Raw genomic sequence first — 57004 nt, 5'->3', positions numbered from 1 at the left:
CTGCTGGCCGCTCTCAACCTCGTCGAGTGCGTCGCCTTCGTTGGACCCACGACCACCTCTTGACGATCACGGGCTCTGATCCGGGTCAAGGTGGATCGGCCGGACGCTCACGGACCTTGGGCATGGTCGGAGACCGTCGGACTGCAGTCATTCAGGCTCGTCATGGCGAACGACGGCAAACGCTGCGGAGCGCACTGCGCGGCGAATCACCGGGATTGACGGCGGGCGTCACGCGTGTACCTGCAACGTGGAAAGTTGCTGCACCCCATGAAGGGCCCGTACGTCGACTTTCTGAGCCTTAGGAATCCGTCGCCGCATGCCGGGCAGAGTTCGGCGTCGTCTTCAGAACCGTCGACATTCAAGATCCGAAGGCCGTGATCCTTCAGCAATTCCGTGACGAAGGTCGACTCCATGTGCCGGACCGTGATGAGCGTTGCGGTCGAGCGGGCCCGGGTCAGCGCGACGTAGAAGAGTCGGCGCTCTTCTGCGAACTCGAACCCCTCACCTGAGGGCATCGCCAGTTGCAGCACTGGGTCATCCGCAACCTTGCTGGGAAAGCCGAGCGTTTCCGAGGTGACCCGTGGAACGATAACGTGATCAGCCTCAAGTCCCTTGGATGAATGGACGGTCAGGAAAGAAGCCTCCACCCACCGTCGGTCGTACGAGGCCGGCATGTACAGCTGGTCCTTTCGGTATCGACCCAGCAGATGCACCTTGGCCTTCCTTCTCAACGCCGCCGATTCTTTCGAGATTTCTTGAAGTCTTCGCTCAACCGCCCCGCGGATGAGTCTCTCATCATCGACTCGGATGATCCGCACCGGCTCCGCGATGTCGGTCTTGGATGACCGCACCTCTTTGGCAATCTGACGGGGATTCTTGCGAACGAACTTGCTGCTGATGCCACACAGCGAAGGAGGGCAACGAAAGGTGGTTTCCAGCTTGAGCGTGGTGCCCGCCCCAAAGAGGGCGTCGAACTCCGTCATTACTGCCAGATCCGCACCCGCGAAGCGGTTTATTCCCTGCCAGTCATCCCCGACCGCAAAGAGGTACCGCTCTTCGCCGTGAACCAGCGCAGACGCCATTCGGGCACGCGCGCGACTCGCATCCTGAAATTCGTCCACCATGATCAACTCATAGGGACTTTCCCACTGGCCCGATTCCAAGCAGTCGGTAGCCAGGTTCAACATGTCTTCGAAGTCGATGCACCCGCTTTCGCGAAGCTTGTCCGTCCAGGCGCCCCAAATCTTCTCGAACAGCCGCAGGAACATTTCGTGGCGGAACTGGAAGTCGCCTGCGATCCGTTGCTGCAGCCGTTCGCGCAAGTCCTGCATCGACAGCCGGCTGCTCTTCACGTGGGTGAGGAAGGTTCTAAAGGTGGCCGCGAGGCGAGGATTCTCAATGGGCTGGCGGCCTGGCGCCGTTCGATCGGGGCTCGGGTCCAGGTTGACGCCCAGCTTGGGGAGTTCACCGCTGAGATACGCAAACGCGTTGCCTGACCAGAGCTGCGCCATGGTGGTCTCCAGCAGGATCGTCCCATGCTGCTGGTGCAAGGCACGCTTCCAGGTCATGCCTTCCTTGTAGCCCACGAACGCCTTCGGGGGCTCGCCGCTTTCGTCCAAGGCCCAGTGCTCGAGGTAGGCTTTGGCGTCCGGCAAGTAGAAGTCCGGCCGGTACTGTCGGTAGTTCGCATCGGCGGTGTCGTGTTCGTAGTCCCCCTCATAGACGTATCGAACGCCGTTGTAGAAGAGCCAGTTGGCGAGCACCACTTCGCCCTGGCTTTTGACGACTTCCCCATTGAGCGTCCAGAAGCCTTCGCGGCGCGCCTCGCTGCTCCAAGCGTTGGGGTTTTCTTCTTCCTTGCCAAACTTTGGGAGGTCCTGCCAAAGCACAATGCGGTACAGATCCCACTGAACTCGGAATTCGGGATCGCGGTCTTTTAGGGCGTCAATCAGACCGACCAAGGTCTCCAGGTCCGTGCCGCTCTCCAGCCAGGGTGCGAGTGAGGGCTTTCTACCAGTTGCTCTGCCGATGACATCAAGGCCGAAGGCGTGAAAGGTCTTCGCGACTATTTGATCAGCAGGTAGGCCCAAAGGTCCCAGCCTTGCACGGACGCGTTCGCGCAGTTCGGCTGCCGCGTCGGTGTTGAAGGCGAGAAGCAGCATGCGCTCGGGAGGAAAGTACCCGTGTCGAAGCGCGTAGCCGGCCTTGGCGACCATGGTGGAAGTCTTGCCCGAGCCGGCGGAGGCCACCAGGAGCACGCGATTGTCGAAGCACATCACCGCTTTGCGCTGCTCCTCAGTCAGTGGCGATTTCTCCACCTGATCAAAGAAATTTTGGTCCTTCTCTGCCGCCTGGATCGCGTGCCGCTCATTCGTTTCTTTGACGAATTCTTCAAAAGGGCGCTGCCACGTTTGCACCGCGTTCTGCACAGACGGTGGCTGGCGGGCCAGGTGGCGCCGGCCTGCCGTGGAATCCATGATCGAATTTGGGAACCAGGGCTTTGAACTCTCCTTGCGCTGTGCAAACTCGCGACCGAGCCATCCGCGGCGAGCGATCTGTCGCTGGCAGGCTTGCGTGGTGGCGTGCACCCAATCCACGATCTGATCGCACTGGCGCTTCGCCGCAATGGCTGCGGCGACTGCTTGTCCACACTGCTTCGCGTTGTTGTTGGAGATTCCACCCAGTTGCAGCTTCTCTCCACCGCGCAAGCGGATGATGAGCCTGGCCCAGAATACGCCGGTCTTGATCGGCAGGCCTTCCAACTGGTCTACGTCCATTTGGGTTGTCTCACCGTTCACCGCGAGATGGGCGCGCCCACCGTCCAGCTCGAGCGCCCAGTCGGGTGCACGGGTGAGCAACTTGCCCAACGTGGACGGTTTCCAGGTAGTCGTCATCACCTGTGAACGCTTTACCCAAGAAAGTCCGATCAACTCCCATCGGGGCGGGGGTGGCGCTGGCCGCGGTTGGCCCTCTGGGCCGTACCTGAAGGGTTTCCTCATACCGCACACAGCGTGATCGGCCGCGATCTCAGTGTAGACGCCGATCCACATAGCTGCGAATCGGCCGATCAACGGAAGCTGTCAGATGGCAGGCATCTGACGCTAGACCCAGTGACGTCTAGGCAGTCGAGCCCGCATGCCGTCGTGGCGTTGCTAGGTGAAGGGCGGGCCTTCGGCTGTGTCGCGTGCGACCCACAGTCGACTGTGAAGTATTTCCCAGCTGGCATTCAACAGGGCGCCATCGCCAACTGCTCCCCAGCAGAATGGCCCCAAACAACGGAATTGCCATGGCCCGCCGCAAGAAGTCCAGTCCCGCAGAAGACGTCATCGACCTGGTTGCACTGCTCCCTTGGTATGTGGGCGTCGTCTTGGCGGTTGTCGCCTACGTCGTGCTTCATCGCATTGCTATGGCGCCACTGGTGGCGGTCAAGCCGGGTGATCTCGGCGGCGCCATGGTCGGTGGTGTCGGGCGAGGGCTCGCCTCAGTCGGCCAGTACATCCTGCCGCTCCTGTGCCTCGCCGGCGCCGCCGTCTCTGCGTGGCGACGCCGCACACGAAGCGCCTTGGTTGATACCGTGACGCGGTCAGAAGCCCCAGGCGTGCTGGATGGCATGAGTTGGCGCGAGTTCGAGATGCTCGTGGGCGAGAGTTTCCGGCTCCAGGGCTATGTTGTGGAGGAGAACCACACCTTGGGCCCAGACGGTGGTGTCGATCTTGTGCTTATAAAGAGCGGGGAGCGCTACCTCGTGCAGTGCAAGCAATGGAGGGCCCTCAAGGTCGGCGTGCCCGTGGTGCGGGAGCTGTATGGCGCGATGGCGGCCATGGGCGCCGCGGGCGGGTTTGTCGTCACCTGCGGCCAGTTCACCTCCGAGGCGAAGGCGTTCGCCAGTGGACGCAACCTCCGCTTGATCGACGGGGCAAAGCTGCACCAACTGCTCAAGCAAGCCAAAGCGGCAAAGACGGCCGAGAGCGCGGCACAACAGAAACCCGACCGAAGTGCAGCGCGCACCCCAGACTCGGCCACCGGATCGGCGAATGCAGGTGCGCCAAGTTGCCCCAGGTGTGCACAGGCCATGGTGCGGCGCACCGCGAAGAAGGGGGCCAATGCTGGCCAGCAATTCTGGGGCTGCTCGGATTACCCGCGCTGCCGTGGAATCGCGTGACCGCGTCGATCAACGTCCACTTGCTGGTGGATCTGGAAAACGTCCAGCCGGCCCCTAGCGATGTGGAGGCGTGGCTGGGAGGCGAAGGCCACGCATGGGTCTTCTATGGCCCGCACCAGCTCAAGCGCAAGGCTGATTTCGAACTCAACAGCCCACGCTCGACGCTTATCCCCATTTCGCGATCGGGCTCGAACTCTCTGGACTTTCACCTGGTGTTCTACCTGGGCTATCTCGCCGCCAAGCACCCCCAGGGGCGGTTCGTGGTGCTGGCCAAGGACACCGGCTACGACCCGCCAATCGCTCACGCACGAACACTCGCGTTCTCCATCCAGCGCATGAAGGCGCTGCCGGCCACAGCGACCAAGAAGGCGACGACAGGTGGGGCGGCCACAATCACTGCGACTTCCAAGCCTCCCACACCCGCACCGACCAAGCAGGGCAAGCCGGTGGCAGTTCCCAAAAAGAAGGCGGCAAGTAGCGCAAAGCCGGCAGCGCAGCACGCGGTGGATGCAAACGGCAAGTCGTCACCGCCACCGGCTGTCAAAAAGAGGTCCGCCGAAAAGCCGCTGATCGCGACGTATCGGGACCTGCTGAAGGACCTGAACGCTGCCAATCGCCCTAAGAGCCTGTCGGCGCTGAAGCATCACATTCAAACCAAGTTCGGCCCCGCACCGGTTCCGCACAAGGTGCAAGGGATGATTGAGCGCTTGCTAACCAGCGATGTGATTCACCTGGCCAACAACAAGTTGGGATACGGCCCCACAAAAGCCTGAGACCTGCCGGGTGGCGACGGGTGTTCTGTGTGTGAATGCAATGGACGGGTGAGCCTCGGGGCGCGCGTTGGGCGATAACGCGCCCGTATCGGCGCCAATCCGCGGCGGCCCGAAGAGGGACGGGCGTTCAGTCGGGCAAGTCGACTTGGACTACTCGTGTCGGCCACGAGCGGACACCCCCGCCAGGGAACGCCGCAGCAGTCGAGCCCTCCAAGTCGGCGTGTCCGCGTATTCCGTGAAGGGCTGCGCTCGGCTGAGACTTGCCGTCTGGCTTCTGAGCGGATCAGCCCATTCGATCGATAAGCGGCCAAGCCGTGAATGGTCGATCCAGGCCTTTTTCCGAATCTCCCCCCCTGACGGCGGCACACAGATTCCTTACGCTCCGTCCCGTCGCATGTGCGGCGAATTCATGAAAGGATTGAGCATGTCTCGAAGGAAAGCAGCACCCGCATCGAACCCCGGTCCCAAGCCCGTTCCCATGACGACCGAGGCGGTCGCCAGAATCTACCGGGCCGCCGCTCGCGCGGGGAACGGCCAAATCCCAGCGGGTGGCTTTGAGGCCCGTGCAGCCCGGGCAGCGGCTCACAACCAGCGCCCTCAGAAACAGAAGTGACGACGTAGCGAGAGGGCTTAGGAGGGCCCTGTCGAACAGCCTCATGAAGAAAAGATTTCCCATCACACCGTTCCCGCTTCTGGGTGAGATCGTCCATGAATGCGCGATTCGAAGCGGCTTGGTCTCGTCGAACTCCGATGAGGATAGCAAGCTATATGCAGACCTGAAAGCGCTAAAGGACGACAGGAAGAGGCCCGCGCTGCGTCCCGCGTCGCTCCCCCTTGAAATCTTGGTGGAGTTGGAGAGCCGCCTCGCCAAGCACACGAACAGTGAGTTGTACGCATCTCTCACGTTCGCACAAATCCGCCGCGTCCTTGAGCACTACGCATTGACTATCGGCAAGGCGGACGTGACCCTGCTGACGCGCGAGGAGGTCGTCGAGAAGATCCTCTGGCCAACGCTGTTTTCGGCGGCAGCTGCGGCGTGTCTGCAGCCGTTGAACATCATCTTCCATGTGACAGACCTGAAGTCACTTTTAGAAGACAAGTCGCCCTTCGCGCGATTCCTCAGAGGGCTCTGCGTAAGAGGTGCTGACGACCACCGGCTGATCTGGAAATTCCGCGCGGAACGCCACAACATCGATCCAGAGAACTGCGAGCAGACTCTCCGCGAATGGCTGAACGGGTCCAACGTCCCGACGCTGGAGTCCTGTAATGAGATCCTGGAGGCTCTTGGCATGTCTCGCGACGCTGGAACCCGCCAATGGGTTCTGGTCGCCCGCCTGCTGGCGAAGACATCACTGGAGCATCGATCGCACATCCTAAATCGGGTCCTGTACGAGTCGAAGGCGCCAGTCACCGAGCAGTTTCACGAGATTCGGAAGGCCGTCGGATGGTGCGCTGGCACAAAGCTGAGCATCGGACCGGACAGGCCGTTCTGGAAGATCAAGGAGGCACTCTATCGGCTGGATGCACCGCGAGATCCGCTTGCGATCGAAGAAATGCTGGAGCGGCAGCGGGTGACGTGGGAGCCGATCGCGGACCAAACCCGCCACACCCTCGGGTGGCTGTGGGGGCGGTATTTAGCGCTCAATGCCAGATACGTCGAGGCGCTCGATCGATACCAGTCGGCCTACGAATGGGGTTTCGGGCGCGATCGAGACGTCGTGAAGTTCGTCGTGAACGAGATGGCCGCTCTTGCAGGCAAGCTTGGAAATTGGCGCGCCGCTGAGAAGTATCGCGACATAGCGTCCATGTACGGCCAACCGGAATGGGATGGTAGCCGGGAGTCAATCCATGACTTCTTCAATCGCCAGTTTCCGCCCGAACTATTTTTCCTTGTGGGGCCGCTGAAACGTGCAGCCGAAGACGGAGTGGTTGAACGGGACGCTTCTTCATCGCAATGAGGCGAAGCCGTGTGCCGCAGCTGCTCCTTCCAGCGTCGGCAAGGGCCGCGCCTGCTACCGTGATTACCTGACCAACGGCTCCCGGAACTGAGCGTGCGCCTCCGCCCCCGCCTCCTTGCTGCTGCAGGAGGAACTGCCAAGGCGAACTACGCTTCCTCGTCGACACTCTTGTAGCCTTGATTTCTGCTTCGGGCACCTACTCGACGACTAGCAGCGACAACGGAGTCGGGCGCAGGGAATGGCCGCAGATCGGCAGGAAGCGGTCGACAAGAAATGCACCGCTGAAGGTCGGCTCTCGCTGCGCAGTTGCCGTGTGGGGCTTAGCCTTGGAGGACTCGCGAGCGACGTAGCGCGTGATTCCAAGAATTGAATGACGAACGAGCGAGAGGCATGCATTGGACGCGATCGCTGTCGGGCAGTTCGACCAGGACGCCGCGTGGAGAAAGGGTCGCGCTCCCGGCCGTCTGCCCCAGTGCGCGCGCGCTCGAGTCCTCAGAATTGCGTCTCTTGCGGGACCGTCGTTGACGAGCGCATCATTCGAGACCACGTGCACTGGAGTGAGTCATGGTTGAAGATGATGCTCCCTTGGATTTCTACTGCATGACCTGCAATTTGCAGTTCGAGCGCCTGCTCTTCGACGTCACCCGCGCGCAGGAGAAGGTGCACTTCTACACAGAAGGCAGACTTCCCGAGGTAGAAATCGTCGAAGCGGAGGGAATTGGTGTGTTCTGCTCGTGGCGCTGCCGCCGGAACGGCTTGGCGGCACTGATGTCAGCTGAGCGTGTTCCTGTGCCAGCCATACCTCCGACTATTGGTCCGATCGAGCGTTGTGCGCGCTGCAATGGTCCTGTTGATATGGCCGCCTTTCATACAACCTATTCCCAGTGCGAACTGACGTTCGAGCCCGATAGAACTCGAGTGGAGAACTTTGAGTATCTGGCGGTTCTGTGTCGTAGGTGCGCATCTATCTACGAGAGCGGCGTCACCACGTTGGAAGAAACCTCTCCGATCGCCTGACCGGCCGGACTGCGGTGGCAAATGGAAGTTCAGCATCGAAAGGCTGTACGCCCGCTATCGCTGCGAAGCCGACCCCACATGCCAAGCCGACGGGCTTGCGTGAACCCGGAGCGACTTGTCGCCGCGAAGAGCGGACAGGGGACCGGCAACCATGGCGAACGATAGTGGATCCTGCAGTCACTTCGCGGAGCGTTCGTGACTTCGCACTCAGCAGAGATCGGTGCCCGCTTCGAGGACGACCTCTTTGGTAGCTCCTGCGGGCTTGCTCAAGCCGCTTCTGGCAGGACGATCTGAGATTGGGTCCGGCTGTCGTCGATCGACCCACTCTCGGCTACGCTGCGGCGGACGTCGGCTCAACGGCGACGGCGGCCGCAGTGTCCGCGATGATGCCGCGCAGCCAGCGGTGCGCCGGATCCTTCTGGCAACGCTCGTGCCAATAGGCCGCATATCGGACCCGCGGCAAACGCAGCGGTGTCTCGAGGATCTGCAAGGGGTGCTGCTGCTGGAACTGCTGCGCCAGCTTGAGCGGCAGCGTGGCGATGAGGTCGGCGCCGTCCATGAGAAAGGGAATCGTCAGGAAGCTCTGGACCAGCAAGGCCAGATCGAGCTTGCGCCCTTTGCCCTGGCGCTCCACCGCAGCGTCGATGACTCGACCGGTTGTCGTGCGGCCGCTGCCGAGCGGACGCACATGCGCCGCCGTGAGGTATTGCGGCAGGGTCAGGCTGCCCTGGATCGTCGGATGGTCGCGATGAGCGATGCAGACGATGCGGTCCTGAAACAACTGCATGGAGCGCAACGACACCGGCGGCTGAGGCAGCCAAGCGATACGAAGGTCGAGCTGTCCGCTTTCGAGCAATTCGTAGCCGCGGTCGCGGTCAGGGGCCCGGATCTCGATCCGAACGCCGGGGGCGTCGTGCCGAAGCCGCTTTGCAATACCAGGCATCAGCAGGTGCTCGGCGTATTCGGGCGCGCTCATGATGAAGGTGCGACGAGACTGCGCCGGGTCGAAGGTTCGCCGGTCCGAGAGCATTTCATCGTAGTCGCCGAGCATTCGTCGTACGGCGACCTCGAGGCTGATCGCGCGCTCGGTCGGCACCATGACGCCGCGCGAGCGTAGCAGGAGTGGATCGCCGAACAATTCCCGCAGCCGCGCCAGCGAATGACTTGCGGCGGGCTGACTGACGCCCAGCCGCTCGGCTGCGCGTGAAACGCTCTTCTCGGTCATGAAGACGACGAACGCACGCAGCAGTTTCAGATCGATGTTATCCATGATCTTGCATTATCAGCATGCACCGCACTTTATGGCGCATATGCGCGCCTCTGCCTAAACTGGGGTCAAGAATTCCACGGAGACACATGTTTCAGACCTATTTCGAATCGGCTCGCGCCATGGCCGATGCCGGCGTGAAGGCGGCTGACCCGCTGACACTTGCAATGCCGCAGGCGCGCGCCCTGCAGGATGCCTATTTCGCCCATTTCAACCTCGATCTGCCGCCAATCGCGCAGGCACTCGATCTGCGCATTCCGGGGCCGGTCGGCGACATTGGTCTGCGTCTGTACCGGCCGACGGCCGGAACTTCGCTGCCGGTGATCGTCTTCGTACGGGGTGCAGGCTGGTGGGCGGGATCGCTCGATTCGCACGCCCGCACGATGATCCAGTTAGCGATCTTCAGCGGCTGCGCGGTCCTGGGCGTGGACTATCGGCGCACGCCCGAGCATCGCTTTCCAATCCAGCGCGACGAACTGCTCACGACCTTGCGATGGCTGCGCGAGCAGGGCGCCGAGCACGAATTGCGGGATCCCGGCTCGCCGGTAATCTTCGGCGAGTCAGCGGGCGCTACGCTGTGCCTGTCTGCGGCGATGGCGCTGCGCGACCGGGACGAGCCCGCGCCGGCCGGTCTCGTGCTCTTCTACACCAACGCCGGCGGACCGAAGCCGACCGCTCGTGCCTATTCGCAGTGGGTCTGGCAGCAGTATCTCGGCCACGAAGGAACGTCCGACGATGCGAGCGCGGTGCCGCTCCTAGGTGAGATGCACGGCCTGCCGCCTGTCTGGCTCGGGGCGGGCGAGGACGATCCGCTGATCACCGACACGCTCGAGTTGGAAGCGAGACTGAGCGCGGCAGGCGTTCCGCACGAGTTGGTCCGCTATCCCGGTCTTCCGCATGGCTTCGTCATGTGGAGCGGTTCGCTGGCCCCGGCGCTCGACGCGTTGCAAACGGCGTCGCAGGCCGCCGCGGGCTTTCTGAGGGCATGAGTGCCGTGCAGCGCCGTTGATTTGCCCTTTCTCATCCCATTCACCGAAGGAGACGATCGCCATGGAACGCTGGACCCCGACGCAGGAAGAAATGAAGAAAAACATCGCACGTTTCAAGGACGTTGTCCCTGTCAAGAAGCTGCACCTGGAGGAGAAGGGCATCCCGCCCGATGTGCTCGAGATGATCATGGCGAAGACGACTCGCAATGTGATGTCGCCCGGTCCGCTGCCTGGGCAGCTGTCGCCGAAGCCCGCGGTCGAGGGCGGCGATGCTGGCGTCTTCCGGCTCGGCATCGCGACCTGTCCGCCGGACCAGGGCCCCGGTCTGCACGTGCACTATCGCACCCACGAGACCTTCATGCCGCTGACCGGCCGCTGGGAGATCCAGTGGGGCGACGCTGGGGAGGAATCGACTGTGCTCGACACCTTCGATCTGATCGCGATGCCGCCCAGAGTCACGCGACGCTTCATCAACCGTTCAACGGAGGATGCACACCTGATGGTCATCATCCAGGGCCAGCGCGAAGAATTCGACGATGTCGATCGCGTGCCGTCGACGGCGGCTGCCATCGCCGAACGCTACGGCCAGGGCATGGTCGACAAGCTCGAGAGCCTGGGCTGGAAGTTCACGATCGGGGTCGAGAATGTGCCCGCCTGAGCGAGTTCTTTCACGGCTGAAGCGCACGGCCGGGTTGGCTATGGCGCTCGTGTGGACGGCGTTCGTGACGGTGATGCCGGCAGCCGCGCAGCAAGGCTATCCGAAGCAGCAGATCAAGATCGTCGTGCCCTTCGAGCCCGGAGGCACCTTGGATGTCGCGGTGCGGCCACTGGCCGCCGTGCTCGGCGCGCAGTTGGGCCAGAACGTGATCGTCGAGAACCGGGGCGGCGCCAACGGCATCATCGGCACCGAGTATGTCGCAAGGTCGGCGCCGGGCGGCTATACCTTGCTCGCGGTCACCGCGTCGTTCGCACTCAATGCCGGCATGTACAGAAACCTGCGCTACGACGTGATCAAGGACTTCGCGCCGATCTCCGGGCTGATGCAGGGTGCGGGATTCGTGGTCATCGTCAACGCCGACGTTCCGGCCAAGACGCTCAAGGAGCTGATCGCACTCGACAAGACCCAGAAGCTCGCCTACAGCTCGCCGGGTGTCGGAAACACGATCCACATCGCATCCGAGCTCTTCAATCAGCGCGCCGGCACGCACTTCCTGCACGTGCCCTACAAGGGCAGCGCACCGTCGCTGAACGCGGTGATCGCCGGCGACGCGCAACTGGCGATCATGCCGCCGGGCATCGTCATGCCCTTTATCCGTTCGGGCAAGCTGCGGGCACTCGCTTTCACAGGCTCGAAGCGGTTGCCGGACCTGCCGGACGTCCCGACGATGGCGGAGGCGGGGGTGCCCGACTTCGTTTTCCAGGGCACCTGGATGGGTCTGTTCGCACCGGCGGGCACGCCGCCCGAAGTCACCGAGCGCTTGCACGCGGAAGTGAAGAAGGCGTTGCAGCAGCCGGCCTTGAGCCAGACTCTGGTCAACGTCGCAGCCGGCTACATCCCGGACGGCAGCTCGCCGCAGGAGTTCTCGACCCAGGTCAAGGACGACGTGGCGCGATACGGCGAGATCCTGCGCAAATTCAATATCCACGCCGAATGAAGCAGGCCTAGACGAAAAACGAATATGACCGAGAAAATGACGGGCGCGCGCTGCTTCGCGCGCTTGCTGAAAGCCTACGGCGTCAGCCACGTGTTTTTCATGGACGCAGTGCTGCGGCGGGCGCTGGCCGAGATGGAGGACGTGGGCATCACGCGCATCCTCGGCCATTCCGAGAAGGGCGTCGGCTACATGGCCGACGGTTATGCGCGGATTGCCGGGCGTCCCGGCATCTGCATGGCGCAATCGGTGGGCGCGGCCAATCTGGCGGCGTCGCTGCAGGACCCGTACCTCGGGCATTCGTCAGTCATCGCATTCAGCGGCCGCCACGTCGCTGCAATGCAGTATCGCAATGCCTACCAGGAGGTGGTGCACGGCGGCCTGTACGCGCCTGTCACCAAGTTCCATGCGCAGATGGAGGTGATCGAGCAGATGCCGCACCTCATTCGCCAGGCTTTCCGCGAAACGACGACCGCGACGCCGCGGCCGGTGCATGTCGACGTCGCCGGCCTGACAGGCGACGCCCTGACGCCTTTCGAGGCCGAGTTCGACCTGCGTGCCGACGCCGCGCATGCGGCGGTACCGGCCTTCCGGCCGGGCGCCGATGGCGCGGCGGTCGCTCGGGCTGCAACAGCGATCGCACGATCGCAAAGACCGGTGATCGTGGCCGACCGCGGAGTCGTGATCTCGGGTGCTGGGGGTGCCCTTCGCGCGCTGGCCGAACGCATCCAAGCGCCGATCGTCACCACACTCGACGCCAAGACAATGGTGGTCGATCAGGACCCGTTGTCGCGCGGCATGGTCGGGCTCTATGGCCGCAGTTGCGCCAACCATACCGTCGACGAAGCCGACCTCGTGATCTTCGCCGGCAGCAACACCAACGACCACACCACAGGCAATTGGAAGCTGCCACGGCCTGACAAGGCGGTAATACAAATCGACCTCGATCCGGTCGAGATCGGTCGCAACTATCCCGATTGCATTGGGCTGCAATGCGATGTCCGCGCCGGGCTGGAGGCCCTGGCGGTCGCCGCCTCGCCGGCGCGGCACGACGACTGGCTGGCGCACACCCAGCGTTTCGTCGATGACTGGCGGGCCGCCGCCCAGGCTGAGCTGGAGAGCGACGCCTTCCCGATGAGGCCGCAGCGTTTGTGTCGGGAACTGACGCGGGTGCTGCCCGCGAACGCGATCCTGGTCGCCGACACCGGCTATGCAGCGCTCTGGACAGGCAACTACGTCTTTCTGCGCCACCCGGCGCAAACCTACCTGCGCGCGGCCGGCTCGTTGGGGTGGTCGTTTCCGGCGTCCATCGGCGCGAAGGCGGCCGCGCCCGACCGCCCGGTGGTTTGCTTCACCGGCGACGGTGGCTTCTCCTACCACTTGCCGGAGTTGGAGACCGCGCGTCGCTGCGGCCTCAAGACCATCACGGTGGTGAACAACAACCACTGCTTGTCGCAGGGCGTGCGCAACCTAGACATTGCCTATCAGGGACGCCCCGAGGGTCGCAAGTCCGACTGCTACGTCTACCGTGAGACCGACTTCGCGCGGATCGCCGAGTCCTTCGACTGCCTCGGAATCACGGTCGAGCGGCCGGAGGATTTCAGCGCCGCATTCGACCGGGCCATGGCTTCCGAACTGCCGGTCGTCATCGACGTCAAGACCGAGTTCGCCTACCAGGCGACCTTGCCCTGGGTACCAGCCTGAAATACCGACGCGCCAACAAGGAAAGAGCTCATGTCAGCTTCCCGATTTTCGCCAATTCCCCTCGATGGCCTGACGCCAGAACAGAATGTGGTCGCCCAGGAGTTGCTGCAGGGGCCGCGCCGCGGCATCCGCGGCCCGTTCGCGGCGCTGCTGCGCAACCCACGCCTGGCGGACCGGGTGCGTCAACTGGGCGACAGCATCCGCTTCGAGAACTCGCTGCCGCCAATGCTGCGCGAGTTCGCGATCCTGATCGTCGCGCGCTTCTGGGCGGCGCGCTACGAGTGGCACGCGCACGGAAAGCTGGCGGTCGAACTAGGGGTGGCTCAGTCGACTGTCGATGCCATCGGCGAAGGGCGAGATCCTCAGGGCCTGTCAGCGGACGAGACGCTGGTGTATCGCTTCTGCACCGAGCTTCTCCATGACAAGGACGTCGGTGATGCGACCTACGATGAGGCCGTCGTCAGGTTCGGCGAAGTCAGCGTGCTGGACCTGTTGGCGACGATGGGATATTTTGGGTTTGTGTCGCTGATATTGAATGCCACGCGGCATCCGGTGCCGGAGGGTGGAACGGAATTGCCGAGGCTGATGGCTTCGGCAGGGCGCTGAGATTGGACCCAGCCGACAGGTCGTGCTTGTCGTCTGGGTAGAGGCTACTACCGGTTGAATCCGCAACTGGTTGCGGTCTTTCGACCGATCCAAGAATTACGACTGCTCCACTCCAGGTTGCCGACCAAACACCGCTAGGTCCGCCCCACACGGTTTGCAGCCAGTCGATCTGGCGCTGAGGCCGGCTGATCATGATCAGCAAGACGGTGGCCCGCCCCGCGGCGCATCCGCTGCTGCGTATGTATGCGTGCGAGCCAACGAGCTTGGAGGAGTACGCCATGCAACTGCACTGCACGCGGGAGCGCGTACCGCAGATCCAAGCGCAGGCATTGCAGCAAGTCGCCCAAGCGCTAACAGGCACGTGGGTGCGCGATTGTGGACCTACTGAAGATCAAGTCAGCAGATCGATGAACTAGGATCCCGAACCAGCGCCGCATCCGCGAGAGGCGAACTGCATCAACGAAGGCTAGGAGATGTCATTGTCTGGATCCGATCACTACGACTTGGACTTTTGCCTCCGACCCTGCGGGGAACTGGATCAGTACGCCTTGCTGGCAAGGCAGGAGTACAACCTTGGAAACCCCGGAAAATGGTTCTCCAATTTTCGGAAGGGCCTCAATGGCTTCGGCTCCCGGCTGCTCGGGGTCGAAACTCACTACAGGCAGGTGCACGAATGGCAGCCGCGCCTTCGCCACCCTGAAGAGCCGGAATATCACCTTGCCACCATCTTCTTTCACATGGACTCCGCATTGGAGTGCTTCACCTATGCGTTGAACGCACTGGGCTACGGCTTTGCGCCAGACCAGTTTGTTGACATCACCAGTGAAAAAGCCCTGCGTGCCATCGCGCCCACGAACATCATTGGGAGCGATTCGAGGGCGCCAGTGAAGGGGTATGAGCTTTTTTTTCCAGAGCTTCAGCGCCACTGGAAGGACAGCAGGGAACTGATCGCTCAGATCATGGACCTTCACGACGTATCCAAGCATCGCTCGACAATCTTTGTCGGGGGTCGAATGCGGAATGACGCTCCGAGCGGCTTCTTTGAGTACATGCAGGTTCCCGACGACCGGGCGCGGCGCTCGGACTTCGCGCCGATGGCTGAAATCATCCTGATGCCGGAGCCGAAGCTGCCGTCAACGATGCACGTCCTTGTGACATCAGCGTTGCAGCGACACGATCAGCCAGAAGATCTGGTCGTACGCAAGCTGGGCGAGCTTGAGCTTGGGATCTACGCCGCCACCGGTCGATTACAACGGCTACTACCGGAGTGGCAACTACCCAGCGCGCAGATTTGGTTGGCTTGGCGCAATCGCGGTACCAACGTACCAACCGACAGGCCGTAGCCCTTGTTGCGCAGCACCTACGCTCTCACCTGATGTCGCGACTGCAGACTGAATGACCTGGAAAGACCGCAGGACCGAACGAATGCATCGGCAGTACCAGGACTGCCGACGCACCCATACCCTAGATCGCGCGAGCCAGTTCCGGAACGGCCGTGAACAGGTCGGCTTCCAGGCCGTAGTCGGCCACCGAGAAGATCGGCGCTTCCGGATCCTTGTCGATCGCCACGATCACCTTCGAATCCTTCATGCCGGCCAGATGCTGGATGGCACCCGAGATGCCCGCAGCGATGTACAGGTGCGGGGCCACGATCTTGCCCGTCTGGCCCACTTGCCAGTCGTTGGGGGCGTAGCCCGCGTCCACCGCGGCGCGGCTGGCACCCAGGCCGGCACCCAGCTTGTCGGCCAGCGGCGCCATCACTTCCTGGAACTTCTCGGCGCTGCCCAGCGCCCGGCCACCGGAGACGATTATCTTTGCGGCCGTCAGCTCAGGGCGTTCGCTCTTGGTCACTTCACGGCCCACGAAGGCGCTCTTGCCCGAGTCGGCCACGCCAGCGGCGTTTTCCACCGAGGCGCTGCCGCCTTCCTTGGCCGCAGCGCCGAAGCCGGTGGTACGCACGGTGATCACCTTCACCTTGTCGGCGCTTTGCACCGTGGCGATGGCGTTGCCCGCGTAGATGGGCCGCTCGAAGGTGTCGACGGAGACGACCTTGGTGATGTCGCTGATCTGCGCGACATCCAGCTTGGCGGCCACGCGCGGGGCGACGTTCTTGCCGTTGGCCGTGGCCGGGAACAGGATGTGGCTGTAGTTCTTGGCGATCGCCAGGACTTGGGCGGCGACGTTCTCGGCGAGGTTCTCAGCGAGAGATGGGCTGTCGGCCACGATCACCTTGGCAACACCTGCCACCTGCGCAGCGGCCTTGCCGGCTTCGGCGGCGTTGGCGCCGGCCACCAGCACGTGGACATCGCCGCTCGCGCAAGCGATGCCTGCGGTCACGGTGTTCAGGGTCGCCGGCTTGAGCGTGGCGTGGTCGTGTTCGGCAATAACAAGTACGGTCATGTCGTGTCTTCCTTCTTTTGGCCTCAGATCACCTTGGCTTCGTTCTTCAGCTTGTCCACGAGGGTGGCGACGTCGGGCACCTTGATGCCGGCGCCGCGCTTCGGGGGCTCGGAGACCTTCAGGGTCTTCAGGCGCGACTTGACGTCCACGCCCAGGTCCTCGGGCTTCACGGTGTCGAGCTGCTTCTTCTTGGCCTTCATGATGTTGGGCAAAGTCACGTAGCGCGGCTCGTTCAGGCGCAGGTCGGTGGTGATGACTGCGGGCAGGCCCAGGGAGATGGTTTCCAGGCCGCCGTCGACTTCACGGGTCACGTTGACCTTGTCGCCGGCCACTTCGACCTTGCTGGCAAACGTCGCTTGCGGCAGATCCGCCAGTGCCGCAAGCATCTGGCCGGTCTGGTTGGCGTCGTCATCGATGGCCTGCTTGCCCAGGATGACCAGCGACGGCTGTTCCTTCTCGACCAGGGCCTTCAGAAGTTTGGCCACCGCCAGGGGCTGCAGCTCCTCGGTGGTTTCCACCAGGATGGCTCGGTCGGCGCCGATGGCCATGGCCGTGCGCAGCGTCTCCTGGCACTTGGCCTCGCCGCAGGAGACCGCGACGATCTCGGTGACCACGCCCTTTTCCTTCAGGCGCACCGCCTCTTCGACCGCGATCTCGTCGAAGGGGTTCATGCTCATCTTGACGTTGGCGATGTCCACGCCGGAGCCATCGCCCTTCACTTGAACCTTCACGTTCGCGTCGATCACGCGCTTGACTGCCACCAATACCTTCATAGGTTGACTCCTGAATTCAAGAACGGAACTCTTTGAGGTCGCGGAACATCAATCCTCGCAGCTGCCTCACTCCGACCTCTGCCTGCTTCAGTCTTGCATGCACAGGTACTTCAACTCCAGATACTCATCCAGACCATGGCGCGAGCCTTCGCGTCCAAGCCCCGAATGCTTGACGCCTCCAAAGGGGGCTACCTCATTGGAAATGAGACCCGTATTCACCCCCACCATGCCGCACTCCAGCTGCTCACTGACGCGCCAGATGCGGCGACGATCTTCAGTGAAAAGGTACGCCGCCAGGCCGAACTCAGTCGAGTTGGCCATGGCAATCGCTTGCTCCTCGGTTTCGAAGCTGAAGACCGGGGCAAGCGGACCAAACGTTTCCTCACGCGCGACGCGCATGTCATGGGTTACGCCGCTCAGGACGGTTGGCAAGTAGAAGTTCCCACCCGCGGGATGAGGGCCGCCACCGGTGCGCAGTTTCGCGCCGCCCGCGAGTGCATCGTCAACGTGCGCTTGGACCTTCGCTACCGCTCTCTCGTCGATCAGTGGCCCCTGTGCCACGCCAGCTTCCAATCCGGGACCAACGGCTAGCGCACGCACACGTTCAGTCAAACGCTCAACCAGAGCATCGTGAATACCATCCTGCACATAGATCCGATTCGCGCACACGCAGGTCTGACCGGTGTTTCGGAACTTGGATGCGAGGATGCCTTCCACCGCAGTCTCCAAGTCTGCGTCATCGAAAACGAGCAGTGGTGCGTTGCCGCCGAGCTCGAGCGAGAGCTTCTTCACCGTGGGGGCGCACTGCTGCATGAGTAGCTGCCCCACACCGGTCGAACCCGTAAAGCTGAGCTTTCGAACGGTTTCACTTCTGCAAAGCGCACGACCAATAGCTGCCGCATCACCCGTGAGAATCTGCAGAACTCCAGGCGGAACGCCGGCTTCGAGGGCGAGAACTCCGAGCGCAAATGCACTCAGCGGCGTGAGTTCTGCCGGCTTGACCACAATGGTGCAACCAGCTGCAAGGGCCGGCCCCACCTTGCGGGTGATCATGGCCGCAGGAAAATTCCATGGCGTAATGGCAGCGCAAACCCCAACGGGCTGCTTGATCACCGCAATGCGCTGGCCAGAGCGCTGCGGTTGAAGAACCTCGCCGTCCGCGCGCTTGGCCTCCTCGCCGAACCACTCAAGAAAGGACGCCGCATACGCAATCTCACTGCGTGACTCAGCCAGAGGCTTGCCCTGCTCCAGTGTCATGAGCTTGGCTAGGTCCTCTTGGTTTGCGAGCATGAGATCTGACCACCGGCGCAGCACTTGGGCACGTTCACGAGCCGTACGGCCGCTCCATGCCTGCATCGCCTCCGCTGCCCCTGCAATCGCCCGCTCCGTTTCCACGCGCCCCATTCGCGGAACCCGTGCAAGCAGACCAGCAGTCGCCGGATCGACAACGTCCAGGGTCTCGCCCTCGTCGGCGCGAACCCATGCACCGTCGATGAGGCAGGCTTGCTGCAGCAGATTGGGCCGTTTGAGGCTCGATGAAATTGCTTCGGACATGAATGTTGCTACCAGCGCTTGACGCGCTTCAACTGGTTATCGGTGGGGTACTCCCCTACGAGGAGCATTGATTGAGGGAGGCGCGGCGTCTTGGCGGCAGACTCGCCGGTCACTGCGCATTCAGTCTGCACGTCGCAGCAAAGGACGGCGTGTCCAGGTCCTCTAGAAGATCCTCTCTAGCGCAACCTCATTGAGCAACTGCTTCCCAGCAAGATAGAGCTCAAGATTCTTCAGGAAGACCTGCATCACTTTCTGGTCATAGTCGCGACTTGCCGCGGCATTGTGCGGGGACAAGATCACTTGCGGCATGTCCCAAAGTGGCGAGTCCGCAGGCAAAGGTTCGACCTCGAAGACATCGAGGTAGGCGCCAGCGATGGTTTGTTCCCGCAGTGCCTCAACGAGGTCTTTCTCGACCACTACTCCACCGCGGGCGACGTTGACGAGTTGGGCGCTTCGAGGCAGGCGCGCCAACATTCGGGCGTCGATTAGCCGCCGGGTGGCCGAAGTGAGAGGACACGCCAGAACAAGCCAATCGGCCAACTCAAGGACATTCCAAAGTTGTTCGATCGGAACACATTTCTTGAATGGTGCTACAGGTTCGCTTCCGCGCCGCACGCCAATGCACTGGAGGCCTACGGCTTGGCAAAGGCGCGCGAACTCGACGCCAATCGCGCCTGTACCCACCACCACTGCCGTTTGCTTCTCCAAGCTCGGGGGCGCAGCCTCCCCGTGAACCGGAGACCACGCCCTGTCCTGCTTCGCCGCAATCCAACGCGGCATGCCCCGCGCCAGGGCCAGAAGGCCGGTGAAGCCGGTGAGCGCAACTGTGGCTCCTGATCCGCCAGTCGAAGTGGATACTCGCAGGCCTCGCTTGATAGCGTCGTGGTAGATCGGGTTGTCGATTCCAGAAGAGAAGACGTGGAGCCACGCAAGGTTGCGCGAGCGCTTTACCGCCTCCACCACTCGTTGCGCGGCAGGCGCCAGTTCAGCTCGGTTGGAGTTCGCGTACGTCGATCTGCTGAAGAGACCAATCTCTGCAGAGAGCAGGTCAGCGTCCTCGTCTTTTGGGTCGACGACGCGCCACGGCCGCCCGATCAAGCCGTCCAACTCGGCCCTGAACTCTCTCGCCAAGTCGGCCGGCAACATCAAAGAGAGAGGCTGCACAACAACTCCTTCATTCCGTCAACTGAATTCGATTCTTCTTGATGATGTCTCGGGCCTTGTCGACTTCCGCGTTCAAATGCACCTTGAACTGGGATGGCGCCATGGGTGTGGGAATCACGCCTTCGGCTAACAGGCGCTCCCTGAAGCGGGCTTCTGCCAGCAACTTGGCCACCGCGTCATTTACCGACTTGACGACTTCGGCGGGAACCCCTCGCGGCGCGAAGAAACCCATCCCGCCGTCGATGCTGTACCCCGGGAATCCGGACTCCGCGACCGTGGGTAGGTCTGGGAGCTGGGGAAACCTCACGTTGTTCGCTACAGCGATCGGTCGCAGCTTTCCCGCGGCCATGTGCGGCTTGGCGAGAGAGTACGTGGCAAACATCGCATCAAGTCGTCCGCCCAGCATGTCCTGCATTGCCGGTCCCCCGCCCTTGTACGGGACGTGTATCAACTTGACGCCAGCGAGCGCGTTGAGCTGCTCGAGTCCTAAGTGGTAGGAGCCGCCAATCCCATTCGTCCCGACCGTGAGGCCATTCGGGGCGGTCTTCGCGTAGGCCAGGAAGCTCTTGAAGTCGGTAACTGGCAGACCTGCGCGAACAACAATCAAGTTCGTGTTCGGGCCGATGTAGGCGATGGGCGTCAGCTCCTCGGTCAGGTCGACCACGTCCGATCTGCCAACGGCCTTCGCCGTGACCAACCCCGCGTAAGCCGAGAACAGCAGGACACTTCCATTGGGCTCGGCTCGGGCTACGATGCCGGCTACGAGCACCCCACCGGCACCTGCTTTGTTCTCAACGATGAGGTTTCCCAGACCCTCGAGGTTGCTGGTCACCAACCTGGCAACCGTATCTACTGCCGCACCTGGCGGGAAGCCGCAGTACACCGTTACGGGCCGCTTTACCGGCTGAGCTTGTACGCCCAGGCTCGCTAAGCCAGCAACGCCGGCGGCGGCACCAAGCAGCCTGCGACGGACCAGCATTTCTCTTGAAGTCACAACAGTCTCCTTGTTCTGGACGAGGGGAACGCCACCGCTCTCCACTCCCCTGTTCTTCGGTGTGGCAGCTCTCGCGCTCAATCGCGAAAGCTCGGATCCTTGCGATCGAGCATGCGCAGCATGGCCGGCCACTCCTTCACCCCATACGGCCGTCGCACGGTGGGATCAAAGAGCCGCGCCGTCAGGTTCTGGATCTCCTCGCTTGGGGTCTCGAGTTCCGTGTTGCAACTCATCGCGTCTATCTGGATCTGGCACGCGCGGTCCAGCGACAGCATGGCGTTGAACGCCTCAGCAGTGGTGCTTGCACAAGTGAGCAGCCCGTGATTGAAGAGGATCAATGCGTTCTTGTCGCCAAGATGCCGCTGCAACCGGGCTCGCTCTTCCAGATTGATTGCAGGGCCTTCGTACTGGTGGTACGCAATCCGGCCATGGAATCGCATTGCCTTCTGACTGATTGGCAGCAGGCCGCACTTCAAGGCCGAGAGTGCCGTGCCGGCACGCGTGTGGGTGTGAATGACGCATTGCACGTCCGGGCGCGCCTGATGCACTGCGCTGTGAATGACATAGCCCGCCGGATTGATGTCGAGATCGTCCGCGGCCCGGTCAATGATCTGACCTTCGATGTCGATCTTCACCAGGCTCGAGGCCGTGACCTCATCGAACGTCCAGTGATACGGATTGATCAGGAAATGCTCGGTGCCTGGGATTCGCGCGCTTGTGTGCGTGTTGGTCAGATCTGAGAGCCCCATCCGCTCGAGAAGGCGATAGCACGCCGCCAGATTGACGCGGGTTTCCCACTCCACTTCGGAGCAACGAGATTTGAGCGATGGAAGCTCTACGCGACCGATGGACATTCTTAGTCTCCTTTTGCCAAACAATCTGTGATGAGGTGAACGGACGCGCACTGGGTGGCGTCCACAGGCTACGGCCGCTTCAGCTCAGAACGGTCTCTTCAAGAACGCACTGCCTTCCGCGAGTCTTCGTGCGGTTCGAATTACTACGAGCCTGCGGACCTTGGAACCGTCCGACTCGAGGTCCGCGTCTACGTTGATGACCCCGGAGGGGTGCCCGAAGGTCAACGTCGTACCCCCGCGGCGTGCATCGTTGGCTGCGATCAGCCGGTGGGGAAGACTGCCTGGCAGCCGGCATGCAACGCCAGTTGTCGCCGTCAGTGTTCCTGCAAGAGTCTTGCTGGCCGAGCCCGAAGCGTACTGGCGCACGACGAGATCGAAGCTCTCGGCAGCTACCAAGTCACTCTGGGTGCAAGTGCGATAGGACTGGGGACCGCTCAGGACGATGAGCATTGGCGTCGACGGTGCCAGTCGACTGTCCCAGTATTCGCGCAGTCCACAGCGATAGGCCACGACCTTTCGAATCGCGTCCATGCGCGCCTTGAGCTCTTCGTTCGAATCGATTTGATCGGGAGATTCGACGCCACTCATTCCGAGCGATGAGTGATGAACGTAAACGGCCAGGTTCGGACCGTCAACGATGGAGGCTTCAACGTGGCCCACGCCTGGCACGTCCAGGAGATCCAAAACATTGCCGGTAGGGAGCAGCGTTCCCGTGATTGATCCCACTGCCTCGGCAAAGTCGAGTGAAATGGGAGCCCCTGTACCTGGAACTCCACCAATTTGTGCATTGCCCACCGTGACGGGCCTGCCCTGCTTCACCGGAACTTCAACGCGAACGACGCGATTGGTGTTGACCGTGTGAACTCGGACGACGGTCGTCCCTTCCACGGGTGCCACGAATCCTTCTTCAATCGCGTAAACGCCCACCGCGGCGGTCAAATTCCCGCAGTTCAGGTTGTAGTCCACCTCAGGACGGACAGTCCCTACTTGGCCAAACAGATAGTCGACATCGGTACCCCCTCGACTCGGCGGTCCGATGATTGCCGCCTTGCTGGTCAGCTTGTCGGCCCCGCCGAGGCCATCAATTTGACGGCGATCCGGGCTGCCGAACAGGTCGAGTAGCAGGTCTGTCAACTTCGCCCTGTCGGAAGGCACGTCCTCCTCCTTGAGAAAGACGCCCTTGCTTGTGCCTCCGCGCATCAGCACAAAGGGAAGTTTTTCGCGTGACACTGCGCGTTCCTTAGCCGGCGCGTTGGAAGCGAGGGATCGAGATCTCCGGGGTCACCGGATCGAAGACCACCTGCACCCGGTCGCCAACTTTGACCTCACTGGGAGGGAGCCCGACCACATTGCTGATCATTCGGGGGCCCTCTTCGAGCTGGATCAAGGAGACGTTGTACGGTACGTCACCTGCAAACGCCTGGTTGTAGACCTGGTGGAAGACGATGCTGGAGTAGACAGTGCCTCGCCCAGACACTGCCTTCCATTCGAACCGGTCGCTAAGGCAATGCGGGCAGACGTGATTGATGGGGTACCGTACTTTCTCGCAATCGGCGCAGTGTTGCAGTGCCAGCTTGCCGGAGCGCGCGGCGTCCCAGAAGGGCTTGTTGCTTGCCTCGAGGGACGGAAGCGGCTTCGAGTAGTTCAAGGTTTCAGTCATTGGTGAATCTCCTCAGGCGGGGCACAAGATCATTGCGTTCGAGCAGTTAAGCGTCATGCCGCGGCCGGTCACCAGGCAGGTCTCCGCGTCCTTCACCTGGCGATCACCGCACTCACCTCGCATTTGTCGGACGCCTTCGACGACATGGAGCCAGCCTTCCATGTACGACTCCGAAAGGTTCCCGCCGGCCGTATTGACGGGGAGCTGCCCACCCAGTTGGATCCGACCACCTTCGGTGAACGGACCGCCTTCGCCCACGCCGCAGAATCCGGCGTGCTCCAGCCAGAGAATCACGCTCATGGAGAAGTTGTCATAGAGCTGGGCGACATCAATGTCTTTGGCGCTCATGCCGGCCATTGCGAATGCGCGGTCCAAGGCATCCTTCTGGTGAGGTACGTACCACCAGTTTTCCCGCTCCATGTTCTGTGTGGTGTAGGCCTGGCCCATGCCGGAGATCAGAACGGGCTTTTGCTTCAGATCTTTGGCGCGCTCGGCCGACGTCAGAATCACACACACACCACCGTCGCTGATCAAACAGCAATCGAGCAGATGGAACGGCTCGACAACCCAGCGAGAGTTCTGGTGGTCATCGATGGTGATGGGGTCGCGCATCACAGCGTTCGGGTTCATGGAAGCGTGCTTCCGGCATGCGACCGCGACATTGCCAAGGTGGCGACTGGTGGTCCCATACAGCGCCATATGCCGGCTTGCCGCAATGGCACTGTTTGCGGCAGCACCGAACATCCCCCAGATGCCCCAGGAATCGCCCCAGCCAGAGGCGCGCGAGAACCGATAGTTGCCGGTACGTGCCGTATCGGCAAAGACGCAGGCAACGTAGTCGGCCATCCCGGATTCGATCGCCATCGCTGCGTTCTGGATCAGGGCGCCGCACGTGCCTCCGCCCATCGTCATGCTGCCCGTGTACTTTGGATCGATACCCAAGGTCTCGCCCATCCTCAGGTAGTTCAGCGAAGCTTCCGGCGAGGTGGTGCCGGGCATGGTCAGCAAGCCGTCGATCTGATCCTTGTGCAAACCGGCGTCATCTAGCGCGCGTTTGAAGGCTTCGGTTCCGAGCGTAATAGGGGTAGAGCCCGGGAGCTTGCCTTGCGCCGTCGCTCCGACGCCAACGATGGCAATTTTGTCTTTCAATGTGTTGGTCATGGTCCTTCAGTTCTCCTTAGCGTCCTCGGTAGACAGGTGGGCGCTTCTCTTGGAACGCACGCCTGCCTTCAATGCGGTCTTCCGTGTCTCTCAACATGCTGAACACGTAGCTCTCCATTGCGATGGCCTGGTCGAGGGGCAGGGACGAGCCATCACGAACGAGTCGCTTCACGGCTCTCACGGACAGCGGCGCGTTCTGTGCGATGCGGTCGGCGATCGTCAATGCTGTGTCGAGCAACTGCGCTTGAGGCACGACCTTGCTGACCAAGCCCATGCGCAGGGCCTCCTGTGCGTCAAAGCGCTCGCCCGTAAGCAGCATCAACATCGCGTCGCTTCGGCCTATTAGCCTGGGCAGGTTCTGGGTTCCACCCGCGCCAGGAATGCTTCCGATGCGAACTTCGGATAGCGCGAACTGCGCGTTGTCAGAGGCGATGCGAACGTCGCAGGCCAGCGCCAGCTCCATGCCGCCCCCCATCGCATACCCGTTGATGGCGCAGATGAACGGCGTGTCGATGTCCATGCCAGCAAGCAGATGGTTCGAATCGACCTGGCCGAACGCCAACTGAGCAGTGCTTTCCTTGGGGGGCATGGTCTTCTTCAGATCCGAACCCGTGCAGAAGGCTTTCTCGCCGCTGCCCGTGAGGACGATGCACCTTACCTCCGAATCCTGCGCGGCTCGACGCCAGGCATCCCGCAGTTCGGCCCGCGTCTCCGTGTCAATCGAATTCATGGCTTCGGGACGGTTCAACGTGACGATGGCCACGCCTCCACGCTTTTCGTAGAGCAACGACATTTCTGTCTCCTTCAGTGATTCTTGGGAATGGCGAGGTCGAGCCAACGACGCATCGATACCTGATCAAGCGACAGCGCACCCTTGATCACTTGGTCGACGTCAAGCGCGGCACCGCCCCATGAGAAGCAGTCTCGGACCTTGGTCTCAAGCTCCTGCGAGGTGAGCGGAGCGCGGGCCGATCCACGGAGAACATCGACGCGCTTCTCGAGCCGCTGGCCGCCGCGCAAGGCAATCTCGATCTCTGACCAGCGAGGGAACGTCGGTCCGTCGTGCTTGTCGTCAGTCGTGACGCGAGAGAAGAACGCCTGCGCGTCGGGACGGCGCACGGCCTCGTCCGTGAAACTCGACAATGTCACTGATCCGTCCAGCAGAGCCGCTGTCACGGCGTACTGCATGCTGAACTTGGCTTCCAGACCAGTCTGTGGGCGCAGGTGAATCAGCGGCGTCAGGGCACCTGCACTCGCATGGATATGTACCGACTCCACATCCGCCAGCGTCACCTGGTGGCTGGCCTGGAGGTCGAGCACGCCGTCGAGCGTCAGATGGGTCGCGTAGCAAAGCGGATATTTCTTGACCTCAATTCCGCTGGAGACGATCTCAAGCGGGTGTTGCCCCAGCGCTTGGAGCTGGGGAAGCAGCTCTTCATTGTGGGCGTAGAGTTCCATGTACCCGAACGGCCCATCCAGAGCGGCTTCGGCTGCGTCGAACCCCTCGGCGGCCAAGAGAGCTGCACGCAGGCCGGCCGCGTTGCTATGTGCAGCCTGGAATGACTTTGCGTGGGTACCAAAGTTCGCGCGGCAGCCGGAGGCCTGAGCGACCGCCAGGCCGACGGCATGAGTAGTCCGTTGCGCATCGAGCCCGAGCAACCTTGCGCACGCGACCGCTGCACCGATGACCCCGATGCTCGAGGTCGAGTGCCACCCTTGGGCGTAGTGCTTGACCGCGATGGCTCTCGCCAGCTTGCAGATCACCTCGAATCCAGCGACGTAGGCAGCGATGAACTCTGTACCGTCGGCGCCCATGGCCTCAGCGAGCCCGATGAGCGCAGGAATCATCGCAACGCTCGGGTGACCCCGCAGCGGCGACGTGACATCGTCGTAGTCGAGGACGTGCCCTGCCACCGCATTTGTCAGGGCGGCCATTTCTACGGGCAGCACCTCACCAGAGCCCCAGTCCCGCGCAGCGCGGCCAGGCGCGGCGAGCGCACCGGAACGCGCATAGCGCAGAGCAAGCGTGTAGGCATCCTCGGTCCTGCCAGCAACGGCTACCGAGTAGGTATCCAGCAGAACCCGGCCAACAGCTTCCACGATCTGCTGGGGCGGGCTCTCCAGCCGAAACGTGGATACGAACTCCCCTATGAGTCGGGCAGCGCTCACCGGAGTGGTCATTGCAGAGCTCCCTGCGATCTCAGCGCCTCGATCTCGTTGGGCTTCAACCCAAGCATCGACTTGAGTACCTCGTCAGTGTGTTCACCGAGAAGAGGCGCGGGACGATTGGGATACCCCGGCGTCCGCGACATCCGGAACGGCAACGCGTTGTAGACGGTACGGCCCATCTCTGGATGCTCGAGGTAGACCCAGTGGCCGCGCGCCTGCAGCTGCGGGTCCCGCAGGACATCTGCGGCGTCGTGGACCGGCGCGGCAGCAACTCCACTGTGCTGCAGCTGCATTGCCAAGGGTTCAGCGTCATGGCCCGCCGTGATAGTGGAAAGCAGCGCGTCGAGCGCTTCTCGGTGCTCCCACCGGCCGACAGATGTGCGGAACCTGGCGTCCTGCCCCAGGGCGGGATGCTCCAGCACTTTGGTCAACGCCGACCAAGCCGCTTCCGTAGCCGCGGAAATCGCAATCCAGCGATCCTCGCCACGTGTCGGGTACACGCCATGTGGAGCAGCCGTGATGTGCTGATTGCCGACGCGGCCGGCAACGACGCCGTTGGCCGTGTAGTTGAGGACTGCCGGTCCCAAGAGGGCGATGGTGGGCTCGATCTGAGCGACGTCGATGAACTGTCCCACGCCAGTTCGGCGACGGTGACGCAGGGCAGCGAGGATGGCAAAGGCCGAATGCGCCGGATTGGGCACGTGATCCGGGAAGTTGGTGCCCGTACCCGCTGGATCAAGTTCCGGGCGGCCGCACAGATGATGCAGGCCGGTGACTGCGCCCATGGTCAAACCGTACCCCAGGTACTTGGACTCCGGCCCGGTTTGACCATGCATGGACATCGAGATGTAGACGAGGTCCTTCTTGAACTCGCGAACCGCTTCATACCCGAGGCCAAACTTCTCCATCGTGCCGGGGGTGAAATTGTTGGCAACGACGTCGCTCTGGGCGATGATTTCGCGTGCGAGCTTCCGTCCTTCCTCGGACTTCAAGTTGAGCGTGACACTGCGCTTGCTGGAGTTGCGATCAGCGAAGTACCCGCTTCGATTGAGGCCTCGGATGCCGCCTTGGAATGGCTTGGCATCTCGCAGGGTGTCGATGCGCTCGGTGCTCTCGATCTTGATGACGTCTGCACCGAAGTCCGCAAGGATCTTCGTTGTGTACGACCCGGCACCAATCCAGGTGAAATCAGCAACCGTAATGCCGGCTAGTGGAAACTTGCTCACGCGATCACTCCCTCACGCAAAAGAACTGCCTGCTGCTCGTTCGACAGGCCAAGCTCCGCCAGAACTTCATGGGTGTGTTCGCCCAGTTGAGGCGCGGGACGCCCGAGCGTCCACGGAGACTGGCTCAGTCGATACGGAGCTCCGGGGACGAAGAATGAGCGCCCGGAATGCGGGTGAACCGTCTCCTCAAAAAACTGCCGATGCGTCAGCTGCCGGTTCTGCAGCAGGTCGGCAGTCGTGCTGACTGGGCAGATCGGGATGCGGCGCCGTTGCCCCTCTTCATAGAGCTCAGCCTTGGTGCGCGTTGCTGCATAGGGAAGGAAGATGCCAGCGAAGAGCTGCTTGGCTTCCGCTGTTTGGAGGAACGCATGATCGAACCAACGGTCGTTCAAGAGCTCCTCGGCGCCGGTCGCCCCGGTTTCCACGAGCCAGTTGGCGGTTGTCTTCCAGAACTTGTTGGATGCAACGCCGCCGGCCATCAGGTAGATCATCCCGTCACCGCAGGGAAAGACACCGGTCCCCGCCTGGCGCTGCTCGCCGCCGTTACGCTTTCGGATAGAGCCCTCGAGCTCCACGAACTGCACTGCGTTCTCGAGCGCCATAGCGACGCTTTCCTGGACGGAGACGTCGATATGCTGGCCGGTCCTCGGCTCCGACTGTCCCTCGACTTCCCATAGGGCCATCATTGACGCAACTGCTGCGAATTGAGCAGCAGACAAGATTGCCTGATTTCCGTAGGGCGCGGTGGGAGCCATTTCGGGATAGCCACCGAGCGACAGCAGTCCGCCGAACGCCAATGTGACAAGGTCTCCACCTTCGAACTGCGCGTAGGGCCCCTCCTGACCAAAGGGAGTGATGCTGGTGACCACGAGCGATGGATTGGTCTGCGACAACGATTTTGCGTCGAGGCCTCGCTCTGTCATCAGCCCTGGACGCTCGCTTTCGATCACCAGGTCAGCCCCGCCTGCAAGCTTCAGCAGAACGTCCTGACCCGCACCTGAATCCAGATCCAGTGCGATGCCGCGCTTTCCTTGGTTGAAGTAGGCGAAAGACAGGCTCGTTTCCGGATGGGCGCTCCCATCGATGAACGGGGCCTCTCTGCGCTGGCTGGAGCCAGCAAGCGGCTCTACGAGCAGAACATCTGCGCCAAGTTGCGCGAACAGCTTGCCACAATACTGTTCGGCGCCACCGGACAAATCGAGGACTCGAATTCCCGCCAAGGGACCGAGTTGGGGTTGCATTACGTCTAACGTCATCTTGGCGTCGATCGTAGGTTCGGGCACTGCTCAAAACAATCTGTCCGCGGGTCAATAGCGTCCATATAGTGAGAATGCACAGGACGACCTTCGATCGGCTGGCCTCCCTTCGAATCTCGCTATATGGACGTATTCATGTCTCGACCCAGTTCCCAGCGCGCGCCGGCTACCAGAAACTTGAGTCAATCATTTCCAGGAGCCTCAAGTGACCTTCAATCCGCGCCGTAGGCAGTGCATGCACATGGCCGTCGCTTCTTTTTGCCTTGCCTTCGCCTCTGCGTCGAACGCTCAAGACTTTCCAACCAAGCCCATTCGACTGATCGCGCCCTTCGCTGCAGGCGCAAGTACCGACCTGCTCGCCAGAACAGTCGCGCAATCGATGTCCAAGGACTTGGGGCAACCTGTCATCGTCGAGAACAAACCCGGCGCGGGTGGCATTCTTGCTGCCGAGCAAGTCGCCCGCGCCGCACCCGATGGGTACACGTTCCTGCTGACCTCTGCAGGTATCGTGACAATGAACCAGCACATCTATCCGAGGCTGCCGTACGACCCGATCAAGGACTTCACGCCGTTGACCATTGCAGTCCGCATGCCAATCGTTACGGTGGTGCATCCGTCGCTGCGAGTGCGAAATGTTCAGGACCTTCTTGCGTACGCGAAGGCGAATGCCGGCAAGCTGAATTACGGCTCCGCTGGAACCGGCACCTCCCAGCACTTGGCCGGAGAACTGTTCAAGTCGATGGCGAATGTGAGCATGCTGCATATCCCGTACAAGGGAGGTGCCCCTGCGATGAATGACCTACTGGCTGGGCAGGTGCAACTCATGTTCGTTCAGGTGCCTTCGGCGCTACCGCAAATCAAGGCCGGAAAGATTCGAGCGATTGCCGTGGGTAGCGACAAGCGAGATCCAAATCTGCCTGATGTGCCGACCGTGAGCGAGAGCGGCGTGAATGGCTACAACTCCGATACCTGGTATGGTTTTGTGGCCCCAGCGGGAGTTGCCGAGCCGATCCTTCAAAAGCTACACGCTTCAATCGTGAAGGCATTGAAGGAGAACGCATCGCGCTTGCAGGAGCAGGGCTACATCGTTGATGGAGGCTCAGCCAAACAAATGGGCGACACGATCAAGGCCGAATCAAAGAAGTGGGAGACCGTGATCAAGGCAGCGGACATCAAGCCGGAGTAGTGCCGAAGGCGACTTTGAATGCACTACAAGCACACGTTCCGCGCTGCGAGCCACGCCCTGCGAATCTACAGCGGCCAGGGCGCACTGGCAAATTTGCCGTCTGAGCTTGCGCGCTCGCAGGCACGGCGAGCTGTGATCGTTTGCGGTCGCACTATCCGAGAAAGGTCTTCGTTGGTGAACGACGTTCTTGCAATGGCCGATGGCCGGGTCGCCGGCGTTTTTGCCGAGATCTCCGCAGGGGCGCCTCGAAGTGAGGTCGAGGCAGCTGCTGCCTATGCGCAGCGACTTGAAGCTGATGCCTTGATTGCGATAGGCGCAGGGAGTGTGACGAAGGCCGCGAGGGTAGTTGCGATTCGCCTAGGAGAGGCTGGAGCACTTGAAGACCTGGCCACTCAGTACGTTGACGGGAGGGCGGTCGGTACCAAGCTCCGGGCTCCTAAGGTGCCGATCTACAACGTGCTCACCGCGGCCACGAGCAGCCAGAACCGCTCGGGGGCGTCGATTCGCGATGTCGACGCGGACCGGCAGTTGGAGTTCTTCGACCCGAAGACTCGACCGCAAGCTGTCTTTTGGGATGCGCAGGCCCTTCTGACTGCGCCGCCTAGCCTTGTGCGCTCTTCCGCTGGGATGGAGTATTGGTGGGCATCGATGGGTCTTGCCGGCTCGTCCGACGCCAATCCGCTCGTCCTCGCCAGCCGAAGGCAGTGCTGGGAGATTGCACGCAATGCTGCCAGCCGCATCGATGACCCCACCGATTGGACAGTGCGGGCCGAACTGTGTGCCGCTGCAATGCTTCGCACCCGAGACGAAGATGACGGAGGTGCCCCGCTAGGTGCGGCCGCCGGCAGCGTGATTCGCATGCACGCCATCAGTCGGGCGACCTACATGCTCGCACAGGGCCTATTCAACAGAGGTCTGGGACCAAACCAGTCCGAAGTGACGCTGGCGGTCACCGGAGCAGCCATTCGCGCATTTGGCGACCTCTGTCCAGAAGCAGTTTCGGACCTTGGTCGACTGCTGGGTGCGAAGGACGAGTCATTGGATCACGTCGCCGATGCAGTCGAGGTGGCCCTCAGCATGTATGGGCCCAGTAGACGTCTCACCGGGCTTCAACTAACCCAGCGTGCCACTGACGCGGTACTGCAGGAGGCGCTACGAACGTTCAACTGCAATGCCGATGGCTGGATGAACGACAAAACCGAACGTCTAGCACGGATGCTGAACTCTGTGACCTCAAATTAACCGTAAGCAACTGAAGTCAATGAACCGAAAGCAATTCACCAGAGTGCTAGCTACGCTGGCAATGTCCGCGGTAGCCATGAGCTCGGTCAACGCACAAGATTTTCCGACCCGCCCGATCAGGATGATCGTTCCGTTCAATCCTGGCGCATCAGTTGACACCATTGCTCGCTACATGGCTCAGTTGATGGCAAAACGCTTGAATCAGCCGATCGTTGTGGAAAACAAGCCAGGCGCAAACGCAGCGATTGCGGCACAAGCAGTCGCCAATGCTCCGGCCGACGGGTACACGCTCTTCTTTGCGTCGGACTCGGCACTTGTATTGAATGGCCTGCTTTACAAGAAGCTGGGTTACAACGCGGATCGGGACTTCGCCGCGGTGGCCTTGGCTGCAAACGTTCCGTTGGTCCTGCTCGTGAACGCCTCGCTACCGGTCAACAACCTTCAGGAGTTCATAGCCTATGGGAAGGCGCACCCAGGGAAGCTGAACTACAGTTCCACAGGCACGGGAGGAGCATTTCATCTCGCAGGCGAGATGTTCGCACAGGGTACGGGCATCGACATGACACATGTCCCCTATACGGGGGGCGCTCCGGCAATCCAGGCGTTGCTCGGAGGTCAAGTGCAGGTAATGTTTGGAATCGTGGGCTCCTCGTTGCCCTACGTGAAATCAGGAAAGCTCAAAGCCCTCGCTCTTGTCACCAAGGAGCCTGTGAATGTCCTTCCCAACGTTCCGACGCTGAAAGATGTCGGCTACCCGGGCCTGGAGGCGATGGTGAGGTATGGCATGGTGGCCCGCAAATCCACTCCGCCTGAAGTTCTGGCAGTCTTGAATGATGCGGCCAACTATGCACTTTCTGATCCTGGCTACAAGGAACGCTTCCTGGGCGAGGCCTATCTCGTTCCCGCACCTCACAAGCCGTCTCAGTTCGACCAGATCCTGGCTGAGGACAAGGGCCGGTGGTCTGCGGTGATCAAGGCCAAGAACATCACTTTGGAGTAACTCAATGGCTGCTCAAGGCTATACCAGGGTGCCCATTCACCTGCGAGACGTGTCCTACCGAACCTTCCTTCGCAAGGATGAGCTGTGGGACATTGAGGGCTCTCTCTTGGACACGAAGGGGTACGACCAGATGGCCACCGAACGTGGCCACCTTGCCGCGGGCGATCCCATTCACAAGATGAAGATCCGCTTGACCATCGATGATGATTTTGTCATTCGAGAGGTATCCGCCGAGATGGAGGCAACCCCTTTTGGAGAGTGTCAACAGGCCAAGGCTCCACTTGAGAAGCTGATTGGACGCTCGATCAAGTCGGGTTGGCGCAAGGTGATTGCGGAGACGATGGGAGGCGAGGCCGGCTGTACTCATTTGCGAGAGCTGCTCTTCGGGATGGGAACTGCTGCCTTCCAGACGGTTGGCCGATACCGGATGCATCAGCGTCGGCTCGCGGGCATTCCTGAGAAGGTGATGGCAACACCAAAGGCCCCGCTTGGCGAGTGCCTGGGCTGGGCATTCGACGGTGAGCCGGTTCGGCGCTACAGACCGGAGTTCTTTGGCTGGCGCCCTCCGGAGACGCCTACCTCGGGTCGCTGAGTCTTTGCAAGAGGCGCCTGCTCTCTTTCAATCAGCGCAGCCTGGATAGCATCGACTGCTCTACGCAGCACCTCAGCAACTTCTTCTGCGCGTGCCTCCGGCATCCGACTTGACACAGTTGACACACTGACCGCCGCGATGGAAGACCCGCCTGGATCACGAATAGCTACGGCGACCGTTCGCACGTCGGGCAACTCGATCACCTTGCTGTAGACGTAACCGAGCATGCGTGCTCGCGCAACGTTCCTGCGAAGCGAGGTCTCGGAGTACCGCGGAAACCGCTTCAGGGTGCGTTCAAGATTGCTGCGGCAGACTCTGTCGAATTCGACGTTGTCCATCGCGCTGAGGATCGCGCACGAGCCTCCTCCCACGGTCAGTGGTCTACGCTTGCCGACGTCGAGAACGTACGCCTTGATTGGTGCGTTGCCTTCGGCCCTATCAATGCATACGCCATCCAGACCAGAGCGCTCTGTGAGGAAGACAGTATCGCCGGTGAGCTGAGCGATGCGCTCCAACTGCGGATGGCAAATGTCTCGCAATGCGAGCTGTGGAGACGCCGCCAAACCCATTTCGTACATCGCGGGACCCAGAAAATAGCGACGATTCTGGCCGTCTTGCCGCAGCAGCCGTTCCGCGACCAGCGCCTGCAGTAGACGATGGGCCGTCGGTCTCTCGAGCTGGGCGGTGCGATAGAGGTCCGCAAGGCGCAGGCCCGAGCGCTGCGAGGCAGCAACCAGGCGCATCAGTAGTGCAACTCGCTGTACCACCTGGCTGCCCCCTCCTCCGCGTGCCGCGGACCCGCTCTCTTCTTGTCTCATCTGATGGACTCCTTTTGTCTGTCTCTGGCGCCAAGTCTAGCGTCATTGTTCCTATGATTGTCCATGTCGGACGCGAGCAGTCTGTCCACTTTATGGAACATGGTAGAGAAGGAAAGCGCAGATGAACTTTGAGATGCCGGAAACAACAAGGATGATTCGCGACACCGTGCGCGAGTTCACCGAAAGAGAACTCAAGCCCCTGGAGAGCCTCGTGATTCGACGCGAATCCGAGAGGGGTATGAAGGACGATTCGCTGTTGCCGCCGGAGGTCGAACATGCCCTGCAAGAGAAGGCTCGATCGATCGGCCTTTGGGGGATCGATGTTCCTGAAGAATACGGTGGCCAAGCCTTCGGCATGCTCGCAAAGTGCGTGGTGACCGAGCAGCTCAAGCACTCGATCATCCCATTCGTGCCTCCGCCAGACAGTCCGAACCTCTACTTGCTGAAGGAGCAATGCAAGGGAGCTCAGATCGACAAGTATCTGATGCCCTATGTCCGCGGAGAAAAGAAGAGTTGTATTGCCCTGTCCGAGGAGGGAGCGGGTTCGGATGCGGCGGGAATCCGCACCCGCGCCGAGCGACGCAACGGGAAGTGGGTGATCAATGGCGCCAAGATGTGGATCAGCAACGCAAGGCGCTCCCACTTCATGATTGTGGTGGCCGTTACCGATCCATCCAAGGGCTCAAGAGGAGGCATGACAGCATTCCTCGTGGATCGCGACCACCCAGGCGTGAGCATCCCAACCTCCTACCCGATGATTGGGGAGTATCACCCGTATCAAGTGTTCTTCGACAACGTGGAACTGGACGACGGCCAGGTCCTCGGGGAAGTGGGCAATGCGTTTGTTCCCATCACCAACCGCCTGGGCGTGCGGCGCCTGGACATCGCGTCCCGTTGTCTGGGCCTTGCCGAGCGCTGCCTGCAGATGATGATTGAGCAAGCAAACACGCGGAAGACCTTCGGCCAGCTCCTCGCGGATCGGCAGGCCATTCAATGGATGATTGCAGATAGCTGGCAGGAGCTTGAGATGGTGCGTCTGCAGGTCTATCAGCTCGCTTGGAAGATCGACCAAGGCGCGAAGGATTTCCGCCGAGATGGCTCCATGGTGAAGGTGCAAGCCACCGAACTCATTCAACGAGTCGTCGACCGCGCCATCCAGTTGTTTGGCGGCATGGGCTTGTCCAAGGAGCTGCCGCTCGAGTACATCGCGCGCTCTGCGCGTGTGCTTCGAATCGTCGAAGGCCCCAGTGAGGTCCACCGCTGGGTCATCGCCCGAGACCTCCTGAAGAACGGTCTGCCCTCGGCGTAGCAAACCAAGCTGCGGTCTCACTCCGCAGCTCTTGCCACACGATGAGCCTAATCTCATTACGGTAAGCGAGACAGGCTCGTCTTTCGTCTCCTCCGCGAACAAGCTGACGGCTGGAAGGCTGATCCATCCCATGGAGGCAACGAGTCGGGGCTGATCGACTCGCAGGAATTTTCTACAACAGCGTGAAAAATCGGGGCCACGCAATTATGTTTCTGAATGTGTCATTTGTTACATAATATAATGATCCTGGAATCATTGGCGCTGCAGTAATTCGTCTGCCCAGCGGCCACACCGTGGCGTACAGCTTCCGGAATTCCTTTCACCTTTCCATTAAATACCTTAAGTAAAATGAATAATAAAGTCTTAATGTCATTTAGACTGAGTGCACTGTCAATCGTCCTGTTGGCTGCCGGATGCGGCGGCGGTGGCGGTGGCGGATACAGCACTACCACCCCCAATCCAAGTGCCACCCGCGAGGTGTCGGGTACGGCTGCTAAGGGCATCATCCGAGGCGGCTTGGTCCAGGTTTTTGCGATTGATGCACAGGGCAAAAAAAGCACGTCGCCGATTGCGGCCGACGTTAAAACAGGCAGCGACGGCACCTTTACAGTGGCGATTCCCAATGGCGTGCTGCTGTTCGTCATCGAGGTTAGCGCAGCTCCCGGCGCGATCATAGTTGATGAAGCAACGGGCCTGGACCTTCCGGTTCCGGCCAACATGGTAATGCGCAACGTCGTGACCTTGGCCGAAGGCGCAAACTCATATACGGGCGCTGTGACTCCGCTGACAGAAATGTCAGTCAGAATGGCCGAAAAATTGCCGGGCGGGCTGACCCTTTCGAACGTGACGCAGGCCAAGCAGGGGCTGCGCGCCGCATTCGGTTTCGATCCAGAAACAGTCAAGCCAATCAATTCCAACTCGCCGCAGGCTGCCGGCGCCAGCGAACAGCAGAAAATCCAGGCGTTGATACTGGCCGCGATTTCTAAGATGAGCAAAGATGGCGCACTCGGATGCGCGCCAGCTGACCTCAAGTGCGTCGTAGAAGCGCTTTCGAACGCGGCCACCCTGTCCGGCAGCAGCATGACGCTGGGTAAGATTGGCGCGACGCTGGAAGAGGCCGCCAAGGCAGTGGCCGCCGATGACACGATCAACATGACAGGCAAGCGGGCAATTGACCTGCTGCCGGCGATCAAGGACCCTGTGGTTGTCGAACCTGTCCCGCCTGTGCAGGAGAGCGGCGTGGAAACAACCAAGAAGCTTTTCGCCAGTCTGCGCAACAATCTCAATGCCATCGCGGATGGCAAGACCGTGCTGGAGGCCCAAGCCTCCGCGATAAGTGACGATTTCAGCAGCGCTTTGGCGCCGGTCGACAAGGACTTGGCGAACTGGTTGAGCGTGCCCACCTTTGCGATCGACTATCTTGCCGATTTCAAGGCCGGCAAGGTCACAAATTCACAAGTCAACGTATCTTCGGGTGGATGCACCGTCTACAGCGACGCCGCTTACTCCGTGCCCGCGACAACGACGGCGAACGCGCTGAACATTGAATGCGCGATCAACCGAAAGTTTGTTTCCGGCTCCTATGACTCTGCGACCGGCAAGTCCACTCAAAGGATGGTTGCCCAGTCGATGGCAATCACGCCAGCCGCCGGCAACACATACCAATACACGGCACGTTCTCGCCTCCAGACAACTGTCAACGGACTGCTGACATCGACTGACACGATAGGCAAGTATGGCAATACCCCGAACGTAGCGGTCGGCACGATCACCTACGCCGCCGGGACGAATCGGGCGAATTTCTCGATTCACGGCCAGATGCCGGCGCTCACCGATGCGCAGGGCATTGCAACCGTGGACTACGAACAGTGGGACCTGGACGGGACCGTGACCACCGACTTGGCTAGTCACTCGACGACGTATGCAGTGGCTGGCACGCTTGCAGCGTACCTGAACGGTGCGCAGCTCGGCCAAGTGACGGTTAAGCCCGGTTCGCACTTGCGCGTCACATCTAACACCTCGGGTGCCGTTGAGGCCAAGGATGTGCACGAGTTCAGCCTGTCGGTTGTGGCCGAAGCTGGCACCAGCACCGTCAGTGGGGCGATCAACATGACCAACTGGAGAGGGGATAAGCAAGGCAAGCTCTATGCGCCGACCGTGCTAGCGTTCTCAGGAACGGTGGCGAAGGATGGCACCCCGCTCTTTGCCGGCGAACTGAAGTACGAAAACACCGATTTCGACAAATTCGACAGCGCGCTGCCGCCATCCGATCAGAACTTCTTGGGGCAGACAATGAACTTTTCCGGTGCGCTGTCGATTCCCCAGCGCCCGAAATTGAAGCTCAGTTTGAGCCTCAGCAATGGCGTGCAGGAGAGCGGCACCCTGTCGGGCCAGTATGACGACGGCACCTCTGTGATCAACTTCAGTGCCAAGCGCGCCGCCGGCGCGAGCTCCCCGATTACTGCCACCATCGGTAGCACGACTGGCGTGTCACTCTCGCTGACGGACCAGGATGTAGCTACGAAGAACCCGAGTGTTCCGGTGCTGAAGGACGGTGCAACGACTGCGATTCTTAATTTGAAAACCGGCGTGGTTTCCTACTCGGACGGCACGTTCGAGTCCTTGAAATAAGCCTGCTCAATTGTGCAAAGCCTGGCGGCCCACGGCCGCCAGGCTTTTTTCTTTGTCTGTTTTATGCGTTCCCTTTTTCTTGCTGGCGTGCTGACCTGTGGGATAGCCGCCTTCCCAGCCCTTGCCGGCCCCACCCCGAATGAACACCAGTCCCTGTTCTCCGACTGGGCCCCCTATGTCGAGATTGACCTGTGGCGCGCGTCGGACGCTATTCCCATCAGTGAATTCGAAAACGACTGGAGCAATGGGTTCTCTCCCCGTCGTGGCCGCAATGTTGCGTTGATGCGCAACCTCGCGGCGGCCGGTGTGGAATCGAATGACTGGCGCATCGCTTATGAGCTTCGCCAACAGGCAGCAGTCGATAGCGATCGCGAAACACTGGAGGTGGTCCGCATGTACAAACAGCGGCAGCCTCCTGCTGATTCCGCGACATTCCACGTTCATGCCGCGTACACCAATTGGTCGGCACAAGGACTGCGCGTAGGCCACTTTTTTGACTTTTCAGGCATTGCAGGGAGCCCGTTGCGACTGTATGTCAGCGGCGCCGGTTATACCGCCCAGCCGCGCTACCGTCAGGAAGAGGTATCCGGGACCGTCAGCTATTTGTCATCCGGCAGCTACGCGTTCAATGCGACGCAAACTGACTTCAACAGCCGCGGTGAATTTCCGTTCATGAAACCAATCAACGCTACCGCCACGGGCGTTAGCGTTTCGATGGCCGCTGATGTTCTACTGTCTGACGCACTCTTCCTGAAGGTCAAGATCGACGACCTTTGGAGTCGAATGCGTTGGAGCAACCTACCCGTGACTCGACGAACTATCAATTCCGACGTCTCAGGCACCGACAACGAAGGCTTCGTCAACTATCGTCCGCTTCTTTCGGGAAGGAACCAGCAAGTCGACGCATCGTTTCCAATCATGAGGTACGGCGCCGCCTCTCTGTCCTATCGCACAAACGCATGGCAGTATGGGGTGCAGGTCGAGCGCTTTGCTGGGGTGACCGTCCCGACGTTGTACGTTAGCCGAGACACAGGCTGGGGTGTTGTCTCTTTCATGATCGAAACGCGCTTCCAAACGGTAGGTTTTGGCTTTGACTACGGCAACTTCCACCTGAGCTTGCAAACCGACACCTTGAACCCGGATCGGGCCAAGGCGCAGAAGGTTCAGTTGAGCTACGTTTGGGCATTCCTCTAGCGAGCGCGTCGCGTTCGCGCCTTTGAACCCGCGGTTGGGCTGCGCCCCGATTCGCCGTTTCAAGATCGGAGCGCGGCATTGGATCGTCTCGCAGCGGGACCAGGAAGGCGGGAAGTGGCTGTTGTTCGAGGTACTGCTCGATGAGGAGTCCAGGAGTCCGACAATTACACGAGCGCATGAACCGGCTCATCGATGCCATGAGGCGCGTGCATGGCGGCGAGTGGGAATTGGGAACGCCGGCGTTTAGCCAATGAGCGCAATCTTTCGATGGCTACGGCATGATCTAGTGTGGTGCGCTCGAAGTTCTGGAACTTATAGGCGCCGGCAGGGTCCGCTTCACCCGGGATCGAACTCACACTGCCGGCCAGTAGGGCGAGGTGGATTCGCTCGCTACAGCGTGCTGTCCTACCGGAAGAGCGGCCCTGAGGCTATCGCAGCGCCCACATCCTCTCAGCGCACGACCTCGTTGGCACGCAGCAAGAGGCTTCGGGGAACCGCGACGCCGAGCGCCTGGGCGGTCTTCAAGTTGATCAGCAGTTCGAACCTATTCGGCTGCTGGACTGGGAGGTCGCCGGGCTTGGCGCCCTTGAAGATCCGGTCGACGTAGCCGGCGGCGCGGCGCGCCAGCGCGGCGATGTCCGCCCCGTACGTCAGCAAGGCGCCACCGGCGTGGTGGTAGCGCTCCGCGCCAATGCACGGCAGGCGCGCCTGCGTCGCTGCGGCCACCAGCTCGCCGCTCGAGTAGACATGCCAGCCCGCCGGGAGGATGAACAACGCGTCGGTGCCCGTGCGGGCTAGTGGCGGGATGACAGCTACGATGTCCTCGACACGGTTCAGCTCGACCCGCTGGATGCGGATGTCGAGCCGAGGCGCCACCGCCTCGATCTGCGTCAGCTCCGTCCGGTGCGTGGCGATCGAGGGCATCCAGAGCACCGCGACCTCGCGGGCCTGCGGCAGCAACTCGCGCAGCAACTCGAGCCGCTTGGCGTGCAACTCGTCGTCGACCGCCGACAGGCCGGTGACGTTGCCCTCGGGGCGCGCCAACGACGAGACCAGGCCGCTCGTGACCGGATCGCTTACCCCCGAGAACACGATCGGAATCGTGCTCGTCGCGCGCTTCGCGGCCATCGCCGCGGCGGTGGTAACACACCAGAACAGGTCAACACCGTCCGCCGCCAGCGCGACGGCATGCGCGTCGAAACCCTCCGGCTTGCCCCCGGTGTGCCGCCAGTCCATCACATAGTCGCGGCCCTCCTCGTAACCCTGGTCGCGCATGCCGGCGAAAAAGGCATCGAAGATCGGCACGACGCCGGGGCTTGGCCGCGGAAAAAACGAGAGGTAGCAGATGCGCCGCGGGCGGGCGGCTGGCCAGACGCCAACCGCAACGCCAGCGGCCGCACCGAGGACGATGAGCCGGCGCGCAACGTTGGCCGGGCGCGGATTCATGCGCCGAATCTACTTCCGAACAGCCTCACCGTAAAGCGGGTGCGAGACGACGGAGCGATCGGGTCTTCCTTGTAGTCGCCCGCGTGAAGCCCGCTGAGTGCAACTTGCTGGTTGCGCATTACGAGTCGGGGTCCGGCTCAGCGCAGGGGAAGCGCCGCTCTCCTAAGAGGGCTGGCGGCCATCGGGCTCGTCGACGGACGCGCAGATCTCGCGCCAAGCCACCGCCTTCTCGGAATTGCAGTCGCAGGCCATGCCGTGCTCACGCTGCCGGCGCCGATCGCCGACATCGCCTACCAGAACTGGCCGCTATCTAAGACGTGTCCACCCAGCGCCGCGCTGCGGCACTGTTGGATGGCCGACATGTCCCCTTCATCGAGATGGCGATCTTCTTCAGGGAACATTACATGACCCCGGTGGCCCATGCGCCACAGTCTGGTGCCCGTCGCGCCCCTCGATAACCTGGGGCCGCAGCAACAGGCGTCCCGGACGCTGAATTCGGTGCAACCGAAGACCCGCTAATGATCACGGTGGAGACGAGAACCAGTTTTGCACGCTTCTGCAGCAACGTGATCGACCGCCCGACCTGTGCCAGGACGAGCGCCACGGCCTAGTCATGGGAAAGCTTTGGCAACGCCACGTTATCTAGGGCATCTTCGTCGCAGCGAACCACGGGTATCGCAGCTCAGTGCAGACAGCCGCGTGGCCGCAGATGCCGCATGCTTGGGTCACCACGTGTACTTTGCGCCGAGCCGCAATGCGGTGTTCGAGAAGTCTTGATTTCCCCATTGATACCCCACGTTGCCCCAACCCGTCCATCCTTTACCTAAGTCTGCGTTGATTCCCAGCTTGACCTCATACCGATTTTTTGGGTAGAGGTCCTGCAGCGCCAGTTGGTTGAAGCCGACGGAGTTGTCCACGTTCTCTCGCCACCAATTCACGGTCAAATAGGGCTGAGTTCGACGCCCCGAGTCGGCGACCCATGTGCGATATGTTCGCAGACCCAATCGACCAACCCATCCACTTCCATTCTGGCCAGAAACTCGTGTTCCATTCACCTCGACCACATCGTCCGTGTCAATTTTGATGTAGACCAGTTGTGCCTGCGGCTCGACGACCCAGTCCGTAGCCCCCAGTCTCATTGCATAGCCGGTTTCGCCTGACAGCGTGAATGCCTTGGAGTCGTATTTCACCTCCGGCAAGGTGTCGCCCTTCACAGAGTTTTTGAACCAGCCGTAAGTACCCCATCCATCGACATACCAGCCAAGCTTGTTCTCATCGTTCTGGTACCAGGTGGCATACGCGCCGAGGCCCCAGCCGTCGGTCTTCCCCTGGGACTGCGCGATATTTCCGAGCGCGGTAGCGTCACTCCGGGCCTCGCCATAGCCCAACATCCCCCCGACATGCAAGCGGCCTCGCTCGCTCCCAACGGACCAACGCGCAATATCCCCTCCACCCTGCAAGAGGGTTGAATCCGTGTCGACATGGAAACTTCCATCCGCGCTGGAAGACTCGCCGCTCCTGCCGACAAGTCGCAGCCAGCCAGAGCGTCGTTGACTGTCGGGGCTTTCGAACGCCTGCGACTCGACCAGTTGCGCCTCGCCAAGGCGATCGTGCAGGCTATGCACGAACATGCTAGCGGATTGGCGTATGTTGGAAAGATATGCGCCCACTTCCGGGCGGTACAGCGGGCGCCGCGAAGGCACTATCGGTGGTGCGGGCGGCGTAACTTCCGACGTCGGCGGAATCGGTGTCGGTGGCGTAACTTCCGACGTCGGTGGAGCCGGGATTGGCGGATCTGGCGGAGCCTCTGAACGAAGGTACCAGGCCTGGGCATTTGACGCGTCCTTGCTGCTGCGGTAGAGCAGGTATTCATAAGGACCCGCGACGACGCGTTGGCTCAAGACAAAAGCACCAGCCGAGGTAGTACCGCCGTTCGCCGTATCCACGACCTGAATGCCGTTGGCGGCCGTGATTGCTCCGGCTCCACCGGCATTGGCGACCCGCAGTCCGGTGAGGCCGGTGGCGGCACCTCCGTTGATGACCAGCCTATCCGAGGCGGATCCATCGGCACCAAGAACCGCGTTCATCCCCAGCGTGCCGTTTACGCCGACGTAGTTGACGACCGTGAGCGTCTTGAAGATGCCCCCTGCGGGGAGCCCAAAGTTCACAGTGCTCGCGTCATTCGTGAGATTGGTGACGTTCGAACTGGCAGCCATGTTCCAGACAGTGGCATTGCGAAGTGCAACGTTGGAAGTGCTCCCGGCCAAGGTCGTCGCCGCGCCGGTCAACGTCGAACCCGACGCCACGATATTTGCAACCGTAGGCGCTGCTGTTGCGACCGGCGTAGCGACCGGTGGAAGCGCGGGGATGGGATCCTCGGCCAAACCCGGTACACCCAGCGCCTGAGGGCTTGGCGCCAGGGGGAAATCTCCAGCACCCCCAACCGTCAGCCATTGGCCGCTGCCTGAAACGGTTGTGTTCGTCAGGTTCACAGTCGCCGCGCCCGCCACCCCCACCGTCGGGCCTGAAACGTTTGTGAGACTGCCACCGGAAATGGTGGCGGTGGCCGGTGCCACCAGGCCTGCGACCAGCAACGCCGCGGAATTTGCGCCGGACACACCAATCGTCGAGGTGTCGGTCGTCAGAGCGCCTCCGTCCGCAGCAACGGCACCATGAGAGCCCGCTCCGATCGTGCTCACATCTGATTGATTGAGTGCAACGGAACTCGAAGGACCTATCGCAATGGCCCCGTAGGATCCCACTCCCTGCGAGCGCAGCTTGCTTCGCGTCGCAACGATAGTGCCGCCGACGCCGGCGTGAAGTGCCGCCGCACCATCGCCGCGCGTGATAAACCTGGAGTCAGTTGCGAAGATGCTCGCTGCCGCCTCGCCTGCAGTGCGCTCGGCAAGGCCGCCTGCGGCTCGCGCTCCGACGGTCTGCACGTCAGTATTGATGGTATTGACGGTGGCTGCTCTCGATCCACCTGGGGGATTGGGGCGCTGAACCACGCTGTAGACCCCGGGCGCCTCGTCACCTTGCGTATCGACCGTCCCGCCGTTCATCGTGGCCACGCCCCCATCGGTAGCAACAGCGCCGGCCGTTTGGGCGCCCAAGGTGCTGATGGCCGTGTTTGTGGTCGTGATGTTCGCGCCGATGTTTTGCGAGACTAGGGCATATGGACGAGATGCCCCAACCGGCTGGCCGGCGGTCCCGACCTGGCCTCCTGTAAGGTTGATGATGCCTGACGGCTCTGCGTGGACAGCGTATGCCAGCCCGTTGCCAGTCGTACGAAACTTGGTGTCGGTGGCATTGAGAGTGGCTTGATTTACTCTCGCACCCTCGCCTGAGGCACTGCGCATCAAGGAGTTATCCGACAACGTCATCGAGGCGCCATTGACGACGACCGCTGCATTTCCCCCGGCGTCCACGGTCGTGCCGATTGCCGTGAGTTGCGTACCCAAACCACTGGCGGACAAGCCGATGCCGGGGGCCGTGATGATCGTTCCCGCGGGGACGGTACACGACCCGCTCGTGAGGGCGACAGGTCCGGGAGGACAAGTTTGAGCAAGAACTGGAGACGCGCAACACAGCGCCACGCCGATCAAGGCAAGGCTTAAGGTGTGGGGACTTTTCGCGATCGCGAGAGTGGAAGAGGCCTCTGCGCGAACCTTCGACCCATTCAACATGGCGGTCTCCTTTCGCCGGGCACTCAATACCCGTGCGCCCTTGCGTCACCTCCCCTGACCTTCCGACCCTGCTTCATGGCTCGGCACCGACACTTGCCAATTTCGACGCGCAGTTTGCTCTGCCTCAAAGCAATCGACAAGCGTTAATTCGCATGAGTGCTTGACGTTCCTTCGGACGGTTCCGTGCGGGCGCGCATGATCGTTGGTTCCTTCGTCAGCTATTCCGCGATCGGATCCAAACTGCAATGGATTGAAGGACCGAGCCGCACCGGTTCGCATTCGACCCGGCGGTGCAGGAGGCACCAGTCGATACGCTCTTGACCCAGGTCCGCTCGGGAGGGTCGACTTGGTCGTTGGCGTGGCGCCGGAAAGCAGCAGCATCGCCGACCCGCATGTGACATTTCTCTACGCCGACCACATGGTGTGGATCGTCGCTCGCAGCCATCCTCTATCTGCCCGCAGCTAGGTGACGCTGAAGGACCTAGTCGACTTCATCTGGGTATCTCTCGCCGGCGCGCGTTGGTCGACGCACCTCTGCGCCACCATCGCGTCGCCTCACCGCTGCAATTCGTCGAAACGCTGTCGCATGAGACCGTCCTTGGCTTCATCGGTAAACACGACGCAGCGGCATCGGTCACGAGTCGCCTGACGCGCAGCCGCGAATGACGAGAGCCGACCCGCGTCCTGGACATCAACATGAACCAGGTGCTGCCAAGCTCCGCCATCGCAAGAGAGACCGGCTCCTTCAACTGCGACGGCGGAACTGATCGAATGCGTGGCCGAGCAGGCCGCCACCTTGGCATGGCTCCGACCGACAGCGCGGACCAGCGCAGGGCTTCCGGTCTTGAACTCAATCGCGAACGGCAACTTGTGTGCAAAGTGCATCGGGCCTTCTGCAACGCCGCTTGGGTTCGCGAACTAGAAGTTCAGACGGCGAGGTCAAAAGTCTCTTTCGGGGCCCGAAGCTCCGATTCGCGACTTGCGGAGGCTGTCGTTCGCGCATCGATGTCGCCCGCCGGAACCGTCATACTTTGGTTGCAGGCTGAAACTTGCAGTTCGAGTTCGGAGGCACAAGCTCCGGACTCGGGCACTGGTCTATGCCCGTTTTGCCGAAGGCAATCCGCAGTCGCCCGCTACGTCTACTTCTTAGGTGCTTCAGGCGCGGGCACTTGCATTGTGTTGCTCCGCAACTTGCCGCCGCCTTCGACGCTGCCACGCGTTGTGGTCTCCCCGGTGCCCATGACGCGCTTTTCACACGCCTCGCGTGCGGTCCCCGCCGGCTGACGCTGGCAGCGCGCCAGAGCGTTTTTCTGATACTGCTCGTCCCCCTTGGTGGTCAGCTGACCCTGGCGCTTGGCCTCAGCGGCTGCCCCAGCTTCACGACTTGCCTGCGCCGATGAATTCGAGGCAGCAAGGGCGGCACTTCCCAGGATGAAGGCAACCGATGCAATGCGAGCAATGGACATCATTTTGGATGCTCCGTAAACGTGAAGGGACGGGAAAGTTAGTACGGTGCCCCTCTCAAGTCAACAGCTTTCGCTGCTTCCCCCCAAGTCCTCACAGTCGGTGAAGAATTGCCTGTCAGAACGTCCACTTGGCACTGCGATTTCGCAGCCGGTCCGCCGTCAGCGGTCGAATGTCTAGTGCTTGGAGGGCTCGGCCGGCACGGCCCCTGGACGCTTCACCTTCACCCAATCGCGCGTCCGCACGCCCGGCAAGTACACACTATTCATACGCTTGGCGACCAGGCCTTCCAGGTTCAGCTGCATCACTGCCTCGTTGAAAACGCGGTCGATGTCCGAGTCGAAGTGACCAACCGCTAGCACGTTGTCCGGGCAGGGGTCCAGCAGTTCGCCGAGCATGGCCTTTCGCTGCATCAGCGTCAGCATGGTTACGTTCACGCCGTGATTCACAAGCAGGTCGAAGACGGCATAGCCGACAAGGTCGGCGCCCTCGACGCACCTCCTGCGCGATGCCCGGGCCTGCAGTCGGTCGAAGTCGCTTCGGCCCGCCCCGTCGAACACGCAGACCTCCCCGTCAATGATGTATGGACCGCCCCGCACGTCGGCCAAGCTGCGGGTGACCTCTGGAAACCATCGCGTCGCGTTGGCGCCTCCGCGCGTGCGCAACTCGCACTCACCGTCGCCGAACTTCGCAGTGAGGCGCCACCCGTCGAGCTTGATCTCCCAGACCCAGCCAGCAGCGTCGAAAGCCAACGGGCGCTCGATGAAGAGCATCGGCGGGTAGTCGTGAAGCTCCATAAATAAGCACACGTTCACATACCCTATAGGCATTTGCTGTCAGCAAAAGGAGCATAAAGGGCGATGGTCAACCGACGTCAATGGGTTGAACGTGTCCAGTCCGTAGCGCGGGCAGAGCCGCGCCTGGATAAACGTCAACAGGAGACTCGCATGAAAGACCCGACCCGAAGAAGACCGGCTTGGACCTCAAGCTCATCTCGCTAAACGAGCCGCACGAGGTGCGCAGTTGGACCGAATCGCTCGGCGTCAGCGAGCAACAGTTGAAGGCAGCCGTGGCCGCGGTTGGCAACAGCGCAGAGAAGGTGCGTGAGTACCTTCGGAAGAAATGACCGCCATGGCGGCCGCGATGGATCCGGGTGATGCGAAGTACGACGCCGACACCGCACGGCTCATCGCATCGCTGCGGAAAGAACCAAGCCGACGAAAAGGGCACCATCAAAGCAGGCCGTGGCAAAGGTGCGCAGGCAACGCAACATGAGCGCCCGTGTAGTAGGTCCGCATTCGATACTTCATCTGCAACACTCCTTCTGCCTACGGCAGTTTTCAGTGTGTTGCATGGACCGGTTGAATCCGCAACCCGAAGGAGTCTTTCGACTTGATCCAAGGCGGTCCTAGGAACCGTCGGCAAGCGATCATGCAGATTGCTCGGTCATCGCACGTCGTTGGCAGCCTTCCACCGTCGACTCATGATCTGGCAATGGACCTCCTCGGGCCACTCGAACAAGACGCCGGTGAAACACGCGTCGTCGTCAACGATTCACTTGCGAGCAGATGGCCTAGGTGTTCGGCATCTTCTCGCGCAAGGTGATGGTCGGCCATGGTCGGCGTCGAGTGCCTTGACGTGACGTGCCCATACTTCCAGGTGTTCACCGCTCTGGACAAGAAGACTAGCGGCATAGCTCCTCGTCGTGTCGAGCAGACGATAGGGTGCGGCCGACTCCTTGGTGTCAAAGGAGACCAAGGACTTGTCGGCCAACGAGAGCAGCGCGCTGAAGGTCGCGTCGGGGTCCACCTCGGCGTTGATACGAAGTGCAGATTCGACGTCGAAGCGCCCCCGAAGGATCGATAGGCGGCGTAGGAGCCGCAATTCCTCGTGCGCCAGCAACTCGATGCTCCACTTCAGTGCTGCCGCGAGCGTCCGGTGGCGCGGCGCGGCGGTCCGGTTTCCGGCGGTGTGCAGGCGCATGTGGTCATCCAGCCGGGAGGCGAGATCGCTGATGGACTGCACGCCAAGGCGCGCAGCCACCAGTTCGATGGCCAGGGGAATCCCGTCGAGTTGGCGCGCCATCCTGGCCAGCAGAGGGCCATGCAACTCGTGGAAGGCGCCCGCACCTGCAGCCTTGGCCCGGTCGAGAAGCAAGTGGACGGCGGGCCATCGCATTGCTTGCTCGAGAGTGAGGTCTTCCGAGTCAGGAATCGCGAGGGCGGACAGCCGCAGGACACATTCGCCCGTGACGCGAATCGGCTCACGGCTGGTTGCCAGGATGCAAAGGTCTGGCAGTGCAGTCAACAGGCCGATGATCGGCTGCGCCAGCGATTCCACGACGTGCTCACAGTTGTCGATCAGAAGAAGTACGCTCCGTCCCTGAAGGGCCTGCACGACCGCTTGGACCGGGTTAGGCAGATCGTCCGCCACGCCCACGGCTCGCGCGACGATCCCGAGCACTCGGTCCTGCGAGATTGTCGACGACAGGTCAATGAACGCGACCTCCAGGCCGGGTTGCGTTTCTTGCCGACACTCGGCAGCGCGGATGGCCGCACTGGTCTTGCCGATGCCCCCTGAGCCCACGATCGTCACCAGCCGGTGCTCGGACAGCGCAGCGAGGGCCCGGTCCAAATCCGCGTCGCGGCCGACGAGTTCGGTCAACCGCAGCGGCAGCTTCGAGAGCGGTGGCGCGCACGGCTGCGTGACGGCCTCGATCGCGCCAGTGTGATCGCGACGGACGCGTCCGTTGAACCGATAACCGCGCTGGGGAAGGGTGGAGATCCATTCGTGGCACTCCTCGCCCGCGCCAGGTTCGCCCAGCGCCTTGCGCAGCGTGGACATGTGAACGCGCACGCTGCCCTCTTCCACCACCAGGCCGGCCCAGACGGTGGCAAGGAGCCCTTCCTTGCTGACGAACTCGCCGGCACGCTTCAGCAACTGCAACAGTAAATCGAAAGAACGCGGCCCCATCCGCAAGCCTTGCCCCGATCTCTCGACCCGCCGCTGAGCCTCCCAGACGACGAAAGGCCCGAAGCTCCATCGATGCTCGTCGATTGAAGGGCTGACGGAGGGACCCGAGCGCGTGCTCATGCGTAGCGCACGGACACCGCTATGGGCGCCAGCGTGTTGGTCATTGCTGCGAAGGCTGTCATGGATTTCTTTTCCTCCATACGATGGGCAGAGCGGCTGCCGAATGCGGGAGCATTCCTGCGACTCACGACCAAGGGCGAAAGGTAGTGCACCGGCTGCCTGGAGGAAATAGCAGCTTTCTATTAATTCGTGCGCGAAGAGACACGGCGCACTGAAGGTTGCGCGTGCTTGTTGACGCGCCCGTCCGTTGGACCCAGGATCGTTACTTTTCGGTTCAGGGCAGAGGGCGATGAGGCCCAAGGGACTTCGAATGCAGGAGGCAGGATGATGGCGCGAAATGGCACGGTATTCGTCGTCGACGACGATCCAAGCGTGCGGGAGGCGATGGAGGAACTCATCGCCTCGCTGGGCTTCAAGATCAAAGCCTTCGCCTCCGCCGCCGAATACGTGGCGAGCGCGACGGTCGCCGCGCCGGCCTGCCTGGTGCTCGACGTGATGCTTCCCGACATGAATGGCCTCGAACTGCAGAGGCAACTCGCCGGCCGCAGGCATCCGCCGATCATCTTCATCACGGGCCATGGGGACATCCCGTCGACCGTCCGCGCGATGAAAGCGGGCGCTGTGGATTTCCTGGCCAAGCCGTTCGGCGAGCAGGAGCTGCTGACCGCCATCGAATCAGCGATGAAGCAGCATCATCTTGAGCAATCGGCGCACGCGGAAGTCGCGGAGCTTGGGCGGCGCCTCGAGACGCTCACGCGGCGCGAGCGGGAGGTCCTTCCCCTCATTTCGCAAGGCCTTCTCAACAAGCAGGTCGCCGCGAAGCTTGGCATCAGCGAAGTAACGCTGCAGATCCATCGCGGCAACGTCATGCGCAAGATGCAGGCGGAGTCGTTCGCCGACCTCGTGCGAATGTCGGTGAAGCTGGGCATCGCCCCCCATGCGGAAGCCGAGCCGACCATGCATCCAGGGGCTTCCCGCACTTCAACTGTGGCCCGGGATCAGGAGCCCTACGCACGATGAGCACCTTCTCGCAAGCGACCGTTGCGGTGGTCGATGACGACCTGGCGGTGCTGGAGTCCGTTTCCGAGCTGCTCGAATCCGCCGGCTATGCGGCGCTCACCTTTTCCTCGGGCAGCGCCTTGCTCGAGGGGGATGCCTTGCATCGGGTCGATTGCGTGATCTCAGACATCTGCATGGCTGGCATCGACGGGTGGCAAGTCATGGCTCTGGCCCACCAGCAGCGGCCCCAGTTGCCCGTCATTCTGCTCACGGCCCACGACCGAGCTGAACGTATGACGCGCGACATGCCCTTGGCCGGCGATGTGCATGCACTGTTCCGGAAGCCTTTCAGCGCGCAGGACCTGCTCTCCGCGATCGCCGATGCCGTGAGCCCTCGAGCCTAACGAAGCTCAAGGCTAAATTCTTCGGGTTGACGACTTGGTTGCAGGTAGTGGTTACGGCGGATCCAGCTAGTTCGCCAATCGCAGCGTAAAGGCCACGGTGGCCCCGCGCGTCTCGTTGTTGGCCGCCCAGAGTCGGCCGCCATGCGATTCGATGATCGACCGGCAGATGGCGAGTCCCATTCCCATGCCGTTCGGCTTGGTCGTGAAGAATGGTGCGAACGCTCGCTCGACTTCCTTGAAGCCTGTTCCAGAGTCGCGAACCTCGACGCGGATCGCGTCCGAACCGTCGCGGCAGGAACGAATCTGAAGCGTGCGCGCCCCGCCGGACGCGGTATCCATTGCCTCCATCCCATTACGAATCAGGTTTACGAGCAATTGCTGCACTTGGATGCGATCAACCGCAACCGAGGGCAGGTCCGACTCAAGATTCATGACGATGCGGATGGCCGGCGTCGCGGTCTTGTCGCTCATCAATCGGCAGACCTCACTGATCAGACGATTGACGTCCTCTGACGACCTGACGTCCGGCGTTCTACGGAACAGGGCTCTGATGCGACTGACGACATCCGCCGCAGTATTGGCATCACGAGTGATTCGCTCGACGGTGAGCTTGGCCCGCTCCATATTGGGAGGCTCAGTGCCCAGCCAGCGCTGGCATGCATGAGAGTTGGCGACGATCGCGGCCAAGGGCTGATTCACCTCGTGCGCGATCGAGGCCGAGAGTTCGGCCAGGCTGGCGGCTTGAGTGGCCTGCGTGAGCTTCACAGAGGCGTGACGCAGTGAGTCTTCCGCCTGCACCTGGTCGTCTATGTCGAGGGAGACACCATTCCATTGCACGATCGCGCCCTGGCCATCGCGCATTGCAGCCGCGCGCGTTTCGACCCATCGGTACTGCCCGTCAAAGCGCCGTTGACGATGCTTCAAGGCAAAAGGCTCGCCGGTTTTCACCGAATGGGCGAAGCGCGCAGTGACGACGGCAAGGTCGTCGGGATGCAGGATCGCGCTCAACACACTGGATAGCCGGGAAACGCCGTCGCCATCCTTTTCCTCGACATTAAAGCCGACGAAATCACGGAACTGTTGGCTGAAATATGTAGGGTTGCCTTCCGGGGTAGTGCACCAGATCTGAACCGGGAGCGTTTGAACGAGTTCTCGCAGAGAGCGCTCGCTTTGACGCAAAGTGAGCACGGCCTGCTGGTGCTGCCGGGATATGGCGGCCACGATAAGCGCTGAGAATGCCGAGATCCCAAGGAAGAGCTGCAGCATGATCTGCTTGTTCCGCTGGGACCCGGCGTCGCCGGCAAACTGGCTGGCTCCGGATATTGTGAATGCGGCCGTGACCAGGGCGAGAAGAACCAACATGACAGCCGCACCCTTGAACTCGAAGCGCACGCCGGCCCACAGCAGCGGCGGCATGATGATGTAGGCGAATGGCAAATAGCCGCCCAAGGAGAGCGCGGATACAGCGATAAAAATGACGGCAAGGGCGCCAGCCTCCAACCACCTCGCGGCTGAGAAGTGCGCTCCGCGGCGCCAGTTCTGGAATACGACCACCGCCAGTGGCGCTACGATCAGAACCCCAGTGGCGTCACCGATCCAGAAGAGTATCCAAGCGCCGATGAAGGTCTGCGATTGCATGACAAACGCAACGGTTGCAGCTCCCACCGTGGCGGAGAAGATCGGCGCAACGCCGGCGCCAAGCAAGACGAAAGCGAGGACCTGCTGCAAAGTTTCCTGCTGGACCGGCCGCCCGCAAACCCGATTCACCAACCATGAGCCGAACACTGCTCCGAGAGCGTTTCCGGTATAGATCAGAAGGGCAGCCGGCACCGAATTGTGGAACCACACGAAATTGCCGACCAATTCGGCGAAACAACCCGCCAGCACCCACCACGGCCAGCTGGATCTGGGGGCCAGGACAAGCGTTGCAATGAAAAGCCCGCTCGGTGGCCAAATGGAAATGCCTGTCCCAGGCACGATTGCGAGCAGTTGGGCGAATCCCCCACCCAGCACATAGGCCCCACTGAAGAGGCCCAAGTGCAAGAGTTGGGGGCGGTGCGCCCAGAGCCGCGTCATCGATTGCCCCTGGACAAAGAAAGGATGTCAGACGGCCGTGCCATCGCCTCGTCGTGCTCTTGGCGAAGGCGATCGAAACGCCTTTGCCTTAGACCTCGTGCCGCTTTGCCGCGAACGAAGAAGTTGCCGGCCACGAGACGCATTGGAGCTCCCCGAAGCACCATCCTGCCGCCTTGTCCATAGGCAGTCGAGAGCGAAGCAAATCTCTTCATGTTCCTCGATTTGTGAAATGAAATCCTGCGTTGGGCACAACTGAGAACCCAAGTCGAACTGCGGCATGCGGGCGACTTTGCTTGGCCTCCGCGATGAAGGGGCTCGGGTTCGCGAACTGAGCGGCCGCGAAGGACGTGCGCTCGTGACCGATTGTTCATGGCCGACAGTTTGTGTGCACGCGCTTCGGGACAAAGTCTTCCGAAGCCCTAACCAAGTCGTCGTGCGCGCGCCACGAACGTCCGCTATCCTGAGAACGCTGCGGCGCGGCCGACCGGCCGGTCTTGGCCGGTTGCTCCAAGTCGACACGCTCACACAGATGTCGGCAATGGGCACGAAGCGGCCGAAGAAGTGCCTTGACCGAACTTCCGGTTCCGGCCGCAGACCGTCTCAGACAGATCGAAGTTGACAGAAGAAGAACGTTCCCAATGCGGCATGGCGCATCCGTGCTCTTGGCTGGAGCACCGCCACTAAAAGTCCGATCGCCGAAAGACTATTGCGACCAGCGTCCGTGGTAGCGGCGATGCGAAATCAGCCTCGCTGCAAGCCGGGCACGTGGCCAAGCGGGAGTGCTGGCGACTCGAACAGCGCATCCCTTTTTTCGTGAGCTACATAGCCAGCGTTGCGCACATTTCAACGTTGAGCGCGAATCTTTGACAAGGGCGAAGCGCCCAGATGCGACCATGTGTTGAGAGCGCCGCGTTTCCTGCTCGCGCTGTGACCGATTTTCATGGCTAGACGCCCAAGGCAATCGCGACGTCGATCGACACACGTGGTCGTCACAAAACAGATGCATGGATCGCACTCACGGTCCCGCGCTGATCCATTCGCGAAGGGGTCGAGGGTTCCTGGTCGCAGCCTCAATCTGCCAGGGCTCCGGGTAGTGCCTCAAAATATGCCGAGCACGTTCTTGCAGCGTGGGCAAATCCATCGGGTGTTCCCCTGGGCCTGGCCGCAGAGACCCCTTGGCCAATTCCTGCAAAAGTTCGCCAGCCGACTCAAGGGCCAATCGACGTTCGAAGCCCATCGTCATGGCAGATCCTTCAACAGTTGCGCCACCTCACGACAATGTCGCCCTGGCCTGGTCGAATTCAACGAGGAGAGGACTGAGCCAACCTTCGCGCCCTCCCAGGTCATAGCTGCAAACGTGTCGGGCCCCCCAGGAGAATTCCGAGACTTGCCACATCGAGAGTCGAACGACTGGAGCTTCGCCAACAGGTGCCAGGCGGTGCAGCGTCGGCGCAAAAAGCAGTGCTAGCTCCTCGCGCCGGGCACGATCGCGAATCAGCACCGCTGCGTCCTCCGGCGAAGCGACGGAACCAGGTTCCGGCGGCTCACAAGGGTGTGCGGCGAGTACCTGCCGACTTGAGGCAAGCTCGCAGCACAGCCATGCCCCCTCGCGCAACTTTCTAACGTTGAAGCCTTTCGCATCTCGGGCCAGGGCGAGCCAGCGAGCATCTTCAGCAAGGAGTTTTGCCATGCGCGAGAACGGGTAATCGCGACCACCCTGGCGCGCACTGTGGTCAAGATGCGTTCTCGCCAGAGAGGGGATGGGACGAGCTGGCTCGCGCACACTTTGCGCTTTCACACGGTCCCTGCTCTCGTGAGCCATCTGGGGCTGAGACGGCATCTGGACCGATGAAGTTCAGCCAGAGATCGGCGGGAACGGAAGGGGGCCAGCTTTTCAGGCCAAGTCGCTGAACAAGGTGGGCGCGCGGATGTGCCGGGATATCAGGCAAGGCGACGACGGGGCCGGATTTACCTTGGCGGACTGGGACGCTGGTCAGCGGCTCGGGAATGGGCGATGGGTGCAGATGCCAATCGAGCACGCCAAAACAACACTGCAAGAACGCCGCGCGCAGAGGCATGCCCGAATCGAGAGGTAGGACGCAGGTGAGCAGGTTCTTGACTGGAGTGGAGAGCGCCGCCCAAAACATCCTGTCCTGGACATCGACGGTGAGAACTTCTACTTCGACGGCGTCCAACGGACTTGCGCCAACGCTAAAGGCCGCAGTCAGCGGGAGAGCTTCAAGCCTGTCGGCCAGGAAAGATGGCGGGGAGTTGTCGATCAGTCGAGCTGCGAGCGCGAGGCCAGGCTCCGACCAGCGAGAGTAGTGTTCCAGCCGGCTGATGGGGTGGCTTTCATAGGGCTCTCCTCTGGCCCATCCATGAAGGGTGTAATCCGCAACCGGCGCCAATCGGCTTGCGACGATGGAACCGAAAAAGCGCAGGCAGTCAGAACGCGTGTCGCTAGCCGATCTTCCGGTGTCGATTCGAACGTAGATTGCCATGGGGTGCACCTTGTCTTCACGATGCCATGCGATGTTGAAGGCCGGAACATCGCATTCCCTCTCACACTCGCATGGCATGCGAATTACGAGTTGCACGGCATGCAAGAAGGACGTCGAACTTGGTGCATGGCAGTCGACGTCAGTCCGATACGGCGGTTCGCGGTACTGCAACGATTGATGCGATGAGTTCCTAGACACGCAGCAGAGGTCGTCTCTGAGCTCATAGGAACATTCTTGAAAAAATCTAGACCTGACGGCGCCGCTGAGCGCGCTGAACACCTCCGGGATGCGCTTTTGAAGAGGGCGTCAGACAAAAATCACACCACAGCAGACGTTGCGAGGATCCTGAAGATCTCGATTGGGCATTGGTACAGGCTGCGAAAAGAACCACAGCGACTTGCGCGACTCACGCCGGAGCGACTGGCCGTCATAGCGAACTATCTCGGCTGGAGCCGTACCCAAGTGATGGTTGGGGTCGGATGGATCGAACAGGACGAAATTGAACAAGCGCTCCCCGCCAGCGGAGTCCTGCAGGACGCCCTTCTTCGGCTTGAGCGTGGCGGCTTGGCTAACGGGCTGAAGACGCCCTTGGACAAAGCGGCCGCAGATCATCGACTCCTAATGGCACGCCTTTTGGTGTTGGCCGAAGCGAGAGTGGTAGGGGACAGACCAGCCCTGCTCTAGCGAACTTACAGGCCTGTTCGGCATTGGATGCTGACTGAGCGGGGCGGGCGATTTGCCCGCCCCATTTTTGCTGGCGCTCGCCCCTTTGGGCCTGTCCACGCTTTTGCCTCCGAACGCGCATCTGTATGGTGAGCACCCTCGCATGCAGTGCGAACCGTGTGTCGCATGAGGTGCGAGTGTTAGAGCACTTATCCGCTTCCTGCAAGAGGTAAGTGGACGCATCCTCAATCCGTCTACGGAACCAGGGAGCAACAGCGTTCACTCTGCAAGATGCGCCTGATGAAGCTGAAGCCATCACTGCAGTTTCGCCGCGATTGATGGAGGAGGTGGGCCGTGGGAGCGTGAGGCACAGAAATCTTGTGACAGCCGTGTGAAGGTCCTGATTCGAGCGTGGTGTGGGCGTTCAAAGTCCGACGGCGCCGCGCCTGGAGTAAATCATTCAGCAAGGCAGAGACGACATGACGTTCCGTATCGACAAGCTTCATCTGACTGACGAGAGCAACGCGGCGTGGCGATTGGTGGCTTGGTTCAAAGGACTAAATGGTCGCCCTGTGCATGCCAACGCTCAGTTCATCGTGGGTGACGGGCGACTACTTCTTAGGCGGTCACTTGATGATCCCCCGCTGGTGGTCATGGAGGGCTTCGACCTCAGTTTGCCACCCTGTCCTGGCGAGGTTCGCATTCGATTGGCTAAAGCACTCACCGACCTTGGCTGGGGGCCGGAGATCCCGTGCACGGTGGCTGATGGGAAGACGAAAGAGTCGCGCACGCCTTCCTGAGTGCTTGTGACCGGAGTCGCAAAACACAGCATTGCATAGAGCTGCAACAACTGCAGCGGTATCCGAATTCACTTCGATTTCAGTATACCAATACTTAATAATTTCAATTCAGTATACCTTCTAACTATTTGAATATATTAGATATTTGTGTGGGAATCTCTTGCCGGGGGCGGTCGAGAAATCGCAAAATCTGCCGCAGGGGGGTGGGCGCCCTCGATGGCAGCGATGTGGCTGCTTGTCGAATTGGGACGCCCAAGCACGAGGAAAGAGCGGGCTCGAGGCCCTATCAGGCGAGCGGAGGTAGATAGGCTGGCGAACGTCGTCGGTAGCGATCGGCAAAGGCGAACCTACCGGCACATCGATGTCGCTGAAATTGCTCGGGGCCATGAGGCTGGCGAAGCTCCTCCCCGTGCCGGACCGTAACGAGAGGAGGTTTGCGATGGAATACTTTGTAAGCGCTCAATAAACCACGTCCTTGCGGCGGCCGCCATGGACCATGAAGCTACGTTCCCATGTACAGCAACATGGGAACGTGATGTCAGAGTGGTTGTCGGAGTTGGG

Annotated in this window: 45 protein-coding genes and 1 pseudogene; 21 read left to right on the top strand and 25 right to left on the bottom strand. The window is 61.4% G+C overall.

What is annotated here, in order from left to right; all coding sequences use genetic code 11:
• Nucleotides 1–206: 206 nt before the first annotated feature.
• Nucleotides 207–2894, bottom strand: coding sequence for a UvrD-helicase domain-containing protein (locus QTI04_RS31765; protein ID WP_286619204.1), 2688 nt, complete (start codon nt 2892–2894; stop codon nt 207–209).
• A 392-nt stretch (nt 2895–3286) separates the two neighbouring features.
• On the opposite strand from QTI04_RS31765, the gene QTI04_RS31760 reads away from it, so the two are divergent.
• The 4 genes from QTI04_RS31760 (at nt 3287) to QTI04_RS31745 (ending at nt 7910) form a co-directional block, all read left to right on the top strand.
• Entirely contained in the window at nt 3287–4162 is an 876-nt protein-coding gene (locus QTI04_RS31760; protein WP_286619202.1) for a restriction endonuclease, read from the top strand.
• Nucleotides 4159–4935: a PIN domain-containing protein gene (locus QTI04_RS31755; protein ID WP_286619200.1), complete on the top strand. Its 777-nt coding sequence runs from the start codon at nt 4159–4161 to the stop codon at nt 4933–4935. Before QTI04_RS31760 ends, QTI04_RS31755 begins: the two co-directional genes overlap by 4 nt.
• A gap of 656 nt (nt 4936–5591) precedes the next feature.
• Complete coding sequence (locus QTI04_RS31750; RefSeq protein WP_286619199.1) at nt 5592–6893, top strand: hypothetical protein; 1302 nt, start codon at nt 5592–5594, stop codon at nt 6891–6893.
• Between the two features lie 564 nt (nt 6894–7457).
• On the top strand, nt 7458–7910 hold the full coding sequence (locus tag QTI04_RS31745; RefSeq protein ID WP_286619197.1) for a hypothetical protein: 453 nt from the start codon (nt 7458–7460) through the stop codon (nt 7908–7910).
• Between the two features lie 331 nt (nt 7911–8241).
• Here the strand turns inward: QTI04_RS31745 and QTI04_RS31740 are convergent, their stop codons facing one another.
• Nucleotides 8242–9180, bottom strand: a complete 939-nt coding sequence (locus QTI04_RS31740; RefSeq protein ID WP_286619196.1) for a LysR family transcriptional regulator — start codon at nt 9178–9180, stop codon at nt 8242–8244.
• An 86-nt stretch (nt 9181–9266) separates the two neighbouring features.
• Between QTI04_RS31740 and QTI04_RS31735 the strand changes: the two genes are divergently transcribed.
• The 6 genes from QTI04_RS31735 to QTI04_RS31710 all read left to right on the top strand — a co-directional run bounded on the left by QTI04_RS31735 (nt 9267) and on the right by QTI04_RS31710 (nt 15471).
• A complete protein-coding gene (locus tag QTI04_RS31735; RefSeq protein ID WP_286619194.1) occupies nt 9267–10166 on the top strand; it encodes an alpha/beta hydrolase in 900 nt (299 codons plus the stop codon).
• Between the two features lie 61 nt (nt 10167–10227).
• The gene (locus tag QTI04_RS31730; RefSeq protein WP_286619192.1) at nt 10228–10824 is read left to right on the top strand and encodes a cupin domain-containing protein; all 597 of its coding nucleotides are present in this window, start codon (nt 10228–10230) and stop codon (nt 10822–10824) included.
• 40 nt (nt 10825–10864) lie between these two features.
• Nucleotides 10865–11821: a tripartite tricarboxylate transporter substrate binding protein gene (locus tag QTI04_RS31725; protein WP_286619191.1), complete on the top strand. Its 957-nt coding sequence runs from the start codon at nt 10865–10867 to the stop codon at nt 11819–11821.
• Nucleotides 11822–11845: 24 nt separating this feature from the next.
• Complete coding sequence (locus tag QTI04_RS31720) at nt 11846–13522, top strand: thiamine pyrophosphate-binding protein (protein ID WP_286619189.1); 1677 nt, start codon at nt 11846–11848, stop codon at nt 13520–13522.
• 87 nt (nt 13523–13609) lie between these two features.
• Complete coding sequence (locus QTI04_RS31715; RefSeq protein WP_286619188.1) at nt 13610–14128, top strand: carboxymuconolactone decarboxylase family protein; 519 nt, start codon at nt 13610–13612, stop codon at nt 14126–14128.
• A 548-nt stretch (nt 14129–14676) separates the two neighbouring features.
• Nucleotides 14677–15471 (top strand): hypothetical protein, encoded by a 795-nt coding sequence (locus QTI04_RS31710; RefSeq protein ID WP_286619187.1) that lies wholly within the window; start codon nt 14677–14679, stop codon nt 15469–15471.
• A gap of 121 nt (nt 15472–15592) precedes the next feature.
• Here QTI04_RS31710 and QTI04_RS31705 read toward each other — a convergent pair whose 3' ends face one another.
• From QTI04_RS31705 to QTI04_RS31645, 13 genes are all read right to left on the bottom strand, one after another.
• Nucleotides 15593–16528 carry an electron transfer flavoprotein subunit alpha/FixB family protein gene (locus tag QTI04_RS31705; RefSeq protein ID WP_286619185.1) on the bottom strand — a complete coding sequence of 312 codons (936 nt, stop codon included), beginning with the start codon at nt 16526–16528 and terminating at the stop codon, nt 15593–15595.
• Nucleotides 16529–16551: 23 nt separating this feature from the next.
• Complete coding sequence (locus QTI04_RS31700) at nt 16552–17301, bottom strand: electron transfer flavoprotein subunit beta/FixA family protein (RefSeq protein WP_286619184.1); 750 nt, start codon at nt 17299–17301, stop codon at nt 16552–16554.
• Nucleotides 17302–17388: 87 nt separating this feature from the next.
• Nucleotides 17389–18855 carry an NAD-dependent succinate-semialdehyde dehydrogenase gene (locus QTI04_RS31695; protein ID WP_286619182.1) on the bottom strand — a complete coding sequence of 489 codons (1467 nt, stop codon included), beginning with the start codon at nt 18853–18855 and terminating at the stop codon, nt 17389–17391.
• A gap of 162 nt (nt 18856–19017) precedes the next feature.
• Complete coding sequence (locus tag QTI04_RS31690; protein ID WP_286619180.1) at nt 19018–20019, bottom strand: D-2-hydroxyacid dehydrogenase; 1002 nt, start codon at nt 20017–20019, stop codon at nt 19018–19020.
• 10 nt (nt 20020–20029) lie between these two features.
• On the bottom strand, nt 20030–21013 hold the full coding sequence (locus QTI04_RS31685) for a tripartite tricarboxylate transporter substrate binding protein (protein ID WP_286619178.1): 984 nt from the start codon (nt 21011–21013) through the stop codon (nt 20030–20032).
• A gap of 77 nt (nt 21014–21090) precedes the next feature.
• Nucleotides 21091–21867, bottom strand: a complete 777-nt coding sequence (locus QTI04_RS31680) for a class II aldolase/adducin family protein (protein ID WP_286619177.1) — start codon at nt 21865–21867, stop codon at nt 21091–21093.
• A gap of 84 nt (nt 21868–21951) precedes the next feature.
• Nucleotides 21952–23097 carry a PrpF domain-containing protein gene (locus QTI04_RS31675; protein ID WP_286619175.1) on the bottom strand — a complete coding sequence of 382 codons (1146 nt, stop codon included), beginning with the start codon at nt 23095–23097 and terminating at the stop codon, nt 21952–21954.
• 10 nt (nt 23098–23107) lie between these two features.
• Entirely contained in the window at nt 23108–23527 is a 420-nt protein-coding gene (locus QTI04_RS31670; protein WP_286605047.1) for a Zn-ribbon domain-containing OB-fold protein, read from the bottom strand.
• A gap of 12 nt (nt 23528–23539) precedes the next feature.
• Nucleotides 23540–24688 (bottom strand): thiolase family protein, encoded by a 1149-nt coding sequence (locus tag QTI04_RS31665; RefSeq protein ID WP_286605049.1) that lies wholly within the window; start codon nt 24686–24688, stop codon nt 23540–23542.
• A gap of 16 nt (nt 24689–24704) precedes the next feature.
• Nucleotides 24705–25481, bottom strand: coding sequence for an enoyl-CoA hydratase/isomerase family protein (locus QTI04_RS31660; RefSeq protein WP_286619174.1), 777 nt, complete (start codon nt 25479–25481; stop codon nt 24705–24707).
• Between the two features lie 11 nt (nt 25482–25492).
• Nucleotides 25493–26869, bottom strand: coding sequence for an MmgE/PrpD family protein (locus QTI04_RS31655; protein ID WP_286619173.1), 1377 nt, complete (start codon nt 26867–26869; stop codon nt 25493–25495).
• Nucleotides 26866–28083: a CaiB/BaiF CoA-transferase family protein gene (locus QTI04_RS31650; RefSeq protein WP_286619172.1), complete on the bottom strand. Its 1218-nt coding sequence runs from the start codon at nt 28081–28083 to the stop codon at nt 26866–26868. The genes QTI04_RS31655 and QTI04_RS31650 overlap by 4 nt, the downstream gene beginning before the upstream one ends.
• A complete protein-coding gene (locus QTI04_RS31645; RefSeq protein ID WP_286619171.1) occupies nt 28080–29324 on the bottom strand; it encodes a CaiB/BaiF CoA-transferase family protein in 1245 nt (414 codons plus the stop codon). The genes QTI04_RS31650 and QTI04_RS31645 overlap by 4 nt, the downstream gene beginning before the upstream one ends.
• A 220-nt stretch (nt 29325–29544) precedes the next feature.
• Between QTI04_RS31645 and QTI04_RS31640 the strand changes: the two genes are divergently transcribed.
• The 4 genes from QTI04_RS31640 to QTI04_RS31625 all read left to right on the top strand — a co-directional run bounded on the left by QTI04_RS31640 (nt 29545) and on the right by QTI04_RS31625 (nt 33359).
• On the top strand, nt 29545–30525 hold the full coding sequence (locus tag QTI04_RS31640; protein WP_286619169.1) for a tripartite tricarboxylate transporter substrate binding protein: 981 nt from the start codon (nt 29545–29547) through the stop codon (nt 30523–30525).
• A gap of 18 nt (nt 30526–30543) precedes the next feature.
• A complete protein-coding gene (locus QTI04_RS31635) occupies nt 30544–31767 on the top strand; it encodes an iron-containing alcohol dehydrogenase (RefSeq protein WP_286619168.1) in 1224 nt (407 codons plus the stop codon).
• Nucleotides 31768–31843: 76 nt separating this feature from the next.
• The gene (locus QTI04_RS31630) at nt 31844–32767 is read left to right on the top strand and encodes a tripartite tricarboxylate transporter substrate binding protein (protein WP_286619166.1); all 924 of its coding nucleotides are present in this window, start codon (nt 31844–31846) and stop codon (nt 32765–32767) included.
• Nucleotides 32768–32771: 4 nt separating this feature from the next.
• Nucleotides 32772–33359 carry a DUF2889 domain-containing protein gene (locus tag QTI04_RS31625; RefSeq protein ID WP_286619164.1) on the top strand — a complete coding sequence of 196 codons (588 nt, stop codon included), beginning with the start codon at nt 32772–32774 and terminating at the stop codon, nt 33357–33359.
• Here the strand turns inward: QTI04_RS31625 and QTI04_RS31620 are convergent.
• Nucleotides 33302–34177, bottom strand: a complete 876-nt coding sequence (locus QTI04_RS31620) for an IclR family transcriptional regulator (RefSeq protein ID WP_286619163.1) — start codon at nt 34175–34177, stop codon at nt 33302–33304. The genes QTI04_RS31625 and QTI04_RS31620 overlap by 58 nt on opposite strands.
• Nucleotides 34178–34298: 121 nt before the next feature.
• Here QTI04_RS31620 and QTI04_RS31615 point away from each other — a divergent pair, with 121 nt between their 5' ends.
• The 3 genes from QTI04_RS31615 (at nt 34299) to QTI04_RS31605 (ending at nt 39311) form a co-directional block, all read left to right on the top strand.
• On the top strand, nt 34299–35486 hold the full coding sequence (locus QTI04_RS31615; RefSeq protein WP_286619162.1) for an acyl-CoA dehydrogenase family protein: 1188 nt from the start codon (nt 34299–34301) through the stop codon (nt 35484–35486).
• A gap of 366 nt (nt 35487–35852) precedes the next feature.
• Complete coding sequence (locus QTI04_RS31610) at nt 35853–38117, top strand: hypothetical protein (protein WP_286619161.1); 2265 nt, start codon at nt 35853–35855, stop codon at nt 38115–38117.
• Nucleotides 38118–38129: 12 nt separating this feature from the next.
• Complete coding sequence (locus QTI04_RS31605; RefSeq protein ID WP_286619160.1) at nt 38130–39311, top strand: hypothetical protein; 1182 nt, start codon at nt 38130–38132, stop codon at nt 39309–39311.
• 450 nt (nt 39312–39761) lie between these two features.
• Here the strand turns inward: QTI04_RS31605 and QTI04_RS31600 are convergent, their stop codons facing one another.
• The 4 genes from QTI04_RS31600 to QTI04_RS31585 form a co-directional block, all read right to left on the bottom strand.
• Complete coding sequence (locus tag QTI04_RS31600; protein WP_286619159.1) at nt 39762–40757, bottom strand: ABC transporter substrate-binding protein; 996 nt, start codon at nt 40755–40757, stop codon at nt 39762–39764.
• A 725-nt stretch (nt 40758–41482) separates the two neighbouring features.
• A complete protein-coding gene (locus tag QTI04_RS31595) occupies nt 41483–44443 on the bottom strand; it encodes an autotransporter outer membrane beta-barrel domain-containing protein (protein WP_286619157.1) in 2961 nt (986 codons plus the stop codon).
• Nucleotides 44444–45582: 1139 nt separating this feature from the next.
• The gene (locus QTI04_RS31590) at nt 45583–45912 is read right to left on the bottom strand and encodes a hypothetical protein (RefSeq protein ID WP_286619156.1); all 330 of its coding nucleotides are present in this window, start codon (nt 45910–45912) and stop codon (nt 45583–45585) included.
• Nucleotides 45913–46083: 171 nt separating this feature from the next.
• On the bottom strand, nt 46084–46704 hold the full coding sequence (locus QTI04_RS31585) for an RNA ligase family protein (RefSeq protein ID WP_286619155.1): 621 nt from the start codon (nt 46702–46704) through the stop codon (nt 46084–46086).
• A gap of 176 nt (nt 46705–46880) precedes the next feature.
• Here QTI04_RS31585 and QTI04_RS31580 point away from each other — a divergent pair.
• Nucleotides 46881–47033 (top strand): annotated as a pseudogene (locus tag QTI04_RS31580) (DUF3606 domain-containing protein); the annotation flags it as partial.
• 428 nt (nt 47034–47461) lie between these two features.
• On the opposite strand, the gene QTI04_RS31575 reads toward QTI04_RS31580, so the two are convergent.
• Entirely contained in the window at nt 47462–49000 is a 1539-nt protein-coding gene (locus tag QTI04_RS31575) for a winged helix-turn-helix domain-containing protein (RefSeq protein WP_286619153.1), read from the bottom strand.
• Between the two features lie 189 nt (nt 49001–49189).
• On the opposite strand from QTI04_RS31575, the gene QTI04_RS31570 reads away from it, so the two are divergent.
• Complete coding sequence (locus QTI04_RS31570; protein ID WP_286619151.1) at nt 49190–50020, top strand: response regulator transcription factor; 831 nt, start codon at nt 49190–49192, stop codon at nt 50018–50020.
• Nucleotides 50017–50403: a response regulator gene (locus tag QTI04_RS31565; RefSeq protein ID WP_286619150.1), complete on the top strand. Its 387-nt coding sequence runs from the start codon at nt 50017–50019 to the stop codon at nt 50401–50403. Before QTI04_RS31570 ends, QTI04_RS31565 begins: the two co-directional genes overlap by 4 nt.
• A gap of 66 nt (nt 50404–50469) precedes the next feature.
• On the opposite strand, the gene QTI04_RS31560 is transcribed toward QTI04_RS31565, so the two are convergent.
• From QTI04_RS31560 to QTI04_RS31550, 4 genes are all read right to left on the bottom strand, one after another.
• Complete coding sequence (locus tag QTI04_RS31560; RefSeq protein WP_286619148.1) at nt 50470–52479, bottom strand: MASE1 domain-containing protein; 2010 nt, start codon at nt 52477–52479, stop codon at nt 50470–50472.
• 1015 nt (nt 52480–53494) lie between these two features.
• Nucleotides 53495–53716 carry a hypothetical protein gene (locus QTI04_RS34395; RefSeq protein ID WP_369292809.1) on the bottom strand — a complete coding sequence of 74 codons (222 nt, stop codon included), beginning with the start codon at nt 53714–53716 and terminating at the stop codon, nt 53495–53497.
• Between the two features lie 496 nt (nt 53717–54212).
• A complete protein-coding gene (locus QTI04_RS31555) occupies nt 54213–54980 on the bottom strand; it encodes a hypothetical protein (RefSeq protein ID WP_286619147.1) in 768 nt (255 codons plus the stop codon).
• 306 nt (nt 54981–55286) lie between these two features.
• Nucleotides 55287–55592 (bottom strand): hypothetical protein, encoded by a 306-nt coding sequence (locus QTI04_RS31550; RefSeq protein ID WP_286619145.1) that lies wholly within the window; start codon nt 55590–55592, stop codon nt 55287–55289.
• Nucleotides 55593–56122: 530 nt separating this feature from the next.
• Here QTI04_RS31550 and QTI04_RS31545 point away from each other — a divergent pair.
• On the top strand, nt 56123–56443 hold the full coding sequence (locus QTI04_RS31545) for a hypothetical protein (RefSeq protein ID WP_286619144.1): 321 nt from the start codon (nt 56123–56125) through the stop codon (nt 56441–56443).
• The last annotated feature ends 561 nt before the right edge of the window (nt 56444–57004 follow it).

Source organism: Variovorax sp. J22R115, assembly GCF_030317005.1.
Taxonomy (GTDB): Bacteria; Pseudomonadota; Gammaproteobacteria; order Burkholderiales; family Burkholderiaceae_C; genus Variovorax.
Note: the sequence above shows the minus strand (reverse complement) of the source record. Positions and strands in the feature narration are given on the sequence as shown.

What these genes read in the sequence shown, in the direction of transcription:
- QTI04_RS31760 (WP_286619202.1), top strand. Translation starts at nt 3,287, where the DNA reads ATGGCCCGCCGCAAGAAGTCCAGTCCCGCAGAAGACGTCATCGACCTG.
- QTI04_RS31585 (WP_286619155.1), bottom strand. Translation starts at nt 46,704, where the DNA reads ATGGAGCTTCACGACTACCCGCCGATGCTCTTCATCGAGCGCCCGTTG.
- QTI04_RS31590 (WP_286619156.1), bottom strand. Translation starts at nt 45,912, where the DNA reads ATGATGTCCATTGCTCGCATTGCATCGGTTGCCTTCATCCTGGGAAGT.
- QTI04_RS31750 (WP_286619199.1), top strand. Translation starts at nt 5,592, where the DNA reads ATGAAGAAAAGATTTCCCATCACACCGTTCCCGCTTCTGGGTGAGATC.
- QTI04_RS31745 (WP_286619197.1), top strand. Translation starts at nt 7,458, where the DNA reads ATGGTTGAAGATGATGCTCCCTTGGATTTCTACTGCATGACCTGCAAT.
- QTI04_RS31700 (WP_286619184.1), bottom strand. Translation starts at nt 17,301, where the DNA reads ATGAAGGTATTGGTGGCAGTCAAGCGCGTGATCGACGCGAACGTGAAG.
- QTI04_RS31600 (WP_286619159.1), bottom strand. Translation starts at nt 40,757, where the DNA reads ATGAATCCGCGCCCGGCCAACGTTGCGCGCCGGCTCATCGTCCTCGGT.
- QTI04_RS31575 (WP_286619153.1), bottom strand. Translation starts at nt 49,000, where the DNA reads ATGAGCACGCGCTCGGGTCCCTCCGTCAGCCCTTCAATCGACGAGCAT.
- QTI04_RS31550 (WP_286619145.1), bottom strand. Translation starts at nt 55,592, where the DNA reads ATGATCTGCGGCCGCTTTGTCCAAGGGCGTCTTCAGCCCGTTAGCCAA.
- QTI04_RS31565 (WP_286619150.1), top strand. Translation starts at nt 50,017, where the DNA reads ATGAGCACCTTCTCGCAAGCGACCGTTGCGGTGGTCGATGACGACCTG.
- QTI04_RS31620 (WP_286619163.1), bottom strand. Translation starts at nt 34,177, where the DNA reads ATGAGACAAGAAGAGAGCGGGTCCGCGGCACGCGGAGGAGGGGGCAGC.
- QTI04_RS31655 (WP_286619173.1), bottom strand. Translation starts at nt 26,869, where the DNA reads ATGACCACTCCGGTGAGCGCTGCCCGACTCATAGGGGAGTTCGTATCC.
- QTI04_RS31630 (WP_286619166.1), top strand. Translation starts at nt 31,844, where the DNA reads ATGAGCTCGGTCAACGCACAAGATTTTCCGACCCGCCCGATCAGGATG.
- QTI04_RS31610 (WP_286619161.1), top strand. Translation starts at nt 35,853, where the DNA reads ATGTCATTTAGACTGAGTGCACTGTCAATCGTCCTGTTGGCTGCCGGA.
- QTI04_RS31740 (WP_286619196.1), bottom strand. Translation starts at nt 9,180, where the DNA reads ATGGATAACATCGATCTGAAACTGCTGCGTGCGTTCGTCGTCTTCATG.
- QTI04_RS31735 (WP_286619194.1), top strand. Translation starts at nt 9,267, where the DNA reads ATGTTTCAGACCTATTTCGAATCGGCTCGCGCCATGGCCGATGCCGGC.
- QTI04_RS31615 (WP_286619162.1), top strand. Translation starts at nt 34,299, where the DNA reads ATGAACTTTGAGATGCCGGAAACAACAAGGATGATTCGCGACACCGTG.
- QTI04_RS31545 (WP_286619144.1), top strand. Translation starts at nt 56,123, where the DNA reads ATGACGTTCCGTATCGACAAGCTTCATCTGACTGACGAGAGCAACGCG.
- QTI04_RS31705 (WP_286619185.1), bottom strand. Translation starts at nt 16,528, where the DNA reads ATGACCGTACTTGTTATTGCCGAACACGACCACGCCACGCTCAAGCCG.
- QTI04_RS31720 (WP_286619189.1), top strand. Translation starts at nt 11,846, where the DNA reads ATGACCGAGAAAATGACGGGCGCGCGCTGCTTCGCGCGCTTGCTGAAA.
- QTI04_RS31560 (WP_286619148.1), bottom strand. Translation starts at nt 52,479, where the DNA reads ATGACGCGGCTCTGGGCGCACCGCCCCCAACTCTTGCACTTGGGCCTC.
- QTI04_RS31730 (WP_286619192.1), top strand. Translation starts at nt 10,228, where the DNA reads ATGGAACGCTGGACCCCGACGCAGGAAGAAATGAAGAAAAACATCGCA.
- QTI04_RS31625 (WP_286619164.1), top strand. Translation starts at nt 32,772, where the DNA reads ATGGCTGCTCAAGGCTATACCAGGGTGCCCATTCACCTGCGAGACGTG.
- QTI04_RS31555 (WP_286619147.1), bottom strand. Translation starts at nt 54,980, where the DNA reads ATGGCAATCTACGTTCGAATCGACACCGGAAGATCGGCTAGCGACACG.
- QTI04_RS31725 (WP_286619191.1), top strand. Translation starts at nt 10,865, where the DNA reads ATGGCGCTCGTGTGGACGGCGTTCGTGACGGTGATGCCGGCAGCCGCG.
- QTI04_RS31765 (WP_286619204.1), bottom strand. Translation starts at nt 2,894, where the DNA reads ATGACGACTACCTGGAAACCGTCCACGTTGGGCAAGTTGCTCACCCGT.
- QTI04_RS31645 (WP_286619171.1), bottom strand. Translation starts at nt 29,324, where the DNA reads ATGCAACCCCAACTCGGTCCCTTGGCGGGAATTCGAGTCCTCGATTTG.
- QTI04_RS31680 (WP_286619177.1), bottom strand. Translation starts at nt 21,867, where the DNA reads ATGTCCATCGGTCGCGTAGAGCTTCCATCGCTCAAATCTCGTTGCTCC.
- QTI04_RS31635 (WP_286619168.1), top strand. Translation starts at nt 30,544, where the DNA reads ATGCACTACAAGCACACGTTCCGCGCTGCGAGCCACGCCCTGCGAATC.
- QTI04_RS31695 (WP_286619182.1), bottom strand. Translation starts at nt 18,855, where the DNA reads ATGTCCGAAGCAATTTCATCGAGCCTCAAACGGCCCAATCTGCTGCAG.
- QTI04_RS31660 (WP_286619174.1), bottom strand. Translation starts at nt 25,481, where the DNA reads ATGTCGTTGCTCTACGAAAAGCGTGGAGGCGTGGCCATCGTCACGTTG.
- QTI04_RS31595 (WP_286619157.1), bottom strand. Translation starts at nt 44,443, where the DNA reads ATGTTGAATGGGTCGAAGGTTCGCGCAGAGGCCTCTTCCACTCTCGCG.
- QTI04_RS31665 (WP_286605049.1), bottom strand. Translation starts at nt 24,688, where the DNA reads ATGACCAACACATTGAAAGACAAAATTGCCATCGTTGGCGTCGGAGCG.
- QTI04_RS34395 (WP_369292809.1), bottom strand. Translation starts at nt 53,716, where the DNA reads ATGGGCTTCGAACGTCGATTGGCCCTTGAGTCGGCTGGCGAACTTTTG.
- QTI04_RS31670 (WP_286605047.1), bottom strand. Translation starts at nt 23,527, where the DNA reads ATGACTGAAACCTTGAACTACTCGAAGCCGCTTCCGTCCCTCGAGGCA.